General features: G+C 44.0%; 46 protein-coding genes and 1 riboswitch (2 of these 47 only partly in view). Of the genes, 11 read left to right on the plus strand and 35 right to left on the minus strand.

Annotated elements, in window-relative coordinates:
• The 14 genes from fliW to degS form a co-directional block, all read right to left on the minus strand.
• Window positions 1-328 carry the 5' portion of a flagellar assembly protein FliW gene (gene fliW / locus CEF21_RS20430; RefSeq protein ID WP_123919588.1) on the minus strand. It extends 92 nt beyond the left edge of the window, so 328 of the gene's 420 nt are visible here — the first part of the coding sequence; it begins with the start codon at window positions 326-328; its stop codon lies off the left edge, out of view.
• Between the two features lie 21 nt (window positions 329-349).
• Window positions 350-919, minus strand: a complete 570-nt coding sequence (locus CEF21_RS20435) for a DUF6470 family protein (RefSeq protein WP_123919590.1) — start codon at window positions 917-919, stop codon at window positions 350-352.
• Between the two features lie 53 nt (window positions 920-972).
• Entirely contained in the window at window positions 973-1866 is an 894-nt protein-coding gene (gene flgL, locus CEF21_RS20440; RefSeq protein ID WP_123919592.1) for a flagellar hook-associated protein FlgL, read from the minus strand.
• A 10-nt stretch (window positions 1867-1876) separates the two neighbouring features.
• Entirely contained in the window at window positions 1877-3430 is a 1554-nt protein-coding gene (flgK, locus tag CEF21_RS20445) for a flagellar hook-associated protein FlgK (RefSeq protein WP_123919594.1), read from the minus strand.
• A gap of 18 nt (window positions 3431-3448) precedes the next feature.
• Window positions 3449-3931 (minus strand): flagellar protein FlgN, encoded by a 483-nt coding sequence (locus tag CEF21_RS20450; protein ID WP_123919596.1) that lies wholly within the window; start codon window positions 3929-3931, stop codon window positions 3449-3451.
• Between the two features lie 18 nt (window positions 3932-3949).
• The gene (flgM, locus tag CEF21_RS20455) at window positions 3950-4210 is read right to left on the minus strand and encodes a flagellar biosynthesis anti-sigma factor FlgM (protein WP_123919598.1); all 261 of its coding nucleotides are present in this window, start codon (window positions 4208-4210) and stop codon (window positions 3950-3952) included.
• A gap of 79 nt (window positions 4211-4289) precedes the next feature.
• Entirely contained in the window at window positions 4290-4706 is a 417-nt protein-coding gene (locus tag CEF21_RS20460) for a TIGR03826 family flagellar region protein (RefSeq protein WP_123919600.1), read from the minus strand.
• Between the two features lie 58 nt (window positions 4707-4764).
• A complete protein-coding gene (locus CEF21_RS20465; protein ID WP_123919602.1) occupies window positions 4765-5451 on the minus strand; it encodes a ComF family protein in 687 nt (228 codons plus the stop codon).
• The gene (locus CEF21_RS20470; protein ID WP_241156893.1) at window positions 5448-6560 is read right to left on the minus strand and encodes an ATP-dependent helicase ComFA; all 1113 of its coding nucleotides are present in this window, start codon (window positions 6558-6560) and stop codon (window positions 5448-5450) included. The genes CEF21_RS20465 and CEF21_RS20470 overlap by 4 nt, the downstream gene beginning before the upstream one ends.
• Window positions 6560-6709: a hypothetical protein gene (locus CEF21_RS21670; RefSeq protein WP_241156899.1), complete on the minus strand. Its 150-nt coding sequence runs from the start codon at window positions 6707-6709 to the stop codon at window positions 6560-6562. The genes CEF21_RS20470 and CEF21_RS21670 overlap by 1 nt, the downstream gene beginning before the upstream one ends.
• A 268-nt stretch (window positions 6710-6977) precedes the next feature.
• Entirely contained in the window at window positions 6978-7349 is a 372-nt protein-coding gene (locus CEF21_RS20475) for a hypothetical protein (protein WP_123919606.1), read from the minus strand.
• A 191-nt stretch (window positions 7350-7540) separates the two neighbouring features.
• Window positions 7541-8383 (minus strand): DegV family protein, encoded by an 843-nt coding sequence (locus tag CEF21_RS20480; protein WP_123920467.1) that lies wholly within the window; start codon window positions 8381-8383, stop codon window positions 7541-7543.
• Between the two features lie 339 nt (window positions 8384-8722).
• Entirely contained in the window at window positions 8723-9406 is a 684-nt protein-coding gene (gene degU / locus CEF21_RS20485; RefSeq protein ID WP_123920469.1) for a two-component system response regulator DegU, read from the minus strand.
• A 190-nt stretch (window positions 9407-9596) separates the two neighbouring features.
• Window positions 9597-10754: a two-component sensor histidine kinase DegS gene (gene degS, locus CEF21_RS20490; protein WP_123919608.1), complete on the minus strand. Its 1158-nt coding sequence runs from the start codon at window positions 10752-10754 to the stop codon at window positions 9597-9599.
• A gap of 177 nt (window positions 10755-10931) precedes the next feature.
• Between degS and CEF21_RS20495 the strand changes: the two genes are divergently transcribed.
• The 7 genes from CEF21_RS20495 to CEF21_RS20525 all read left to right on the plus strand — a co-directional run bounded on the left by CEF21_RS20495 (window position 10932) and on the right by CEF21_RS20525 (window position 19048).
• Window positions 10932-11567 carry a YigZ family protein gene (locus CEF21_RS20495; protein WP_123919610.1) on the plus strand — a complete coding sequence of 212 codons (636 nt, stop codon included), beginning with the start codon at window positions 10932-10934 and terminating at the stop codon, window positions 11565-11567.
• Window positions 11568-11578: 11 nt separating this feature from the next.
• Window positions 11579-12613: an LCP family protein gene (locus tag CEF21_RS20500; protein ID WP_123919612.1), complete on the plus strand. Its 1035-nt coding sequence runs from the start codon at window positions 11579-11581 to the stop codon at window positions 12611-12613.
• 267 nt (window positions 12614-12880) lie between these two features.
• Entirely contained in the window at window positions 12881-15316 is a 2436-nt protein-coding gene (locus CEF21_RS20505) for an N-acetylmuramoyl-L-alanine amidase (RefSeq protein ID WP_123919614.1), read from the plus strand.
• A gap of 5 nt (window positions 15317-15321) precedes the next feature.
• Window positions 15322-15954: an SH3 domain-containing protein gene (locus tag CEF21_RS20510; RefSeq protein ID WP_123919616.1), complete on the plus strand. Its 633-nt coding sequence runs from the start codon at window positions 15322-15324 to the stop codon at window positions 15952-15954.
• A gap of 4 nt (window positions 15955-15958) precedes the next feature.
• The gene (locus tag CEF21_RS20515; RefSeq protein WP_123919618.1) at window positions 15959-17485 is read left to right on the plus strand and encodes a SpoIID/LytB domain-containing protein; all 1527 of its coding nucleotides are present in this window, start codon (window positions 15959-15961) and stop codon (window positions 17483-17485) included.
• A 388-nt stretch (window positions 17486-17873) separates the two neighbouring features.
• The gene (locus tag CEF21_RS20520; protein WP_164462263.1) at window positions 17874-18179 is read left to right on the plus strand and encodes a transposase; all 306 of its coding nucleotides are present in this window, start codon (window positions 17874-17876) and stop codon (window positions 18177-18179) included.
• Window positions 18080-19048 carry an IS3 family transposase gene (locus tag CEF21_RS20525; protein WP_164462264.1) on the plus strand — a complete coding sequence of 323 codons (969 nt, stop codon included), beginning with the start codon at window positions 18080-18082 and terminating at the stop codon, window positions 19046-19048. The genes CEF21_RS20520 and CEF21_RS20525 overlap by 100 nt, the downstream gene beginning before the upstream one ends.
• Window positions 19049-19295: 247 nt before the next feature.
• Here CEF21_RS20525 and CEF21_RS20530 read toward each other — a convergent pair whose 3' ends face one another.
• The 9 genes from CEF21_RS20530 to CEF21_RS20570 form a co-directional block, all read right to left on the minus strand.
• Window positions 19296-19754, minus strand: a complete 459-nt coding sequence (locus CEF21_RS20530) for a hypothetical protein (protein WP_123919624.1) — start codon at window positions 19752-19754, stop codon at window positions 19296-19298.
• A gap of 119 nt (window positions 19755-19873) precedes the next feature.
• Window positions 19874-21247: an O-antigen polymerase gene (locus CEF21_RS20535; RefSeq protein ID WP_123919626.1), complete on the minus strand. Its 1374-nt coding sequence runs from the start codon at window positions 21245-21247 to the stop codon at window positions 19874-19876.
• Between the two features lie 60 nt (window positions 21248-21307).
• Window positions 21308-22360, minus strand: coding sequence for a non-hydrolyzing UDP-N-acetylglucosamine 2-epimerase (wecB, locus tag CEF21_RS20540; RefSeq protein ID WP_123919628.1), 1053 nt, complete (start codon window positions 22358-22360; stop codon window positions 21308-21310).
• Window positions 22357-23790, minus strand: coding sequence for a lipopolysaccharide biosynthesis protein (locus CEF21_RS20545; RefSeq protein ID WP_123919630.1), 1434 nt, complete (start codon window positions 23788-23790; stop codon window positions 22357-22359). The genes wecB and CEF21_RS20545 overlap by 4 nt, the downstream gene beginning before the upstream one ends.
• Before the next feature lies 1 nt (window position 23791).
• Window positions 23792-24523 (minus strand): acyltransferase, encoded by a 732-nt coding sequence (locus tag CEF21_RS20550; protein ID WP_123919632.1) that lies wholly within the window; start codon window positions 24521-24523, stop codon window positions 23792-23794.
• Window positions 24524-24539: 16 nt separating this feature from the next.
• Window positions 24540-25859 carry a nucleotide sugar dehydrogenase gene (locus tag CEF21_RS20555; RefSeq protein ID WP_123919634.1) on the minus strand — a complete coding sequence of 440 codons (1320 nt, stop codon included), beginning with the start codon at window positions 25857-25859 and terminating at the stop codon, window positions 24540-24542.
• A 30-nt stretch (window positions 25860-25889) separates the two neighbouring features.
• Window positions 25890-26921 (minus strand): Gfo/Idh/MocA family protein, encoded by a 1032-nt coding sequence (locus CEF21_RS20560; protein WP_123919636.1) that lies wholly within the window; start codon window positions 26919-26921, stop codon window positions 25890-25892.
• The gene (locus CEF21_RS20565) at window positions 26914-27651 is read right to left on the minus strand and encodes a hypothetical protein (protein WP_123919638.1); all 738 of its coding nucleotides are present in this window, start codon (window positions 27649-27651) and stop codon (window positions 26914-26916) included. The genes CEF21_RS20560 and CEF21_RS20565 overlap by 8 nt, the downstream gene beginning before the upstream one ends.
• A gap of 100 nt (window positions 27652-27751) precedes the next feature.
• Window positions 27752-28861: a DegT/DnrJ/EryC1/StrS family aminotransferase gene (locus CEF21_RS20570; protein ID WP_123919640.1), complete on the minus strand. Its 1110-nt coding sequence runs from the start codon at window positions 28859-28861 to the stop codon at window positions 27752-27754.
• Between the two features lie 472 nt (window positions 28862-29333).
• Here CEF21_RS20570 and secA2 point away from each other — a divergent pair, with 472 nt between their 5' ends.
• Both secA2 and CEF21_RS20580 read left to right on the plus strand, forming a co-directional pair.
• A complete protein-coding gene (secA2, locus tag CEF21_RS20575; protein WP_164462265.1) occupies window positions 29334-31703 on the plus strand; it encodes an accessory Sec system translocase SecA2 in 2370 nt (789 codons plus the stop codon).
• Entirely contained in the window at window positions 31700-32503 is an 804-nt protein-coding gene (locus tag CEF21_RS20580; protein WP_123919644.1) for an accessory Sec system S-layer assembly protein, read from the plus strand. Before secA2 ends, CEF21_RS20580 begins: the two co-directional genes overlap by 4 nt.
• A gap of 442 nt (window positions 32504-32945) precedes the next feature.
• Here CEF21_RS20580 and pstA read toward each other — a convergent pair whose 3' ends face one another.
• The 5 genes from pstA to CEF21_RS20605 all read right to left on the minus strand — a co-directional run bounded on the left by pstA (window position 32946) and on the right by CEF21_RS20605 (window position 38777).
• On the minus strand, window positions 32946-33833 hold the full coding sequence (gene pstA / locus CEF21_RS20585; protein WP_123919646.1) for a phosphate ABC transporter permease PstA: 888 nt from the start codon (window positions 33831-33833) through the stop codon (window positions 32946-32948).
• 5 nt (window positions 33834-33838) lie between these two features.
• Window positions 33839-34765 (minus strand): phosphate ABC transporter permease subunit PstC, encoded by a 927-nt coding sequence (gene pstC, locus CEF21_RS20590; protein WP_123919648.1) that lies wholly within the window; start codon window positions 34763-34765, stop codon window positions 33839-33841.
• A gap of 176 nt (window positions 34766-34941) precedes the next feature.
• A complete protein-coding gene (locus CEF21_RS20595) occupies window positions 34942-35793 on the minus strand; it encodes a phosphate ABC transporter substrate-binding protein (RefSeq protein WP_206427828.1) in 852 nt (283 codons plus the stop codon).
• A 30-nt stretch (window positions 35794-35823) separates the two neighbouring features.
• On the minus strand, window positions 35824-37593 hold the full coding sequence (locus CEF21_RS20600) for a stalk domain-containing protein (protein WP_123919652.1): 1770 nt from the start codon (window positions 37591-37593) through the stop codon (window positions 35824-35826).
• Window positions 37594-37865: 272 nt separating this feature from the next.
• A complete protein-coding gene (locus tag CEF21_RS20605) occupies window positions 37866-38777 on the minus strand; it encodes a CAP domain-containing protein (protein WP_241156728.1) in 912 nt (303 codons plus the stop codon).
• A 174-nt stretch (window positions 38778-38951) separates the two neighbouring features.
• Between CEF21_RS20605 and CEF21_RS20610 the strand changes: the two genes are divergently transcribed.
• Entirely contained in the window at window positions 38952-39992 is a 1041-nt protein-coding gene (locus tag CEF21_RS20610; RefSeq protein ID WP_164462266.1) for an acyltransferase, read from the plus strand.
• 37 nt (window positions 39993-40029) lie between these two features.
• On the opposite strand, the gene CEF21_RS20615 is transcribed toward CEF21_RS20610, so the two are convergent.
• The 6 genes from CEF21_RS20615 to CEF21_RS20640 form a co-directional block, all read right to left on the minus strand.
• Window positions 40030-41418 carry a transglycosylase SLT domain-containing protein gene (locus CEF21_RS20615; RefSeq protein ID WP_123919656.1) on the minus strand — a complete coding sequence of 463 codons (1389 nt, stop codon included), beginning with the start codon at window positions 41416-41418 and terminating at the stop codon, window positions 40030-40032.
• 109 nt (window positions 41419-41527) lie between these two features.
• Window positions 41528-42646, minus strand: a complete 1119-nt coding sequence (locus tag CEF21_RS21755; protein ID WP_123919658.1) for an NlpC/P60 family protein — start codon at window positions 42644-42646, stop codon at window positions 41528-41530.
• Window positions 42647-42885: 239 nt separating this feature from the next.
• Window positions 42886-44610, minus strand: coding sequence for a M14 family zinc carboxypeptidase (locus CEF21_RS20625; RefSeq protein ID WP_241156729.1), 1725 nt, complete (start codon window positions 44608-44610; stop codon window positions 42886-42888).
• A 138-nt stretch (window positions 44611-44748) separates the two neighbouring features.
• On the minus strand, window positions 44749-47322 hold the full coding sequence (locus tag CEF21_RS20630) for a ligand-binding sensor domain-containing protein (RefSeq protein WP_123919660.1): 2574 nt from the start codon (window positions 47320-47322) through the stop codon (window positions 44749-44751).
• A gap of 581 nt (window positions 47323-47903) precedes the next feature.
• Window positions 47904-48344, minus strand: a complete 441-nt coding sequence (locus CEF21_RS20635) for a hypothetical protein (protein ID WP_123919662.1) — start codon at window positions 48342-48344, stop codon at window positions 47904-47906.
• An 89-nt stretch (window positions 48345-48433) separates the two neighbouring features.
• Window positions 48434-48519, minus strand: a riboswitch (cyclic di-GMP riboswitch).
• A gap of 157 nt (window positions 48520-48676) precedes the next feature.
• Window positions 48677-51034 carry a 5'-nucleotidase C-terminal domain-containing protein gene (locus tag CEF21_RS20640; RefSeq protein ID WP_123919664.1) on the minus strand — a complete coding sequence of 786 codons (2358 nt, stop codon included), beginning with the start codon at window positions 51032-51034 and terminating at the stop codon, window positions 48677-48679.
• Window positions 51035-51303: 269 nt separating this feature from the next.
• On the opposite strand from CEF21_RS20640, the gene CEF21_RS20645 reads away from it, so the two are divergent.
• Window positions 51304-52284, plus strand: coding sequence for a D-glucuronyl C5-epimerase family protein (locus CEF21_RS20645; RefSeq protein WP_164462267.1), 981 nt, complete (start codon window positions 51304-51306; stop codon window positions 52282-52284).
• Window positions 52285-52430: 146 nt separating this feature from the next.
• On the opposite strand, the gene CEF21_RS20650 is transcribed toward CEF21_RS20645, so the two are convergent.
• Window positions 52431-57671: the 3' portion of a hypothetical protein gene (locus CEF21_RS20650; RefSeq protein ID WP_123919668.1), read on the minus strand. The gene runs 120 nt beyond the window's last position; the window shows 5241 of its 5361 coding nt (coding positions 121-5361); its start codon lies off the right edge, out of view; its stop codon occupies window positions 52431-52433.

Below are 57671 nucleotides of genomic sequence, written 5' to 3' on the forward strand. Positions count from 1 at the left end.
CTTGCAGGTTGGCCGTCGATTGTTCGAATGGATCCTGGACTGTCAGGATGACCATAATTTGAACTTGATTGACGTCTTCAATTTTTAATGCTTCCACTGTATTTTCGTCGAGATCAAACTCATAGTCTTTGAAAAATAGAAAAGGGTTTGTTACGACGAATGCAAGTTCAGCTGTTGTGGCAGATTGAAGAATTAAGAAGGGAGAGCCTTCTTCTAATGGAAGAATGACAAACTCTTTTTCCGATGCAAATCCAGGGATTCCAGCTTCAAATTTTAGAATTTGAGAGTCATCGACTTCTACTTCCCCATGATATTTTGTGTTTAGCATGTTGTCCCACCTCTTTTTTCATTATACCTTGATGTCGATGGTTACGAAATCAATTGTAAGATTCGGATGTTGAAGCATATCTACTTGGACTTTCCCAGGTGTGTAGTCCAGAATTGGTTTATTTTGCTGAACTTCAATAATTGGTTTGCGAGGCTGGACGTCTATTTTCACTTTCGCCGGTTCATAATTTACTTTTACACTTCCAGCACGGGGAATGAATCCAATATTAAAATCATACACGGGAGATTCGCTGTTTTGTTTGGCCTGATCAGGAATCGGATTGCCTCCATATTCAATTCGCATAAGCTCGTCCCCTTGCGCTGAGACTCTAGCCATTCCATCGAGCCAGTCCTGATAGCCTTGCTGGGCAAATTCCTGAATTCTCCTTGAGATGCTTTTGAGGTCCACATCTGCTCGTGCTTCCGTCGTATCAATGGACAGCTGACCTATCGTTGTTTCAATGGATAGATCGGCTTTTGGCTGCTGAATGGAAAGATCAGCTTTGGGCTGCTGCTGTTCCATTTTAGCTGAAATCGTCGTTAAACCGATTCTGCCTTGTGTGCTTTGTATTCGAATTTGCGGAATCTGCATGTGTTTTCAGCTCCTAAACGAAAAGCTGTCTTAAGAAAGACAGCTCCGGTGTATTATCTTAGGAAATCCATGAGCGTAGGCTGAATGATTCTGGAGCTTACGCTTAGTGCTGCGCGGTGGATGCTTTCCTGCATTTTAAGGTCGGTGATGACGCGTTCGATGTCAGCGTCTTCGTTGTCAGAAAGAATCCGGTTGGCCGTTACTTCCTGCTGGCCGATGCGGTCGTCAATCAGCTCAAGACGGTTGTAGCGCGCACCAAGCTTCGCCCGCTCAGCATTCAGTTTATCAAAGTGTTCATCTAAATTAGAAAGGAGCTGATCCCCCTTCGTCATTGTTTCGTTGGTGTTGATGTCATCAACAATTCCCTGCAGCGTTTGGAATAGATTAGCGCCTGTTCCGCCGATTTTCCCTCCGAATGCTTCAAGGGCATTCACGTTTACTTCTAATTCCACACCTTTTGATACAGATATTTTATAATCAGCGGCCGCTGGATTAAAAGTACCCGCTGCATCTACCGGCGCGCTATCCGTTTTCGTCCCGTTAAAAATATATCGGCCTGCAACCTGGGTATTCGCCACCCCCTGGAGATCCTTTTTCAGCTGTTCAATCTCTACTCCAATAGCCTTTACATCCTCAGGGCTGTTTGAGCCGTTTTTCGCCTGCAGCAGAAGTTCGCGTGCACGCTGCACAACCTGAGTAGTATGCTCAATGCCGCCTTCTGAGTTCTCCATCCATTGGTAGGCTTCTGAGAGATTCCGTTTATATTGCTCTACTTCCGTTAAATTCGTACGGTATTGCATCCCTTTCATTGCGACAACCGGGTCGTCGGAAGGACGGTTAATTTTCTTGCCTGTTGAAAGCTGGTCCTGCAGGCTGCCCATACGGCCATAGCTGCTGCTGATTTGTCTTAATGAATTATTTGCGAGCATTCCTTGTGTTACGCGCATGCTTTGTCACCTACAGTCCCATTTTATTGATAATCGTGTCCAGCAGCTGATCCTGCATCGTAATCATGCGGGCAGATGCGTTGTAAGCGTGCTGGAATTGAATCATGTTTGTCATTTCTTCATCGAGTGAAACGGCGCTGACTGATTGGCGTCGGGATTCTACTGAGTCCTTCAGCGTGTTTGTATTGTTCAGCATTCTCTCGGCTTCCTGCGCATCTACCGCCATACCGCCGATCATGCCTTCGTAAAAGGTTTGGAAAGTGGCACTATTAGGAAGATCTGTGAGTTTTCCGTTTTTCACTTCCGCAAGCTTCAGCGCATTAGAGCCGTCTCCCGCTGTAGGGTTAGGACCTTGAGCAGCTGCAATATAATCCGTAGATGTCATGATGATATCCGCTACTTTAATTCCTTCGGCACCTGTTTTTCCTGATTTGAAATCAAAAAAGTCATAGCCTGTTCCATTGGCAGGAGGGGTTTTAAACTGGTTTAAATTATATCCTGCTTTATGAATGGCATTAAATTCCTTAACGAATGCATTAGCCAGATCATCCAGATCCTTAATCATTTCCACATAGGCGCCTTTGGAGGTGCCGTTATCGGCATAGCCATGTGACTGAATAAGTCCCTGGATTTTCCCGGTATTCTGCACATTACCGATTGCGATTGTTTTCATATCTGTGTTTGTTGGCGGATCCGGCACTTCGTCAAGTTGGAAGGAGGTGACCATGCCGTTTGCATCATAGCTAACGCTAAAGCTTGCAGCCGTCTGATTGGCTCCATCAACAAGCTTTCCAACACCGGTAATCCCGTCCTTACCAACAAGCTCAACCGTTACGACACCCTCTGCTATTTTAAGCGCATTGCCGCCCGGTTTCACTGGATACGAAACCTTTACAGGGACAAGGTTTGACAGAGTATCAATCAATCTGTCACGTTCATCATATAAATCATTAGGCAAATATCCGTGAGGTTCAACTTCAGAGATTTGCTTATTAATATTGTTCAATTGTGTGGCGATCGATTCTACCTGCAGGGCTGTTGTATCCATTTGGGTCTTTAAATCTTTTTGTACACCTTTCAATGATGTTGATAAATACTGAAACGTATCGGCTACGGCAATTCCACGCTGCTGAACAACAGACCGTGCACCTGAGTTCGTTGGGTTTGCAGCTAAATCCTGCATCGATTGCCAGAAACGGTCCATTGTTTTGGAAAGTCCGGCCTCAGATGGTTCATTCATAATTTCTTCCATCTTTAAAAGCGCTTCGGAGCGCGCTTCGTAAAAACCGGTTTTCATATTTTCCCCGCGATACTGTGTATCCAGAAACTTGTCGCGAATCCGTTCAACGGTGTCTCCCTCCACACCGGTTCCCATCTGCCCCGGAATTTTCGGCATATCAAGACCCGGATATGGATAAGCTTCAGTAGCTTTAAACGTAACCCGCTGGCGTGTGTACCCAGGCGTATTCGCATTTGAAATATTCTGTCCTGTCGTATAAAGCGCCGACTGCTGCGCGGTCATTCCGCGTTTCGATATTTCCAGTCCTGCAAAGGTTGAACCCATCTTTGATCTCCTCCAGATTTAAGCTTTCGAATCAAAGAGGGATCTTCGATTCGGTTCGTTTTTTTTCATCGTGTCCGGCCGCTGATAGTTGGGGACCTGTTCTCTCGGCATCAGCATGTCCAGAGACATGGTGACAAACTGCAGGGCTGACTGCGTCATTTGCTGATTCAGCTGGTTGGCCGCCTTCAGCTTGTCCATGACCTCTTTAAATTCTTCTTTCAGTTCAGAAAGGCGTTCTTTTTCAGCGCCTTCCGCTTTTTCCGCGCATGCGGCGAGCGTCAAATCCGTATGCCGTCCAAGAAACTGGGAAGCCAGAGTCATGCGCTCTGCTTCTGTCTGTTTAATGACCTGCACGAGAACCTGTTCCTGCTGCAATACCTGCTTCAGCTCATCCATCTGATTGTGCTTCAGCTGATCTGTCTTTTTTAAAGCGGTCTGGTACAAATCCAGATGCAGCTCAAGGAGCCTTTCGAGTGTAAGTATGAGCGTGCCAGCCTGCATGGCGGTTCCTCCTTCGTATTACTGCTTATAAAAATCTGCGAATTTGCGGGCGATTTCTGCCGGCTTGATTTCATACGTTCCGTTTTCAATCTTCGCTTTCAGCTGATCCAATTTTTCCTGGCGTGCTTCTGTTAGTTTGTTCGTGGATTGAAGCTCTTTTGCCGCGCTGGAAATTTCAATTTTATCCTGCTTCTTCTGGACCGCTTCAGACTTGATCACCTGTTCTGCATTTCGTTTATATGGATTGATTCCGTTCGCACCGTAATTGTTGATTTTCATTTTAACGCCTCCATCCGCGAGAGTTAACGGGTTATTTACCGTTCTTATCGTCTAGATCTCGCGCTCTTTAATAGCATTTTTACTTTTTGGGAGAAATGGAGTAGTAGGTTTTTTTCTCCTCATGGGCCATTAGACGCTGGTGCTCCTCCTCACGTTGGAGCTGATCAATCTGATCGTACAGGCCTTTTGTACAGGAAGAACATAATTTCCCTTCCCGGATCATGTTCCCGCATTTATCGCATGGATAACCGAGGTTCGGAAAATTGGATAGCTGAAGTCTTCCGAGACGGATGAATTTCAGAATGATCTCTTCCGGTACCCCGGTTCCGTTCACAACTTCTTCAAGCCTGGCTTTCCGGTTCTCACGCTTGCGCAGGAATCCGTACACCAATTCAAATTGAGCTTCTTCTATTTTAAAGCAATCCGCACAAACCGTGCGAAATTGTGTCTGGACAAAGAGAGCATTGCATTTCGGGCAATTCGCTAACTCGTTCATTTTGTATTCTCCTCTTTATCTTACTCTACTTTTAGTATCGGATGAAGTCCGGAAACCTTTAGCCTCTGATTAAAGTAAGAGAGGAAATCTCTGCTGCGCCCGCTTCCTTCAAAAGCTTTGCTGCCTGATAGACTGTGTTTCCTGTTGTATAAATGTCGTCCACAATCACAATATCGCACCCTTGAATATCCACCTCTGGATTGGTGGCAAAAAGTGGGACTCCTAAAAGACGTTCCTTCCTCGATTTTTTAGACTGTTTTTCTGAAGTCAGCCTGATTAAAGGATGCAGGATTGGACGCCGGATCTTTGCTGAAATCAATTCAGCCTGATTAAATCCCCTTTCCATCAGCCTCTCCTCGGACAATGGAATCGGGACTAGAATGGCCTTCCTGGAAATCTTCTTCGACGCTTCCCTGATATCCTGTTCAAACAAGCGGATGAGCTCGGCATCTCCACGGAATTTGAACAAGTTCATGATTTCTTTCACGGAATCTGTGTAGGAATAAATAGACCGGTTTCGGGTAAACAATCCTTTGTATTCCCCGTTTTCCTCCCAGCGGACACAATCCCGGCAAAGGGCCTCGCTCTCCATCGGCCGTCCGCATTTCGTGCAGACCGGCCCCGCTATTTTGCTTAGCTTTTCTGAACAGGGCCCGCATGCCACCGGATCCGGATCTGTTCCGAGAAGCATTCCCCATGTCACCTGCTCCAGCATTTTGCTGTGGCAGAGAATGCACCAGCTCAATTCAGCGCCTCCCTGTTCATTTTCTCAATATGCTTTTTGGCTGCAATCATGGCATGGGTCTTTCCATAATGAAAAAACACCACGTCACCCGATGGAAAATCTTTATGGCGGCCCACCCTGCCGGCAATTTGAACAAGGGCGCTTTCCGTGAAAATATCCTCTTCCGCGCCCAAAACAGCCACATCCGAATTCGGAACCGTCACTCCCCGCTCAAGAATCGTCGTTGTCACAATGACGGGAGAAACCCCATCCCGGAACCGTTGCACCTTTTCCTTCCGTTCAGGATCCTCTGAATGAACACCTTCTATAGAAGGGTTGAGGTTTTTTAGAATGGCCGTAACCTGGTTCAGAGCAGGAATGTTCGGTACAAAAACAAAAGCCTGTTTTTTTATTTCGAGATGATTTTTGATCCAAAGGAGGAGCGATTTCGGGAGCTTTTGGCGTTGAAGACGTCCTTTCCAACTGCCAATCCACTGAAAGTTTGGAACCGGCAGCGGATGTCCGTGGTAGCGGCCGGGGATGCGGATAGAGGGAAGCTGTTTGGACAGTGCGCGCTTTTGCATCTCTTTTGAAGGGGTGGCTGTAAGAAAAACAAGCGCACTCTCTGGTTTCCTCGCCTTCTCTGCCGCTTCCTTCAGCGTCGCATCCGCAGAGAAAGGAAAGGCATCCACTTCATCAATAATGAGGCAATCAAACGTTTGTTTAAACCGGAAAAGCTGATGGGTCGTGGATAAAATAAGGCTCGAGGATTTGTACCGATCCTCGCTTCCTCCGTATAACGCAACGGCATCTGCATGCGGAAAGGCCTGCTTGAATCGTGGATAAAGTTCGAGCACGACATCGGTTCTCGGTGTGGCGAGACAGACACGCTTGTTTTCCTTGAGCGCTTGATTAATGCCTTCAAACAGGATTTCAGTTTTCCCCGCTCCGCAAACCGCCCAGACGAGAAGCTCGGTCCGGTTCACGACCGCTTCCTTAATCAGGCTGGATGCATTCTTCTGTAAAGGAGAGAGCGTACCGTTCCAGCTTAAACCTGTAGAGGAGTGTGAATGGAGATGTTCCGGTCCGCTCCAGCTATAAAGGGTCTCGCATTCGCTCACCCTTCCCATCATGATGCATGAGCGGCAGTAGGTGCATCGCTTGCCGCACTTGGCACAGGGAAAGAAAGCGAATAGGTGACGCTGTTGATTGAGGCAGCGGCTGCATTGATATCTTCCGTTTGTTCGGGTGACACCTTTTTCTGGTCTGATGAATTCATTTTGGAGGTCTTCTGCCGGGAATGGGATTTCGGAAGCCAGGAGGTGGCGGCCTGATAGGAATTCCTGAAGATTGTTCATACTTGTTTACTCCTTTTTGGCCTAGTATGATGGAGAAAAGACCTTTTGTCTAAGGAGTAAAACTTCTTTTTATATAATAAAAATCAGCCTTTCCCTGTGAACAACAAAGTTAATGGAAAGAATGAAGCTTCATAAAGTAATAATAAGCATTTTTATGTGCCTCCTGAATGTCAACGATACCGAAGAAGATCATGAGGATGGGCTGGAGTGCAAAAAATGGACGGCCTTGATTTTTTTCCTTTTGTATAAAACAACTCCGATGACCGTAATAAGCAATAGGTGGACTGCATGTACAATCATTTTCGCAGCCACTAAATCCAAATTCCCAACCTCCTCTTTGTATGCTTGAAAGTCCTCCTCATTTTCTTTCCCTTTTGGAACGGTCACCATTTCCCCCTTATATCCAATCTTCTGACTATCTTCTTCTCCTATCGTTTGAATATAAAGGAATCCCCCGCCCCTTTCTTCAAATGTTCTGTTACCTGATGAATCAACATGCTTTTTAATTCCGCATGCTGCTAAACAGGCCATCAGCAAGACTGCGATAATGATTCCTTTCACGTTATCCTCCCTATCGTTCCAATAATATCCACATACCCAACAGCCTGTTCTTTTTAACCAAACGGCTATGTTAAAGCGTAATGATGATTTATAACGCCCGTTGATTGAAGCGAGCGCCTGGAGCGGAAATTAACAGCCAAGTTTAAAAAGCTAACACAAAAAAACAACCAGCCAAATGACTGATTGCTTCTTTACTCCATATACCATCCCAGTCCAAGCGCGCCTTCCCCCAGATGGGTTCCGATCACAGCTCCAAAATAACTGAGGTAAAACTTCACGTGAGGATATTTCGCTTCAAGCTCTGCTTTCATTTCCTTTGCCTCTTCGGGACGGTTCCCGTGAATCACGGCTGCTCTCATCGGGACGCCGAGTTTCGCATCTTCCTCGAAAAGCTCATAGATGCGGTTGACCGCTCTTTTTCTCGTTCTGATTTTTTCAAACGGAACGATAACTTTGTCTTCAAAGTGAAGAAGCGGTTTCACCTGAAGCAGACTTCCAATCAGTGCCTGAGCCCCGTTCAAGCGTCCCCCACGCTGGAGGTTGGAAAGGTCGTCCACCATGAAATAGGCGCGGACACTTTTTTTGATTTCTTCGAGACGCTTCATGATGTCTTCCGGATCCTTGCCATCACGGGCCATTTCGGCAGCTTCAATGACATAAAAGCCCTGCACCATGCAGCTGATTTCGGAGTCAAAGGAGAAGACTTTGATGCTGTCCGTCATGTTCCCTGCCGTGATCGAGCCGTTGTACGTTCCGCTGATTCCTGAGGACAGGTGAATGCAGATGACCGCATCGTACTGCTTCGAAAACTCTTCGAACATGTCGAGGAATTTTCCGACAGGCGGCTGAGAAGTCGTTGGAAGCTGGTTGCGGTTTTTTACTTCTGTGTAAAAAGCTTCTGCACTCAGCTCCAGTTCTTCCTGGTAGGTTTCACTGCCGAAAATGACGCTGAGCGGGATTAAATGAATGTCCAGCTCTTTCAGCAGTTCGTTCGGTATGTAAGCTGTACTATCGGTTAAAATTGCCGTTTTCATCGTCAAAAGAAACCTTCCTTATTACGTATTTAAATAATGAGTTCAAATGATTACTCTCTATTCTATAGAACTTTACGTAAAATTTCATTAAATGTTTCATTTATTTTTGGCACGGGACACATGCTGCCTGGCATTCCCGCCTGGAAACAACATGGAAATGCGTGATATCCGCTTTGTCTTTTCAATCCCCACCCAATCGCGTCCGAACACCGCTCGACAGGCTTCTACATTTTTTTCACGTGAAACATTCTATCATAGTGGTATGGCAAAACCAAAAAAAGCTGATCCCCTAATGGACACCCGCCCACAGGTTTTCAGCTTTCCGGTCTGACCATTCAATTAGCGTACTTCCACCCAGCCGTTTTTGATTGCAACGACTACCGCTTGGGTACGGTCGTTTACGTTCATTTTCTGAAGGATGTTGGATACGTGGTTCTTTACGGTCTTTTCACTGATGAAAAGCGCTTCGCCGATTCCACGGTTGCTTTTTCCGTCTGCTAGCATTTGAAGAACTTCGCATTCGCGGCGAGTCAGAATGTGCAGCGGTCTGCGGATTTCAGGCTGAAGCTGCTGTCCGCCGCCGCCTGCACCAGTAGTCGCAAGTCTGCGGAATTCATTCACTAAGTTATGCGTCACTTTCGGGTGAAGGTATGAACCGCCATCCGCTACGACTTTGACCGCTTCAATAAGCGTGTCTGCGTCCATTTCTTTCAGAAGGTATCCTCGCGCACCTGTTTTCAGGGCACGGGTTACGTAGTTTTCATCATCATGGATGGACAAAATGATTACCTTTGTTTCCGGGTTTGCTTCAACGAGCTGCTTTGTCGCTTCCACACCGTTTACGTTCGGCATATTTATATCCATAATGACCGTGTCCGGCTTATGCTCTTCTACAAGACGCATTGCCTCATCACCGTCGTCACCTTCTGCTACAACTTCAAAGCTTGGTTCAAAATCAAGAATACGTTTTACGCCTTCTCTGAATAACTGATGATCATCAATGATTACAATTCTTGTTTTCATGGTCACTAATACGCCTCCCCACTCACTTCATTCTAGTCCAATCCTCATACCTACCGTCAATGAGCCTTTTGTCGCTAGTTTCCTGCTTTCCCGCAGCGCAGAAACCCCGCAATAACAAGACTTTTTCCTTACCTTTTTCTAAATAATTCCCTATTTCAATGGTAGAGCATGATTCAAACAATTGATACATCTAAAATATGGAAGGAACTTTAATCATAATGGTTGTGCCTCTTCCAATTTTCGAATCAATATCCATGGTGCCATCCAGCAATTCGACACGTTCTTTCATTCCCACAAGGCCAAACGATTTGTTCCTTTTCTCCTTCAGCTCACTGAAGTCAAACCCGCTGCCGTCATCCTTGATCAGCAGGTTCACGTATTCCTGGGATACTTCCACTTTGACTGAAATTTCTTTCGCTTGTGCATGCTTCAGGGCGTTCGTTACAGCTTCCTGAGCGAGACGGAAAAGGGCTACTTCAAATCTCGGCGGAAGCCTTCTTTCTTCTGCTTCACCGTAGCTTTGGAAGTGCATTTTCGTTTTGCCGTTGTATTCTTCAATCGTATGTAAGTATTTTCTCAAGGTCGGGATTAATCCAAGATCATCCAGCGCCATAGGCCGAAGGTCGTAAATAATTCTCCTCACTTCATATAGAGCGTTGCGGACATTCTGGCGAAGATTGCGGATTTCCTTGAATCCTTCTTCGGTACCGCGATCCCTGAAAATGCGTTCGAGCAATTCAGAGCGCATCATAACATTTGCGAGCATTTGCGCAGGTCCGTCATGGATTTCCCGCGATACCCGCTTGCGTTCCTCTTCCTGCGCTTCAATAATCCGAAGACCGAAGTCCTGCTTCGCCTGCGCATCCTCAAGGAGCATTCCAACCTGGCGCAAATCCTGGCTCAGATAATTAAGGACGACTCCGATTTGAGTCACAAGCGCTTCTGACCGTTCAATGATTTCCTGAAGCCCTAGCAGCCTTCTTTCAAGCTCATCCCGCCTGTCACGGAGCTGTTTTTCGCGGTGCTGCATCGTCGTCAGTTCAACCTGAAGGGCATGAGCTCTCTCATACGCTTCCCGTATTTCATTTTCTGTAAACCGGTTGAAATTTTTGCTGACCTCTGACAGTCTTTTTCTTGCATGCCTCGCCTGAATCTCAAGCTTATCCCCCGCCTCAATGACATCATTGACCTGGGTTTTGATGACAGCCAGTTCCTCTACAAGTGATTCATATTGGGTGCGGGACTGTTCGCCGATCGCGAAAATCTCCCCTTTGCTCCCGTCTACAGTCGAGATCATTTTATTCAGGATTTCATCGAGCAAAACGCTATCCAGCTTTTTGGTATTCACCAGAAATTACCTCCGTTGCTGTAAATGTCATGATTATGTTATGAGATTGTGATTGAAGTCATATATGTGCCGCTATATAATGGAATAATGCAAGTGTAAAAAATGCTCGCAATTTGCAGAAAAATCTGATGGAGCAAGCATACTGTTTTTCCCGTACAAGCCAGGAGGTGTCCAAACATGCTTTCTACTTATTATACAGCAAAAGGCAGCGGAGAGCATGAGATAATCATCCAGAAATCGCGATTTATCTGCTATATAAGCCGGGTTGAGACTGAAGAAGAAGCCATCCGGTTTATTCAGGAAATCAAGAAAAAGCACCATAATGCCAATCATAATTGTTCTGCCTATTTAATAGGAGAAAGAGATGAAATTCAAAAGGCGAACGATGACGGCGAGCCTACCGGAACAGCCGGTGTTCCTATGCTTGAAGTCCTGAAAAAACGCGGACTTAAGGACACCGCCGCAGTCGTTACCCGCTATTTCGGCGGCATTAAGCTCGGCGGAGGCGGCTTGATCCGCGCATATGGACAGTCTGTTTCAGAAGGATTGAACCATACAGGTATAGTAGAGCGTAAATTAATGAGAATTATGCATACTAAAATTGACTATACATGGCTTGGAAAGCTCGAAAATGAGCTTCGGTCATCCGAATACCTCATTAAAGATATACATTATTTGAACGATGTTGAAATTGAAACGTATGTTGCATCAGATCAAACGGAAACCTTCACCAAGTGGATGACAGAACTGACAAACGGCCAAAGCGAAATTACGCAAGGAGATGTCACGTATTTGGAAGAAGAGGTTAGTTAGGAGAAGATGGTATGGCTGAGTATAGACGCGTAGTCCGGAAGAAAAAAAAGAAAAAGTCGGTTTTTAAACGGATTCTCCTGTTCCTGCTGCTGATTTTGCTTGCAGGAGGCGCCTACACGGCCTATGTTGTCGTATCGGCGATGCAGGCCGCGGATAAATCGTATTCAAGTCTTGAAAGAGGCGATAAATCAGAGCTTCGCGAACAAGCCGTTGAACTTGCAAAAGATCCTGTATCCATATTAATTATGGGGGTGGAGGATTATTCCACCGGGGGCAAAGGCGGACGGAGCGATACACTCATTGTGATGACGCTCAATCCGAAAGATAAAACGATGAAAATGCTCAGCATCCCTCGGGACACACTTGTAAAAGTAAAAGGACACGGCGAAACGAAGATTACCCACGCTTATTCATATGGCGGCAAGGAACTCACCGTTCAAACGGTCGAGAACTTCCTTGATATCCCGATCGATTACTATGCAACCGTAAACTTTGAAGCGTTCAAGAAGGTCATAGACGAGCTTGACGGTGTAGAAGTAGATGTCCCATTTGACTTTTATGAAAAAAGTGATGTGACCGGCAAAAGAATTTATTTTAAAGAAGGCAAACAAACGCTTGACGGAGAAGAGGCACTTGCCTATGCCCGGATGAGAAAACGCGATCCGCGCGGAGACTTCGGCCGGAACGACCGTCAAAAAGAAATCATTACCGCCATTATTAAGAAAGCGACGACTCCGCAGAACATCTGGAAAGTCGATGACATTGCCAACCGCATTTCTGAAAATGTCGAAACCAATCTTCGAATATCTGAAGCGATGGGCTTCCAGCAATCCTACAGCGGATTCAAGACCGACCAGATTGACCAGCTGAAGATTGAAGGAGAAGACTTAAATCTTGAAAGCGGCTATTATTACAAACCGGACGAAGAAAAGCTGGATCTGGTAAAAGCAGAGCTTCAGGAACACCTTGAGCATAAAACCGTCAGCATCCGGGATGAACAGGATCAAAATCCCTTTGCTGAAGAAGATTCAACTAGCGGAAACTAGCCGCACAGGCCTCCTTATATTAGGAGGTCTTTTCTTTTGCAAAATAATAGTTATTTTGACCCCAACCTTAAAAGGTCCTTTTTTCTCTTGTTTTTTCTATATTGTATTTGAAAATAAAAACATTAATTATAAGGTAAATTTCCTAACAAATAAAGACAAAAACTTTAACTTTTTGTAAAAAAGTGCGAAATTATACAGACACATTATGACCTTTTTGTTAAAATAAAGACAAAAATAGCCTCTGATTCCAATTCAGAGGTTATTTTTTTGGGAGAATACTCACGGGAGGGAATACCAATCAAACGTAATAAACTGGTTAGTTCGTTCGTCTGTCTTAGCGTTTTGGCTACATGGCCTATTCAGCCAGGGCAAGCATCTGCCGCTGAATATCCTTATACAGGAGTAACGGTTTCTGGAAGCACCAGCATTCATCGGGGTGCGGAAAAGGATTACAAAATCACCAAGACTATTTCTTCAAATGAATCTGTTGCTGTGTTAAATGAATTCACAAACAAATCCAACGAAACATGGCTTCAAATCAACTATGAAGGAACAACAGGCTGGGTAATGGAATCACAGGTTAAAGAACTCGAAAAGCCTGTACCTTACGGATTTATTGCAACTGACGAAGCAGCGGTTCACCGCAGCGCAGAAACCACATCCACCGTGTCTGCCGAGCCAGGGAAAAATACGATGGTTGAAATTTCAAGCAGCTTTGTCAATAGAGAGCAGGAAATCTGGTACCAAGTAAAAACCGCTGACTGGTCTGGCTGGATCCATTCCGATCAAATTATGTTTAAGCCGGAATCATTCACTGCCTACAATACGGGCAAAAATCAGGAAGTCCGAAGCGGTGCTGCATCCAATTACAGACTGCTGCAAACCTTAAAAGAAAATGATTCAATCAAAATTACGGATTTCATTATTAACTCAGCTTCCGAACCTTATTACGGAATAGAGCTTTCTAACGGCACTAAAGGCTGGACCAATGCAGAAACACTGACTTACTCCTACCAGGCCAAGCCCTCTGCCATCCTAAAAACCGTATATGCCAAATTAAATCCAACAAATATTCACCGGTCCGCCGATTCTGCTGAACGAAAAGTTTACGAGGCTCCGATGAATGAAGAATTTGAGATTAAGAGTGAATTTACAAATAAACAAAATGAAAAATGGTACCAGGTTGAATATCAGACCGGAAAATATGGCTGGGTAAACAGCGCACATACCTCCACATCTCAGACCATTAACGGCACCTTTTATGTACAGGCGGCCGAAGCCAATGTCCGCTCTGGTGCGTCAACCGACTATAAAAAGCTCAGTACACTCACAAAGGGTACAGCTGTAAAGGTAGTCGACCAATTCACCAATAAAGCCAATGAAAAATGGTACAGAGTCCAGATCGGAAGCACCTTCGGATGGGTTTCCGCTTCCCTTTTAACCGAAAAAGCCGTGTATCTTAATACAAGCATGTATATCGGTACATACAAATCCGAGTTAAGGAAAGGCGCAGAATTCAGATATACTGTTGTTGAAAAACCTTCATATGGAAGTAAAGTTACCCTTCTATCTCAATTTATAAACAAAGATGGAGAAAAATGGGTTAATATCCAAACCGCAAGCGGCAGAAAAGGCTGGATCCCTCAATGGGAAGTCTATCAATCTCTCAGCGACCGTCCATTCGTTTACGGAAAAAGTGCGGACAGCATCCGCCGGTCCGCTGCATCTGATGCAAGAATTGTTGCTTCAGTCCAAACAGGAGATTCGCTCGTTTTTCTTCGTGAGCTGAACGGCTGGTACAATGTTGAAACGTCAACAGGCGTGCGCGGCTGGATCCCGGCAGCAAGCACCGCTGCCACCCCGCCTGCAAACCTGCTTGTTCCTCAAGTCACACAAATGGGCAGCAGCACAGAGCTTTCCTGGATAAAATCAAAAACAGCGAAAGTCAATTTCGATTTCCTTTCCGACCGCACTGCTTACATCAGCACAAAAGGACTTGCGCTAAAGATTCCTGATGTTGAAGTGCAAGGCGTAACCATCACTCAGATTGATGGGGCAATCAAAGTAACACCAGAACCTGGCTATTCCATTACCGTTCATGATAAAAAAGACCGCTTTCAGCTTCTGATCCATGAAGTCGGGGTTGCCGGAAAAACTATTGTTCTTGATGCAGGACACGGCGGAAGCGACTCTGGAGCAGTCGGTCCTACCAGGCTTTATGAAAAGGATGTTACGTTTGCTGTCACAAGGTATTTGGGCGATATCCTGAAAGAGAATGGCGCCAAGGTCATCTACACTAGAACAACGGATATTAAACCGGAATTAGATACTCGTGCAGCGATTTCTAATAATTCAGATGCCGATATTTTCATCAGCGTTCACGCCAATGCGAACGCAAACCGGAGTGCAAAAGGAACGGAAACCTATTTTAATGTGACGACCAATCCAAATGACCAAAAAAGCAGAACACTATCATCCAATATACAGCGCGAATTGGTCGAACAAATCAATACCACCAGCCGCGGAATTAAAGAAGCGGGCTTTGTTGTTATTAGAGAAAACCAACTGCCGAGTGCTTTAGTGGAGCTTGCTTTTATCTCTAATCCTAACGAAGAAACGATGCTGAGATCAGATGCTGTCAGAAGAAAAGCTGCACAGGGAATTTACAACGGTATTGAAGACTATTTTAATGGAGGCAACTAATTCCGATGAAAAAAACAAAAATCGCCTTAGTTTTTGGAGCAGGAATATTGGCAGGCAGTATTTTCACCCCGCTTGCCACATCTCAGGCAAGCAGCAATCTTGTCCTGGCAAGCGTTGAATGGGTCACGTCCCAGCTGACTCCGGTTAACAATCGGATCGCAAACCTTGAAAGAGAAGTACAAACGCTGAAGCAAATGAATACGAATCCTGCCTTGCCTTCAAAGGTGTATGTTAAAACGGTCATTGCAGACATTCACTCCGGCGCTATGGAGCATTACAGAGTACTTGCCAGTGTTCCAGTTTCACAGATTCTGAACGTCTCTCAGGAAATCACTTCTGAGGACGGCAAGTATTACAAAGTGGAATATAGCACCGGCAAAACCGGATGGATTCCAGCTTCAGAAGTAAGCAGTACTGCTGTTCAAAAGCCAGCTTCCTTTATTGTAAAATCCTCCGGGACCGTATACAGCGGAGCAGCGGAAACAGGATACAAAAGAGTCGCCACCGTATCTGCCGGCCAAACTCTCAAGTTCCTGAATGCCTTCAAAAACAGCTCCACAAAAGAAGTCTGGATCAATGTCCAGCTTTCAAATGGTGCTAAAGGATGGGTCAAGCAGCAATTTGGCGAGGTGAAATAACGCCATGAATAAGAAAAAACTAGTTGGAGGGGCGCTGCTGTCAGCAGCCCTCCTCTTCGGATTCAGTCCGGTCGGACACGCTTATGAGAAACAAACCTATGCGAGCGAGACAAAAGTGCAGCTAAGAAAAGCGCCATCACTTCAAGTCCAGCTTAACGGACTCTTCGAAATTGAAAACATGACGTCCAGAGAGAAAACACTGCTCGTGCCTTCGGTTTCCGTAACCCTTACAGCGTATAATGGCACAGCAAAACTGACCGCCGGAACAGACTCGTATTCGGCAGGTGCCGGCTTCAAAGTTTCAGAGATTGCGAGCCCGCCTGCCAAGATTGTGAGATTCACGAGCCCTACAGAAGTCAGAAAAAGCGCCGTGGACAGTTCAGAATCCATCCGGACGATGAAAAAAATAGAAGCCGCTGAATATATCACCGAAACCACCAGTTCCGGTGTGGTCTGGTACAATGTTCAGCTCTCCAGCGGAACGAGAGGCTGGGTTTCCTCTAAATCGTCCATTGCAGAATCGGCTCCGTCTGGATTGTCCTTATTCAAATACAATTCCCTTCAATACCGGGGAAGCTTTGAAGCAAAAGCAGACGGCAGCAGCGCAGCCCTATATAATGTACTTGGCTTAGAGGATTATCTAAAAGGCGTCGTACCGAATGAAATGCCGGCAAGCTGGCACCCCGAAGCCCTGAAAGCGCAGGCCATTGTAGCGAGAAGCTTTGCCGTCAATAGCATGGGGCTATCCAACACAGCGAAAAGCCAGGTGTATAACGGATATTCAAAAGAAGACAGCCGGTCCAATGCCGCCGTCGCAGCCACCGAGGGTGTGATGGTCAAGCATAACGGGAAGCCCGTTCAAGCCTTCTTTTACTCTACAAGCGGCGGGAAAACGGCAAATGCCTGGGATGTATGGGGATCAAGTCCCGTCACCTTCCCTTATTTAAAAAGTGTAGAGGATGCGTATGAAAGCTCTCCGCACAGCAGCTGGACCGACACATTCCGCTCCGCTGTCCTATTAGGAACGTTCGGATTTGATCCGAATACAACAGTTTTATATGACATAAAAGCGAATCCGACTGGACAAAACGGAGAAATCGGCAGCGTCACGGTTACAACCTCTGCCGGTGTGAAAACGATCACCGGAGATGAAGGAGACATCCGCTCCCTTTTTCCAGTGAAGCAGTATTACAACCAGCTTCGCTCGAACTGGTTTACACTGAATCCGGTTCAGTCCTTTACGGTAAAAGGTCCCGGTACAGCAAGCCAGAAGCAATTCGCCGTTACAGGCAGCAGCGTAATGGGAGCTGACGGAAAGCAAACAACCATCCAGGACAGTCAGGTCACCATTCAAACCGCATCCGGCCCTGTCATGCAGGAAGCAGACCCGGCAACCATCCAGGTCAACGGCAAAGGCTGGGGCCACCGTATCGGAATGAGTCAATACGGTGCCAACGGCTATGCGAAAAATGGCTACAAAGCCGAAGCGATTGTCCAGCATTACTTCCCGGGGACGGTTGTGGGGAAATAGATTGGATATAGTGGAACAGCCCTTTTTTTGGGGGCTGTTTTTTTGTTTCTTTCTTATTAAAGGCGGAGACTAGTTCAGGTACGGTGCCCGTCCCATTCTTTGCTGCCAATAAAGATACCCCACCGTTTTTATACCTTCAAAGCTTCTTTCCTCCTTCCCCTTTGATCTTGTGAGGAGAGGGTTTATTAAGTTTGCACTGACCCCCGCTCCTTTACCGAACTAAACCTCCGTCCCCCCTGCTTGTCAGCCCTTGCCCCTCAGCACTTCTGGCGAGTCTTTCTCAATCCCCCGCTGCGTTGCCATGTTGGGGGTCAGTGCTATGCTCCCAATATAGTTTACAGGGTCTCCTTAGACATGTTAGTGTCTACAATCAAAGGAGGAGATGAGGATGAAAAAGTACTCAGCAGAATTCAAAAAGAGAGTAGTAAAGTTTTATCATGATCATGCAGAACTGGGCTATTTGAGTGTGGCTAGGGAATTTGATATTCCTTCTGACGAAACGGTAAGACGGTGGATTAAAAAGGATCAGGTGAAAGAAGAGACAAAACCGGAAAAGGACCAGGGGCAGAAGTCGAAAAGGTGTTTGCCATCCGGGTGGCCAAAACCAAGGACGCTGATGGAAGAGAAAGCTTTTTCAGATGCGGAGAATGCTTATTTAAAAAAGTTATTAGCCTTGAGAAAGGAGGGAAGATAACCAAATCAGAGCGTTTTGAAATCATTCATCATTTGGTGAAGGACTATAGTATCTACAAACTATGTCTTATAGCTGGCGTTTCGAGATACGGCTACTACAAGTGGAAAAAGAGGCTCTCACGGCCTCTAACCAAGGAGGAGAAGAGAAACCAGGAAATGGCCATCCTTCTCAGGGAGCAGTATTTTGAGGAAAAGGGACGACAAGGATACCGGCAATTGACCACTTATTTGAGAAAGTATCATGATCTGTTTGTGAATCACAAACGCGTAAGAAGGTTATTAAATAAGATGGGGCTGCATGCGCGTCAGAGACGCAAGAAAATTAGACATTACGATCAAGAAAGCCACTTTGCCCCTAATCTCTTGAAGCGCAATTTTAAGGCCGATTACCCGAATGATAAACTATGCATTGATATCACGTACGTCTATGCAGGGAGTAAGCGATACTATCTTTGTGCCATCATTGATTTATTCAACAATGAAATTATCGCCTACCATTTGAGCGATAAAAATGATACAGACCTGGTTTTGGATACCCTTAAAAAAGCCCATAAAAAAAGAGACCTGAAATGTGCCACCCTGCATAGCGACCAGGGACACCAATTCACGTCTCACAAATACAAAAACACACTTATAGGGTACCAAATCGTACGAAGCATGTCTAGAAGAGGGAACTGTTGGGACAACGCACCAATCGAGTCATTCTTTAGTCATTACAAGACAGAAGGTCTTTGGCTGGATCGCCCGCGTACACTGCAACAATTGGTGGAAACAACAGATGAGTACATGGATTTTTATAATCAGCGGAGATACCAGAAGAAATTAGGCTATCAATCACCGAAAGAGTTTTCTAAGAGCGCAGCAAATTAAAAGAAACGACCCTGTAAACTTGACAGGGCGCAGTGCACAGTGCAATGCACTGACCCCCGTTTCTCTACCGAACTAAACCTCCGTCCCCCCTGCTCGTCAGCCCTTGCCCCTCAGCACTTCTGGTGATTTTTCCTCTATCCTCCGCTGCGCTACCGTGTTGAGGGTCAGTGCAATGCTACCACGCTTCCCCCTGCTAATCCTCCCCAAACAAAAAAACCCCCGCTCAACGCAAGGGGGCCCTTCACACCTATTTCAAAATATCCTCTTTCGGAGACTCATCTCCGTTGATTACATAGTACCGGTCACCGTGCTTTTGAAGAATCCAAAAGTAGGTTCCGCCAATTTTTGATTCTTCTAGGACGACAGTCCAATCTTCTTTGTATTCATCCTTCAGCATCTTGGCAGCGTCTGCTTTGAGTTCATCCTTTTGAATTGGCGTAAACGTCAATTTTTCGATTCCGCCGACTTGATCCACTTTATCGGAGAACATGATTTTGCTGAGCTGCAGATCTTCTTTGCTGATGCCTGATTTGCTGAAATGCTCGTAAAACTTTTCCATATCTTCGCCTTTGGCATCTTTGTATACCTGCTTTACGGTATTTGCTGCGGCCGTCATTTCTTTAGCGTTTGCTTCAGGGTCTTGGCATGCTGCCATTAGGGCGATGGAGAGGATCATCCATACAGTGAGGAGCCATTGCTTTTTCATCAGATTCCGTCCTTTAAATGAAGTAAGATACCTCTATTATAAGGTGGACGGTACGAAAGAACTAGACAAACTATTGTTAAAATTATGTAAAGGGGCCTCCATATGGAAGCCCCTCTCATTTAGGATGGCTGCTCATTTAACCCGCCTTTTCGGCGTTTTTTGAACATCCGGTATAGATTGAGCAAAATGTACGGTGTCAGAAGAATGATCAATACAGACACCCATAGCGTATTCAGCAGGAAGTCGGCAAATCCACCGATAACGACCCGCGGAATGTTGACGGTGAAGAAGATAAACAAGGCCAAGAACAGCGGATTTTTCGGAAGTCGGATAAAGACCATATACACGAGCTGGATCACAAACCCGACATAAATGGTTCCTAGAACAATTCCTGCATACCCAAAGTTCGCATACGCCTCTGCCGCAAACAGTGTATTCAAAACCCCTGCTGTTCCCTCTTCTACCCGCTGCGGATAATAAACATCCATGGCAAGTGCCGCGGAACGGACCTGATGCATATCATACAGTCCGATAAGTGAGGATGGCAGGCTCCGTCCATTTAGAAGATCAATCCGGTCTGTAAACAGATCAAGATGCAAATAAAATGGAGCAACCTGGGAAAGCAGAACCCGTCCGATTGGACCTCTGTTATAGGATAGGAAGCTCGCTGGATCGGTCACTCCCTGGATGAAAACGTACATAACAACCAGGAGAACAGCCCCGAGGCCGCCGAGCACCGCTAATCGGAACCATGTAAGCCTGATGATTTTCAAGTAAATCAACAGCAACAATACCATGATGATATAAAAGAAAATCGGTGCCTTTGACAGATCATAAACTGCCATGAACAGCGCCCCGCCTGTTGTTAAAGCAAACAGGATAAACCAGCGGAGCTCTTTACGCTGATAAAAGTAGATAAAGGTAATCATGGAAAGAATCGGAGCAAGGGCAACACCGAAAATATTCCTGATGATCGTGCTTCCGCCAAAACCGTGAGAAGCTGAGATCCGCAGCTGACTTAGATTATCAGAGCCTTTTAAAAGCTCCAGAATCGGAATCGCATCAATTTTTAAGATTGTGTACCCGATTGCACCCATCGAGAGGATTGTGAAAAAGGTATATAGATAAAACATTTGATTGCCGTTTTCCTCCCGATAGACAGGCGCATTGATGTAGCTTGTAAATTCTTTTTGTGCATTAAAGCCCGCAAGCCTGCTCAGCAGGAACATGGTGAGCGGCATCACAATCATAATAAAACAGATAAAGAAAAAGCCCATGTACCGGAACAGGTCATCCGATAAGCGGTCAATCATGTAATGCTCGTCAATTTTGAGTACTACGAGCAAAGAGCCAATAAAGGTGGAGGCCAGCAGGGAATAATAATACGTAATGGATAGTAAGTTTGGGGTGAGCAGCGACATGGAGCCTGATACTTTTCTGAAAAGAATAAAGGACAGAACCAGTACCGCAGCCCAAATCAGGATATAAACCATAATACGGCCGTAACTCCTTTGTTTAAAAGATAAGCGGGCAAACACGATGCCCGCTCTACATTACTTTTTCAGGTGGTCAACCAAATGCTTCGCACTGTCTCCGTCGCCGAATGCAGGCTCATAAGCGGAAGTATACTCGCTTCTGACAGCTTCAAGAATTTTCGCGGTATCAGAGCCGACCAGAATGTTTCCTTTGTTCTGAACCGTTTCAATCCACTCTGTTTCTTCTCTAAGTGTCACACAAGGGATTTGCAGGAAGTAGGCTTCCTTCTGCACGCCGCCTGAATCAGTCAGGATTTTTTCCGCTTCACTCTCAAGACGGAGCATATCCAGATACCCAACCGGCTCAATGACTTTAAGGTTAGGAACATCTTCTAGCTTGATGCCATAACCTTCAAGCTTATGCTTCGTACGAGGGTGAATTGGCCATACCAGGGTTTTGTCAATCTGCTTGAACGCATCCAAGATGTTTTGCATTTTTTCCGGGAAGTCTGTGTTTTCTGCGCGGTGCAGAGTCACAAGATGATAGCCTTTGCTCTCCAGGCTGTGCTGCTCAAGAATCTTGGAATCAGCCGCAAGCTTCTGATTGTACATAACAGCGTCATACATAACATCGCCAACATTGAACACGTTATGTGTAACATTCTCGTTTTTCAGGTTCTGAATCGCTGTATCGGTCGGGCAGAACAGGTACTCGGATACATGATCCGTCATGATGCGGTTTACTTCCTCCGGCATTTTTTTGTTGAAAGAGCGAAGGCCCGCTTCAATGTGGATCACAGGGATATGCATTTTGGAAGCAGCAAGCGCGCCTGCTAATGTTGAATTCGTATCACCGTAAACAAGAACGTAATTCGGCTCTTCCTTTACCAGTACTTCTTCAATTTTCGCAAGCATTTCGCCTGTCTGTTTTCCGTGAGAGCTAGAACCGACGTTTAAGTGATAATCCGGCTTCGGAATATCCAGCTCATCGAAAAAGATGTCAGACATGTTTTTATCGTAATGCTGTCCTGTATGGACAATGATTTCGTCAAAGGATTTGCGAAGCTCTCTGGATACAGGAGCTGCTTTAATAAATTGAGGCCTTGCCCCGATAATAGTTACAACCTTCAAGCTGCTTCCTCCGTTCTTCCTCTTTTACGCAGAGTCAGTAATACTCCGCCGTTTGTAAGCAAGAAAAATGCCCAAGGCACAAGTACAAGCCATACGCTTAAGTCTGAGAAATCCAATATGTATTGAATCGCTGCGATGGAAAGGAGGCTTGTGATGAACATGAAAATCAGTTTGCCTACCGGTGTTGGTACGTGGTAGGTCTTTTGGCTTCTGATGAAGATGGCAACCGTTGCATAGCCGTATGATAACGTAATGGCTAATGCTGCACCCCATAATCCCATTATTGGAATTAGCACTACATTTAGTATTAAGCTTATAAAAGCGGCTATACCAAATTGAATAGAAATTGGTTTCGTTTCTTTTTTTATAAAAAGACCTACAGAGATAATTAAGTAATAAAAGTTAAGGAATGATCCTAAACTTAACAGCGGTACATAAACACTTGCCGGATGGAATTCTGTATTTGAAATCATCCATCTAAAAATGGCAGGAATAAACGTGGCAATTCCCATCAAGCCAAACATTCCGATGGCAAAGATAATGATATATACACTTCCAAAAATTTTCTTTGCATCCGGTTTATCCTTAATTGACATTGAGTATGGCCTCCAAGCCATTTGGACTCCTGTAGTCAATAAGGTGATAACCGTTGCAAACTTTACTGCGGTTCCAAAGAGACCAGCAGCATCTGGACCGTCAAATCCAGTCAAAATAAGCTTGTTAGACGCTGAAATTAGCCAAAAGGATAAAGAAGCCGGTACTAAAGGAGCTGCATAAATCAAGATCTCCTTCATTAACTCCTTATCAAATCTAAACGTGACAAGATTTTTAAAGTGCGGGAGCAAGAATACAATTATGATGCTTGCCGCTGCTATTCTCCCGAACATAATCATATCTACGTCCTGTTCCCAATATTTGAGGAACAAATAAGAGAATAGCGCAACCATACCCAAACGTGCCACAGTAGAAATGACAACCCGCCAGGTTAAAAACTCGAATCTAAAATAGGTCAATACTAAAGTGATCATTGATTCCAATAAAAGAACAATAAAAGCGAGCTGCACCGTTTTTTCATATCCCGGTGCTTGTGCGACTATCATAGATACCTGCGAATCTAGAACGACAGACAGCAAATATAAGATAAATGCAACACCAAAACGGAATAAGAGAACATTTCTTACATAATCCATTTTCCTGCTCTCATGTTTTTTTTCAAAAAAGTAAAAAGCAAGAGCAGAATCTGTTCCGAATATAACCAAGAATGTCATTAAATTGGTTACAGCATCAATATTTTCAAACACCCCATATTCAGCAGGGTCAAGATAGTGGGTGTAAACAGAAATCATTAAAAACGCTACCAGTTTCGTCCCAACATTCATTAAAGCATAAAGGAGGGCATCCCCTCCAAAACGCTTGAGTTGCTTTAGCAAGTTACAGCAGCTCCCTCTTATCTACCGGTCTGAGGAATTTTGCAGGGAGGCCTTTGACAACGGTTTCGGCTTCTGTGTCTTTTGTGACTAGAGCGCCGGCTGCGACGAAGGTTTCTTCTGCGACTGTAATGCCTGGCAGGATGATGGAGGCACCGCCTACGCGGGCTCCTTTTTTAACGGTAGCGCCTTTGATTTTGTCAAAGCGCTCTTCTGTGCGTCCCATGAAGTTATCATTCGTTGTGGTGACACATGGTGCGATGAAAACAAAATCTTCAAGCTCTGTATAAGCAGTAATGTATGAGTTCGATTGGATTTTTACACGGCGGCCGATTTTGACGTGGTTTTCTACCGTTACGCCGCGGCCGACGATGCATTCGTCTCCGATTTCTACATTTTCACGAACACTTGCAAGATCCGCAACGAGCGTGGAATGGCCGATTTTCGCACCCGCGTAAAGAACCGCGTTGCTTCCAATCGTCACATTGTCGCCCAGTTCAAGCGGAGCCATTGCGCTTGTCAGTTTGACTGTGCTTGTTTTCCCCGGAGTCGGCTGCTTGCCGATTACGGCTCCATCCGCAATGCGTACGCCGTCTCCAACAACCGTTCCCGCGTAAATGGTCACGTGGTTTCCAATGGAAACATTCTTCCCAATCAGAACGCCTTCCTCAATCACATTAAAGTGGCCAAGTACAACGGAATCATCCAATTTCACCGAGTTGCTGATTACATTCATCGAACAACGCTCCCTCTTACAGTTTTGTATAGTTAGCAGGCTTGTTCTCTACATGTTTCATCGCATTGCGCGTGTCAAATAGGGAACGGCTGTGTTTTCCGATCATTTCATAATCAAATGTGCTGTGATCCGTTGTCAGAAGGACAAGATCCGATTCTTCAAGCAACCCTTCTGTCATTGGAACCGTTTCTACTTTTTCGCCGCGAAGCTTGAAAGAAGTAACGAATGGATCCACGACTCTTACATCAGCACCCTCTTCATATAAAGAGTTCAGGATGTGAAGAACAGGAGATTCACGAACATCATCGATATCTTTTTTGTATGCCACACCAAGAACGGTTACTTTTGCTCCGCGAAGCGCTTTTCCATCCTTGTTCAATAGACGCATGCTGCGCTCTACAACGTGTTCAGGCATCGCGTTATTGATTTCACCGGCAAGCTCGATTAGACGAGTGTGGTAATTGTATTCACGCGCTTTCCAAGTCAGGTAGAATGGATCGATTGGAATACAGTGTCCGCCAAGGCCCGGGCCCGGATAGAATGCCATAAATCCGTAAGGCTTTGTTTTCGCTGCATCAATGACTTCCCATACATCAATGCCCATACGCTCGCATAGGATCGCCATTTCATTCGCAAGAGCGATATTGATGTGGCGGAACGTGTTTTCAAAGATTTTTTCCATTTCAGCTACTGCCGGACTGGAAACCTCGAATACTTCCCCTTCAAGTACGTGGCGGTAAAGAGAAGAAGCCACTTTCGTACAGTTTGCTGTAATACCGCCAACAACTTTAGGCGTGTTTTTCGTTTTGAATTCTTTATTGCCCGGATCCACACGCTCAGGAGAGTACGCTACGAAAATATCTTCTCCGATCACATAGCCTTTCTTTTCAAAGGCAGGGACAACGATTTCTTCTGTTGTTCCAGGGTAGGTCGTTGATTCAAGGACAACTAGCATTCCTTTATGGGCAAAGTTTGCAATCGCGTTTGAAGAGCTTTCTACATACGATGTGTCCGGCTGCTGATGGTGGTCAAGCGGCGTTGGTACACAGATTGCCACTGCATCTACATCCTGGATTCTTGAGTAGTCAGTTGTCGCTTCAAGAAGGCCGTTTGCAATAATTTCTTTCAGATCTTCGTTTACAACGTCGCCGATGTAGTTGTTGCCGTCGTTTACCATATCAACGCGGGATTGCTGTACATCGAAGCCGATAACTTTGTAGCCGGCTTTCGCTTTTTCAACCGCAAGCGGAAGTCCTACATAACCTAATCCAACGACACCAATCGTTGCATTTTTTGATTCTATCTTAGAAAGCAACTCATCAATATGAGCTCCCATAATCGTTCATCTCCTTAGAATATCTCACTCTTAGTTCGTTACTGCTGGTTTTGAAAGGTATACTTTTTTGCCGGTTTCAGCCGATTCAAGAATCGCGTTGATTAATTGAATTGGTGCAAATCCGTCATGTCCGGTGACAATCGGTTCACGGTCTTCTTTCACGGCCGCCGCCATGTCTTCAATGATCCACTGATGGCCAGGCTTGCCGAACGGATCCGCTTCGATTTCTTTCATCGCGGCTTCACGGTCTTCATCTGTTTCCCCTTCAAAATCCCACGTCTCAATAAAGTTCGCATTGCGTCCGCTAATTTTGGCGCTTCCCGTCTCTCCAAATATCGCCAGTGATTCTTCCAGGTTCTTCGGATAAATCGTTGTAGCGGCTTCAATAACACCAAGTGCCCCTGACTCAAACTCTACCACGCTCACAGCAAGGTCTTCTGTTTCAATCTTGCGGAAACGCGTAGCGGCCATAGCCTGTACACTTTTCACAGGTCCCATAAACCATAGAAGCAAATCAAGATTGTGAATGGCCTGGTTCATCAGAACGCCGCCGTCAAATTTCTTCGTTCCGCGCCACGGAGCCTGGTCATAGTACTCCTGACCGCGGTTCCATCTTACGGTCGCATTCGCATGGCTGAATTTGCCGAACTTGCCTGCATCCATCTGCTCGCGGAGCTTGCGGATGGCCGGGCGGAAACGGTTCGGGTGGACAACGGAAAGCTTCACACCGTTTTTCGCAGCCGCTTCCATGATTTTCTCACTGTCATCATCTTTAAGAGCCATTGGCTTTTCCACAACAATGTGCTTGCCGTATGAAGCGACAAGAGACGCAAGAGGTTCATGAAGCCCGGATGGCGTACAGATGTTAACAACATCCAGGCCTTCCTGCTCCTTCAGCATTTGCTCAAGATCGGTGTAAGTATTAACCTTGCCTTCGTATTCTTTAAGACGATCTGGGTTTGTATCGCAAACCGCAATCAGGTTAGCCCCGGCTGCATCCTCAATCGCCTGGATGTGTTTTTTCGCAATGAATCCCATTCCTACTACTGCAAAATTAACCATGAAGTTCAGCTCTCCTTGCATCATGTAAGTACTTCGCCAGCATCAGGCCAAACAGCGTCAGGAACAAGCCTAAGATAAAGGCGACGATTGTGTTGGCTTTTGCATGGTTGTCTTGTTTTGAGACATCTTTGCTGAGCATCAGCGGTTCTACGTAATTCAAAAGATCAATTTTATTGCCTTCTATTGAATCCTCATAGGTTGAGATTAGTTTATCTTCTGTTGAAACAGCGTCCGATAAAACAGCAAAATCTTCGCCATTCAAATTATCAAAATCAGTTTGAAGCTTGTCAGACATAACTCCGTGAGATTTCTCGGCAGATTTCAGCCGACCCTCGTAATTCGCCTTTTTTTGCTCAGTTATTTCCACAACTTCATTATACTTACTTTTTAAAGCTGAAAAATACTCATCAGATGATTGATTAAGGATCTTATCAACCGCATCTTCATCTTTGCCTTTAACCGAGAATTCCACTTTTGATTGCCCTAAAACTTCAATCTTCAGTTTGTTCCCGTATTTCTTCTGATAAACAGCTTCCATAACATCAGGATCTGTCAGATAGTCATCCTTTATTTTGGCGGTATAAAAATTCGCCTTACCCTCATATCCCTTGCTCATCACTGCAGATAAACCGTAAGCAAGAATCGCAGCCACAACCGGAATTCCAACAATGAGCCATTTCTTTTTCCAGAAATACATCAAGTATTCATAAAGATAGTTACGTTTTTCCATGCGTTAACTCCTTGTAAGATAGTAAATGCGGATTGCCTATACAAACAAACAAGCCCCTTTTACCGGTAGGATTTCCCGGTAAAAGGCGACTTATAGCGTTTTAGTTATAAAATTTTTCGATGCATTCCACGACATATTCCTGCTGTTCCTGTGTCAGCTCAGGGAACATTGGAAGGGAAATCGCTTCTCTTGCAGCCTTGTCAGACTCAGGGAAGTCCCCTTCTTTGTAGCCAAGTTCAGCAAATACAGGCTGAACATTCAATGGAAGCGGATAGTAAATCATCGTTGCTACGCCTTGCTCCTGCAAATACTGCTGAAGCTCATCGCGTCGCTCAACACGGATTGTGTACTGGTGGAACACGTGATAGCGGTCGCTTACCTCGATTGGTGTAACAACTTTATCCTGAAGCTTGTTTTTAAGAAGTGCCGTATAAATGTCTGCGCGTGCACGGCGTTTTTCGCTCCACTCATTCAGATGAGGGAATTTCACATTAAGAATCGCGGCCTGCATTTCATCAAGACGGCTGTTATATCCCAGCACGTGGTGATAATATTTCGGCTTGCTTCCGTGAACGCGGATGACGCTCATTTTTTCAGCAAGGTCCTCATGCTTCGTTACGATCATACCGGCATCGCCGTAAGCGCCAAGGTTTTTCGTCGGGAAGAAGCTGTATGTAGCCGTATGGCCATACTCCCCTGTGTGCTTTCCTTTATAAGTAGCACCGATTGCCTGAGCTGCATCTTCTACGACAAAAATGCCGTGCTTGTCCGCAATTTCCATAATGCGATCCATTTCAGCCATTTGTCCGTATAGGTGAACAGGGATTATCGCTTTTGTTTTAGGAGTGATTTTTTCTTCAATCAGCTCCGGGTTAATATTGAATGTGACCGGATCAATATCAACGAATACAGGGGTTGCTCCACAGCGGGCAATCGCGCCTGCCGTTGCAAAAAACGTGAACGGAGTCGTAATGACTTCGTCGCCTGCTGTTACGCCGCAAGCCTGTAAAGAAATATGTATAGCATCACTGCCGTTGGCTACGCCTACTGCATATGGTACGTTACTGAATTCAGCTACGTCAGTCTCCAATTTTTTCACATTGCTTCCCAGGATAAAACGTGTAGATGTCATCACGTCATCCAGTGCTTTCAGCATTTCGTCCCGCAAATTGGTATATTGTTCGGAAAGATCTAACATAGGCACTTTCATACAGTATCTTCTCCTTAGCATATTCTAATTTCAGTACCGTCGATGACTGGTTTTGAATCCTCAATCAGGGTCGGCCCAGCTTTTACTCAATCTTATTCATTTTAGCACAATAGAGCAGATTTTTGTCAGAGACCGTCGAACGTCATACAATTGTTAAAACCGTGTTACGTTTAACATGACCTTGTTTCATTCTGCTTACTCTCTGCCTGCCATTTTGCCTGTGAAAAATCATCTTTATCTCCCATTGTCAAACAGATAAATTTCCACCTAGTACACAATATCACATGTGCCATGAAATGAAAACAGTTCAGAGAAGGGATGAAAACCTTTCCTATGCATTTTTTTCAAATTAACCCAAAGAATTTCCGGGATTATGTTATAATGTGCATGTTTAATAGGAAGAGAAACGTAAAAAATGGTTCATCAGGCAGCACAGTCTGAAAGGAAACTTCAAAGTGGGAGCGCGTCCAAGATGTCAATTATTTATGAAAAATACATGGGGCTCAAATCGAAAAATCAGATCAAGAAGCTTCATAAAATAGTAGAGAAAATCAATGCATTAGAAGACACATATAAAAGCATGACCGATGAGCAGCTTCGCCATAAAACCTCTGCCCTTAAAGAATCCCTCCAAAACGGAAAATCGATGGAAGATATCCGCCCTCACGCATTTGCCATGGTCCGGGAAGCAGCCATGCGTACCATTAAACAGCGCCATTACGATGTCCAGCTGATCGGCGGCCTCGTTTTATCCGAAGGAAAAATAGCACAAATGCAGACAGGTGAAGGAAAAACGCTCGTCGCCTCCCTGCCAAGCTTTCTATTTGCCCTCCAAGGGAAAGGTGTTCACGTCATCACGTCAAATGAATACCTTGCAAAGCGCGACTATGAGCTAATCGGAAAAATTCACCGTTTTCTGGGACTCGAAGTCGGCTTGAACTTATCCGAAATGGATACGGAAGAAAAGAAGCACGCGTACCAGTGTGACATCACCTACGGAACAGGAAATGAATTCGGATTCGATTACCTGCGCGACCATATGGTGACTCAGGCTTCTGAAAAGGTGCAAAGAGGACAGGCATTTGCCATCCTTGATGAAATCGACAGTATCCTGATCGACGAAGCGAGAACCCCTCTGATTATCGCGAACAAATCAGGGGCTTCAATCGAACTGTTTGAAATTACGTCTATGGTTGTAAAATCATTTAAAAAAGGCGAAGAAATCGAGGTGGACCTTCCTTCCCGCCAAGTTCATTTAACGGAAAAAGGAATCGAACGGCTAGAGAACACGTTCGGAATCGACAACCTGTATTCAGCAGACCACCAAATCCTTTTCCATTATGTGAATCAATCCCTGCAGGCTGAATTTATCCTGAGACGGGATGTTGATTACATAGTAAAAGAAGGAAAAGTCGAGCTTGTTGATGCTTTTACAGGACGGGTTATGGACGGCCGCAACCTTAGCCACGGGCTTCATCAGGCAATCGAGGCGAAAGAAGGCCTGACGATCAATGAAGAAAATGTGACACAGGCAACGGTCACCGTCCAAAATTATTTTAGAATGTATACGATACTATCAGGAATGACCGGAAGCGCCATTCCTGCCCAAAAAGAATTTATGGATATCTACTATTTGGATGTTGTCGAAATCCCGACAAACCGTCCGAAGCGCAGAAAAGACGAGCCTGATCTCATCTACCAGACGCTCAACCAGAAATACAAGCGCATTGCGGATGAAGTGAAAGAAATGAACAAAACCGGGCGCCCGGTTTTAATCGGAACCACGTCGATCCATCAGTCTGAATTGCTTTCTGCGTATTTGAAGAAAGCAGGTGTCACCCATCAGCTGCTCAATGCCAAAACCGAAGAACAGGAAGCGAAACTCATCTCCCTTGCCGGACAGCAGGGCCAGGTAACGATTTCTACCAACATGGCCGGCCGCGGAACGGATATCCTTCTCGGAGAAGGAGTAGCCAAGCTCGGCGGCCTTCACATCATTGGTACAGAACGCCATGAAAGCGAACGCGTTGACATGCAGCTGCGGGGCCGTGCAGGACGCCAGGGTGATCCAGGTTCTTCGCAATTTATCGTGTCACTTGAGGATGATCTGCTGAATCAGTATGACGATGAAGAGCTTGAAAAATGGATGAAGAAAATGAAGGCCGATGAAAACGGCCTTGTCATCAGTCCGGACCCTCGAAAGTTTATGGATAAGGTACAAGAAACGATTGAGAATTCACACTTCTCAGGCCGGGTGCATTTGCTGAAGCTTGAAGATCACTTGGACCAGCAGCGGAAAGCGGTGTACGGAATCCGGAACAGCCTGCTTGAAAGTACAGAGCTGGCACCTTCTTTAATCGAGCAATTCAGAACCGTTTATCAGGAAACCATCGATGAAATGTGCCCTGAAAATCAGACGCCGGATGAATGGGATGTTCAAACGCTTTATCAGAAACTACAATCCATCCTTCCTCTAACCATTGATGCCGATGCTTTAACAGGAAAAGAACGGGAAGACATGGAGGACATGCTTGAAAAAGATGTGAATGTCTACCTTCTTGCTTTAAACAATGTCGATGAGGATGAGGGCATGGCCCAGCAGGCGCGAAGCTTCTCCCTTTCCTTATTGGATCAAGGATGGATTGCCCACCTGGATGTGATGGATGAGCTAAAGGAAGGAATTCACCTCCGTTCATATGGCCAGGAGGATCCTTACCGTCTATTCCAGCTTGAAGCCCATCATTCTTTTGAAGAGATGCTAAAAGAATACCGCCATGCCGTATTCGCCAAAATTCAATATATTCTCCCAAGCACTCAGGAAATGGAGGAAATCCAGTCATGACAGCAAACACAGCAGCGCAAACCGCGCTATCTTTCCATCCTTCCTGGGAGGTAAGCAAGCAGGAATTTTATGTGTATCAATATCATCTGCTTCAGCTTGACCCGCTTGAAGAAAGCCAGCTTTCGATCGCCGGAGTTAAGCTTGAAGCATACGAAGAATTCTTTTCCATCACTTCCCTAATAAGAAGCACAGTCAGCAAGCCCATTCAGTTTGAAATGCTTCAGCTGCTTCTGCTGGATGAAAACCAAGAAGTCGTTGCCCGCGAAACGTTCGATATGGAACGTTTCGGAGAACTGCCCCCAAATACAGCCCGTCCATGGCGGTTTATTTTCGGAGTCGACACACTCTTAGAAGGAAAAGACATTCCGAGCGGAAACTGGACCATTGCATTTGAATTGAAAAAGAAAAATGAACATGTCCTTGACCTGGACCCTTCGTGGAAAGAAGGTCTCACACCAGAGCAGACAAAGCGCCTGGAACAAATGGTTCAAAACATGCCGCCAATGGGAGCGAACGAACTCAACATGATGGGCCTTGAGGCATCTCTCAATCCAGCAGGCGACCTGAAAATTTCCCTGCTGATTCGAAACGGAAGCCTAAACAACATAAAACTCGAACAAGTTCCGCTAACCGTGGAAGATGCTGCCGGCGACATCGTCGCAGCCGGTGTCTTCAAAACCGAATCACTGGAAGTCAAAGGCAACACAAGCAAGCCTTGGAGCTTCGTCTTCCCAAAGGAAATGGTAAAAAAAGAAAACCCCGATTTCACCAGCTGGCGCGTCTATCCGCCCCAGGGGTGAGGAATTGGATGACGGCAGAGACTCTGATACAGGGTCTCTGTTTTTTTGTATTAGGGATGTTGGGATAATGTTTTGTTGTATTGATTGGTGTCGGTTTTTGTTAAGGGGTTGACCTTTTGCACTGACCCCCATTCCTTTAGCGAACAGGGGGTCAAAGCTCAACACTTCCTATCCGCTAAGGCAGAACGGCTGCCATTAGGAGGGGACGGAGGTTTAGTCCTTTAGCAGAGTGAGGGTCAGTGCAATGCACTGACCCTCAGCACGGTAGCGAAGTGGGGGATGGAGTAAGAATTACCAGAAGTGCTGAGGGGCAAGGGCATGCGAGCAGTGGGGACGGAGGTTTAGTTCGGTAGAGAAGCGGGGGTCAGTGCAAACCAAATTGCTCGATTCACACATAAAAAACTCCCAAAGCCACAAGGCTTTGGGAGTTTTCCTTCTTAGCTTATCGTCTCTGTCTCAAGCTGTAATTCCGCATCCAAAGCGGGATTCGCATGACCAGACTGATCAGCAGAACGATGATAACAAGCACGGCTGCGGATTTATCCGCTATTTGGACAGCGTCTTCAACAAGCGCCTCTGACTGGACGTACCATAGATGAACAGGTAGGGTTCCGCCTTGGGAGAGCGGATTAAAGTCCCACATGTTTCCGGACGTTCCGGTTCCTCCCGCCAGCAAGATGACAGCTGATTCACCAAACGCACGGCAGGCAGCGAGGCTGATTCCGGTTAAAATTCCCGGCATCGCTGCCGGAATCACGATTTTGACAATCGTTGTCGCTTTCGTAGCTCCCATGGCCAGGGAAGCTTCACGGAGCTCACCCGGTACAGAAGTGATCGCTTCCTCCGTCACCCTTGTTATGACAGGGAGATTCAGGAGCGACAGGGCAATTCCCGCTCCAAGGATCGTTAAGCCTATGTCAAAAATATCAACGAATAAAACATATCCAAAAAGTCCAAATACTACCGATGGAACAGATGCCAGGCTCTCTACACATGTCCGGATAAACTCCGTTAACTTAGAAACGGGTGCATATTCCGCAAGGTAAATTCCCGCACCGACTCCGATCGGCAGGGAAATGATCATGGCGATGATTAAAACGTACACGGAGTTGAATAGAAAAGGACCAACCCCTCCGCCGGCAAGAATTTCGTCGGGCAGCTTAACCAAGAAGTCAGGTGTCAGGATTGGAAGACCCTTAGCCAAAATCATGAACAGCAGCGCCACAATTGTGAGGACCACAACCGCTGCCATGCCCCATAAGAATCCTGTCAGGATGGAGTCCAGCATGTATCTTGATTTTTTTTCAGGAAAATTAACTTTCTGGTTCATCTTTGTTACGCCCCTTTCGTCCTAATCCGGCGGATAATCAGGATCATGATGGTAGAAATAATTAATAGTAAGAACGCCATCATATAGAGCGCATTGTTCCATGCCGAGCCAAACTCTACATCAATGATCTGGTTGACGATGGTTGTAGTGAGAACTGCGGTAGGCGTGTACAAATCCGTTGGCAGCTGTGCGGTGTTTCCGATAACCATAACGACAGCCATCGTTTCACCAATTGCCCGAGCCATACCTAGAATGACGGCTGTTAAGATACCTGGACTTGCAGCCGGCAAAATGACACGGAAAATGGTCTGAAGCCGGGTACTTCCCATCGCATAGCTCGCTTCTCTCAATTCGGTCGGAACCGCGGCAATCGCATCATCACTAATTCGGGTAATGGTCGGGAGTACCATGATGGTAAGAACAATGGCAGCTGCAAGAAGCCCATCTCCGACTAACGCACCTGTTGCACTCCGGATGAAGGGGACAAGGATCGTCAATCCAAGATATCCATAAACGATTGACGGAATTCCGACAAGCAGATCCAGCAGCGGACGGAGGATACGCTTAAGCCAGTCCGGGGCTACTTCTACTGTAAAAACGGCTAAAGCTAAAGAAATGGGACCCGCAAGGATCAGGGTAAGTCCTGTTAATGAGAGCGTTCCAAGAATAAAAACAGCGGCACCGTATTTTTCCGCATACGGATCCCAGGTGAAAGAGAAGAAAAATTCCATGGGAGATACGTCCTTAAATACTTGAAGCCCTGTTTTGCCGATAAATAAAATAATGGAGATAAGAACGACTCCTAGGAGAAGGGCACTTCCTAAAGTGAATATATAGAACGCTTTGTTTTTTGCATATTTCGTTTTTGTTGATACGGCCTGTTTGCTGATTTCCACAGGCGGTGTCATAATGTCCTGTTCAAGCTTCGCCATTTGGTGGACCTCCATGATTATGCAAAGCCAGCCCGGTGAAGAGCTGGCTCCTACTATTTGAAAGGGAGATAAAGCAAGGTATTTAGCTTTCGGACTATAAGCTCACAAGCTCCGCACACCACTGCAGAAATTATGAAAGTCCTGTTACAATGAGTGAATTCTTTGCTAACCGGTAATTAGAATCCTTTGTATGGAAGGAATTTAAGCTTTTTCAATGAACCGTTTTGGAACTTAGAGCTTTGTACGTAAGAGATGAACGCTTTGTTTGCACCAGATGCAGAACCTTTAGTCAGGAAGTAGCCAACACCGTATACAGGGTACTTTTTGCTTTTTACGTTTGCAGTAGTTGCAGCAACGCCATTGTAAGAAAGAGGTTTGATGTTTCCTTTAACATAAGCAAGGTCCACATAACCGATTGCATTTGGATTAGAAGAAACAGCTGTTGTCATTTCTCCACTTTTCCCTACTTCTTTATAGTTCCCTTTTGTCATAAAGCTTTTGCCTTTAAGAGCTTTCGCCTGGTAGTTTACACGAGTACCGGAACCGGATTTACGGTTTACAACAACGATCTCTTCGTTTTTACCGCCAACTTGCTTCCAGTTCGTGATTTTACCAGAGAAGATTCCTTGAAGCTGAGCAGTAGACAGGTTTTTCACTGAATTTGATTTGTGTACGATTGTTGCGAAAGGAATAACCGCTACTTTGTAAGCTGTCAAACCTTTGAATGCATTGAATCCAGGAACCGCTTTAGTCGCATCCCAGTCACATGCACCGATTGTGGAGCTTCCTTTTGATACAGACTGAGGGCCTGCAATTGAAGAAGAACCGGATACGGATACAGATACTTTAGGATTTGATTTTTTGAATTCTTTTGCTGCCTGGGAAGTTAGGGGAAGAAGTGCTGTAGAACCTGCTACAACTACTTTTCCTTTAACAGATGCAGCATTTGCTGCTGTTGCGCCGAAAGTGAAGCCTACAGATACCACTGCAGCTAAAGTAAGGGTGGATACGCGTTTTGCCAATGTCATTTTATTCATTTCATTCATCTCCTGAAAAGTTTATTTTGTTACAATTTCAAAGCTTCCGTTTTTCCAGACAACCAGTCTTTCGCCGTAAAGACCAGGAGCTGTTGCGGCAACCTGTCCGTTTTTAGAAACGGCCAAAGAAGTAATTTCAAGCGGTGTAGAAGCAACCTTCGTCAATTTCATGTCGGACGGATTAACTTCGTAAATAACAGACATATTATTTTCAGCTGCAATGAACATCAACTTACCTTCTGAAGTTACCGTAATAAAGGTAATGTCTTTGTCCTTTACAAGCTGGGCAACACTGTTATCAGGGCGGATCATCGTCAGAACCGGCATATCATCGGATTCAGCCATCGCACTTAAGTACACGATGCTGCCATCTTTCAGAAAATCTGCATACACTTTGTTATCTTTCGTTGCTGTAAGAGCTGCAGCTGCTGGTTTTTCAGCCTTTAAATCAATTGTATAAATCTGTGGTTCAGAGCCATCGGTTTTAATGTCTGTGACGTCTGTACCGCCGTCAGCTGTATCGGTTGTTTCCGTTTTCGCTTCCAAGCCCATGACGTAAAGAAGTTTTGTCCCGTCAGCAGAAAGTTTCAGGTCTGTTTTATAGATGTTCTTGTCGGATGGAACTTCTTTCAGTTCCCCCGTTGCAACATCAACAGAGAAGATCTTGTCGTTCTTTTCGCCTTTGATGAAGTAAGCCCTTTTCCCGTCAGCTGCCCATACGAATTCAACCTTGATGTCATCATCTAAGCTTACGTATCTGGAAGTGCCTGCTGATAGATCGATAAGTGTAATAATTCCTGTTTCATCAGAATGGATTGCGTAGTTTCCATCTGGAGATACCGCAACATCCGTGGCGTTAATGGCCTTTACAAGTGTACGGGTATTCACGTCTACAATGTATGTGCGGGATGCATTTTCATCTTCGTTTGATACCATGACGTTTGATCCGACCCATGTTGGATTGAACGTATCACCGGCAAGAAGTTTAGAAGCGAAAAGCATGTAGCTTCCATCTTCCGTTTTCTCCATCTGTCCGCCCAGCGCTTTTACCATATCCATCAGATCTGCGTAAACAACACCTTTTACAGACACTGGATATGCCCTAAGATTGACAGTTTCTCCATTAGCTGTTATAATATTTTGGTAAATTTTAAAAGTAGCAGTTTGTGAACCTTTTTGAAGTGTCACAGCTGTACCCTTCACCATCACCTTTGCTGAGTAAGCCTTTGCAATGTCCTGAACAGAGTAAAGGTATTTGCCGTTTACGCGCAAAGTACTGGCTGTGTGAAGCTTGCCCTCTACATTCATCTTGGATGCAGACGTTTTAAACATTCCTTTTTCGGATATTAATAGATTAGCGTCTATTAATAGATCTCCGCCTAACGCATGGACGAAATTCTTCGCTGCCATGAAGAGTGTTTTTCCTACCATCGTAGGCGGATTTTCTAGTTTCATTTTCTTTCCGTTAACGAGTGCAACATTGGATCCGGATTTAACTTTCAGCGTTTTCATTTCTTTCCCGCTGCCTTTGGTAACGACAAAATATTGCGACTTTTTGTCATACATGACTTTTGCAGAGAATGCTTTAGCTAAGTCGCTGACAGAGTGAAGCTTTGCTTTCCCAGCGATGCTTGAGTGAACCATTTTCTGTTTTCCGTTTACGAATACAGATTCATTTCCAATCTTTTGGGTTACACTTGCTGCCTGTGCTCCATTTATTGCAACAGGGGTAAATGCACTGCCAGTCAATACAGCAGAAGCAATCACTAGGCTAGTCAATTCGCGTCTCATCCATTTTACCTCCAATTTTCTTGTTACTTTTGGCTGAATTGGGTCCCTCCTAATACTTGGTCACCTCCTCATATTTTCCCAACTATCTCATAACAAGAGTAATTATATTCCCGTTATATTAAGGAAGTTTAATTCTATTTTAAAGATTGTAAATTTGTGGTGAATTTGATGTAAAAAATTGACTGATTTACGTAACTTTTGTAACATTCCCAAAGATACATAAAAGGGACTATTTACTCACAAAAAAAACCGCCGATGATACGGCGGTTTTTTCAATCTGTAAACATTTGTGTCCAATAGGTCGATTTATAACCTGTTCCTATTTGAACAAATTCTTTTTTCAGGATATTAGCGCGGTGGCCCGGACTGTTCATCCAGCCCTCTACTACATCATGAGCGCCTGTATAGCCCTTCGCAATGTTTTCTCCCGCATAGCGGTACGCAACCCCGTAACGGGCCATCATGTCAAACGGCGAACCGTACGTCGGAGAAGTATGGTCAAAATAATTTCTGCTGAACATATCTCCTGATTTTTTCCTCGCTACACCGGAAATCTTTGTATTCAGCGTGTAAATCGGCAGTTTATTTTTGACCCGTTCAAAATTTGTAATTAAAAATACCTCATACTCAAGCGTGTCTGCTCCGGGACTCTTTGCATCATAGGAAACAAACTTTTTTGCTTTCAGTTTCGCTTCCATTGCCTTTAGATAGTTTCCTGTCACGGAAGGAATAGCCGGATACTTCCCGGCAGCTTTAATGGCTGCAGCCCGCTGTGAGAGTCTTGAAAGTTTTGCGATTTCTGTATTCCCGACTGCTCCTCTTGTCTGGCTCATGCCAATTTTATAAATCAGCCGGTATTCGGATACTTCATACAGGACTCTTTCCTTCGCTATTTTTGCCGGTCTTATGTATTGAGCCAGGAATTGATTTCTTGCGGTTTTGCCGCTCATTTTTCCGATTGCCTTTTCCGTTATCGCTATTTGGTTCGTAAAACTATCATAAGCGTCGTTCATTAAATAAAGATCTCCGCTTTTAATCAGCTCTTGAAAATAAGCCGTATCCACTTTTAGCTTTTCGCCTTCCTGTTTCGCGGACGTATTCGTTTCGGAAGCGAGTCCGGAAGCCGGGCGGCCTATAAGGATCGCAGTTAAAATAATTAATGACAGCCATTTCCATCCTTGCATGCCTGTTCCTCCAATTCTATCAATCTATTGTCATTATACCATTACTTCCCGCTCCTTCTTCCATGCAATCATTTACAGCCGGAGAGGCTTTCATTCACAGTCAACTACCCTTATAATTAAGGACAGGCTGTAAAATGTAAATGGTTACACTATTTGAATAAGCAGGTGATCGATTTGACCAAGCAGAGAATTTATTATTTCGACTGGCTTCGAGTGCTCGCAACCATCAGCGTGGTCGTGCTTCATGCGGCTGCACCGCTTCTTTATGAATATGGAAAAATTCCCGCGAATGATTGGTGGACTGGCCATATATTTGATTCGGTGACGAGATGGTGCGTTCCAATTTTCTTTATGATGAGCGGAGCTCTTATGCTGAACCCCGGAAAACAGGAATCCGCCGGCGTTTTCTTCAAAAAACGTTCAGCGAAAGTGCTGATTCCTTTTATCGCATGGAGCTGCTTTTATATCCTGGTCAAAATGAAGATGGATGATATGGAGAAAAATCCGGAAGCGGCATTTAAAGCGATTCTGTCCGATAATGTCTATTACCACCTCTGGTTTTTATATGTCATTATCGGGCTGTATGCCATCACACCAATCTTGAAGGTGTATATCGCAAATGCATCAAGAAGAAACATCGAATTGTTTCTGGTTTTATGGTTTGTATGCACAAGCGTGTTCAGCTTAATCGCCAAATTTTATCAAGTAAAAATGGGATTTGAAGCATTCCCGGCAAGCGGGTACATAGGCTACTTTGTTTTAGGCTATTACTTGTTTAAGTACTCCTTTAACCGTTTATCGAAGTGGGGCATTTATTTGATTGGCGTTGCAGGGCTATGCATTACGGTATTCGCTACACCGGAAATGACCGAGAAAAACAACGGCACGTTCGACGGATTCTTCTATCATTACCTGAACGTATCGGTGGTCTTTATGTCAGCGGCGTTCTTCCTGTTCTTCAAAGAGCTGCAGGAGCGGATCAACCCGGCTGGGTCCTATCGCGTCCTGAAACCGTTCAATCAGGCAAGTATGGGGATTTACCTCGTCCATCCGTTCGTCTTTCTCGTATTAAAAAAATACTTTGAATTGGATGCTTTTTCTTTCACTCCGATTGTCGGCATTCCTTTTATGGCCTTATTAACCATTGCAATTAGCTTTGTGATTACTAGAGTGCTGCAAATGATACCGTTTGTGAGGAATGTTGTGCCGAATTAAAAGAAGGTGACCTCAAGATTTGAGGTCACCTTCTTTCTTATTTACCGCCGAATACAGGAGAGTATTCGTTACCTGATGATTTCGCGACAGAATAGCCTCCTCCAACGTCATAAGAACGGCCGGAGATGGTGTAGACTCTGTACCATGTATTTGCTTTTAAAGCTAACTTTGAACTTCCATTCGTCAGGGTCACGGGGCTTTTTAGTTTCACATAGCCCATAACCATCCCGCCGATGTTTTTCTTATCCAGCTCTTTTCCATTATCCAATGTAATCGTTGAATAATGGTCCTCTGTGATAAAGCCTATTGGTTTACGGGCTTTATCGTTGCTTAGCGCCACACCAATCAGCATTTTTGTTTTAGCGGGATCATGTTTTACATAATCACTGCCGCCGACATGGTAGTAGATTCCCTTGGTGCCGTAAACGCGCAGCGCTTCTTTATTGGTTGCCGTCCTGCCAGGCTTCATTTGTCCGTTCACCAAATTATATATTGGAGTATTTAATAAGATTTTCACCTTACCGTCCGGGATGTTAACCGGTTCTTGAGCAGCGATTGGATTTGAGTTTTCAATTCTTAGCGGCTTTAATACGGAAGATGCCATGTATCCTTTTTTGCCGTTTACTTCGACTTGATAAAATATGAAAAGGTTACTCACACTAGGATCTTCGTATTTAACAGAACTCTTAATCGTTACAACTGAATTTTCAGTGAAGGTTCCAATAACTTTAGATCCCACTCCAGTTGAAGGTGTATCTCTTAGCTTGGAAGCTGAATCATTCGTTAAAACCTGATCTCCCGCTTGCAAATTACTCATTGTCGGAGTATACCCATACGCCCACTGCATCGGCTGATCCCCTGGTTTCCAGTTGGAATTGTAATTTTCCAGAGGGAAAGGCGTTGTATCGGGCTGGACAGATCGGTACACTCTCTCCTGATAGGTCCCGCCGGGATTTTTTGTCGGGTCATTTGAGGCCGTGTTTCCGTTATAATTGCGTACTGCAAAATACCAGTGCTCTAGACTATCCATAGATTGATTGACAATTGTTGGACTTTTATCAAAACTGTACTTCTCTTTAAGGATTTTAACCCCTTGGTCTACATTGTACGCAGCATCGGTTTTTAAGCGTTCCCGGTCTATCTCTAAATGTTCTCCTGGGTTTAGCGTAATTTGCATCATCCCAATTCCTCCATCACGAGAAATGATGGGAGTACCATCCTGATTGCATTGCTTAAATCCTGCGCTTTCTGAGGCAGCTATTCCCTTTACAATTTCAGCAGGAACCCCGTATCGATTAGCAGTATCGGTTAACAATTTTTTCGCAGCCATCGCATCAAGGTTTACACATGACGTTGTTTCAGCACGCACTCCACCTGGTGCCAATAACAAAGAAGCGGCCAGTGCAGCTGTTGCTAATTTTTTCACTCCATTTACCCCCTAAAGTTTCTCCTACCATTCTATCATGTAATAATTACCAATAGTAGAAAAAGATAAAAAAGCAGAGGCTCTGTAATGAGCATCTGCTTTTAGAGAATTATAGTTTTAGTTTTGCTTTCAGCGCCTGTTTGCGCTCTTTCAGCTGTGCATTGATTTGAGAAAGGCTGTGGTAGCCGCCAGCGTGCAGAGCATTTCCGTCTGCTTTAATTTTAGAAGCACGTGCTTCGAGTCTGGACAGCATTTCAAAATGTTCAATCGCCGTTTTTACAGATCCCTTTGCAATAAGGCTGTCAATATCGTTCATGAGACGATACATGGATACCTCATATTTGGATGTTTCGCGCGCAATTTTTGCCTGGGTAATAAAGCGGTCATTGAACACTTTGCGGTTAGAAGCACCGTACATTTTTCCGATAACGCGTTCTGTTTTGCCGATATTATAAGACAAATCGTCATACAATTTATTTGTTTCAGCATCAAGGCGCTGTCCTTCAATTAGCTTGGAAGTGAATTCATTGGTTTGCTTCTCAAGTGCAAGGCCGTTTTTAACTGAATCAATCATCCAAGCAGAGCGGGTCATGTAATCTGTGAAACTGGCATCCTTGCTTTTTGCTTTTAACCTATTGTATTCCCCGATTAAAGAAGAATCCAAACCGCTAATTTTTGAAGATGAAGAGTATTTTGCCTGAAGATTGTTCCACAGGTCTTTAGCGGATTCTGCATAGTTTTCCGCTTCAGCAGCCATTACGCTTCCGAGCATAGAATGTCTTTTTGTGCTAACGTATGCATTGCTCCAGTACCTCTCACTCAGGGAGCTGATTGTCACACCCTTTGATGAAGATGCGTGGATAAACTGGTTGCTTCCAATGTAGATTCCCGCATGGGAAATGGTCGGCTTGTCCATCGTTCTGAAAAAGACGATATCGCCCACTTCTTTGCTGGATACCTTCTCCATGCTGCTGGAATTGTACATGCCATCTGCTGTACGAGGCATGGAAATTCCTGTTTTGTTGAACACATAGTTGATAAAGCCGGAACAGTCAAATCCTGCAGGAGTGGTTCCACCCCATTTATATGGTACGCCTATGTATTGTTTGCTTATATTTATGATATTAGTTTCGAATGAAGTAGATGCAGCTTTTGCATCGTTGGCTGGTAGATACGAACTGAATAATAGAGATGTTGCTAATCCAAGTGCAATAATCGGTTTCTTCATGTTCTTCCTCCTTTGGCACAAGATTAGTATACATGACGGAGGTTGGAAGTAGTATAACAGTTCTATTACATAATTCCGTAATGTTACATTAATATTACAATAAAGTGATATTATGATTAATTATGTCATTTTTCAGCAAGTTTTTTAACCGAAACCCATATAAATAGCTACTTTCAGAACCTAGTCTTAAGCTGGCTGTTACAAAAAGAGAAGGTCAAAAGACCTCCTCTTTTCCAAACCTATCTTATTGATTTTTCGAATTGTTTCAGGACTGTTTCAAATTGCGGCAAATCCGGGTATTTTCCTGGATACAACTGGTTTCCTGCTTTTTTTACCGCGGAAGATCTTTCTTTAAGCCGGTCGTATAATGCGAATTTCTCGTTGATTACAGATGGATCCGTCCCTTGAGCTTTTAGATTTTTGATTTCCTGCAGCAATCTGTAGCGGGAAATCTCATAGATCACTGTTTCCTTTGTGATTTTTGCGGGAACGAGGTATTTCTGTCCAAATAATCTTCTTACCTGATCAGAGTAGACCTTTCCAATCCCCGCTTCTTCTTTTTTGAGCTGCAGGGAAAGCTCATCATAAGCTTGTGCCGTTTCATCTGTCAGAGTGCCCTCGCTTATGAAGCTCTGAAGGTCACCCCTCTCTTTATTGAGAAGATCCCCTGTTTTGACCGCATCAATAAAACGGGCGGCCTGCAAACGGATTTGTTTAGCCCGGTTAATAGACGGAGCAGCCTTATCTTTATAGTAGGCGGGCAATCCGGAAGCGAGCTGTTCGGCTTTTTTCATTTCGTAATCGGATTGATCGTAAAGCTTCTTCATAGAAGAAGAAACATATACATAAGCCTGCGACTTGATGTTCTCGGTATAATATGGTTTTAACCGCAGACTCGATTGCAGATAGCTGTTTACTTGTGCCAGCTGCTGATCATATGCTGAACCGGCACGCTGCTGATAAAGCTTATACCCCTCTTTTGCTGCGTAAAGACCTACATCTTTATTTTCTTCCCATACTTTGCTGAAATTTTTCAGAGGAACACTCGTATCCCCTACAAAAGGCGAGATTTCAAGTGTGAAGGCCGGACGTTTATAAGAAAGCAGGAACCAATCCGTAAACCCTCCACCTGAAGGATTCGGGCCCGGATAAACGAGACGGTAGCCAGTCATCCGGCCCAGCTGCTTCGCATAATTCTCGTCTCTTGTATATCTGGCACCGGTTTGATAAAAGTTCCAAAAGAGAATTTGTCCGCTTGAATGATAGCTAAGCGACATGTCGGGATTGATCCCTTTTACAAACTGGAGAACCGCTTTTGTCTCAGCTGATGAAGCGGGGCTGTACCCTTTGAAATTCTCAGAAGCCGGTTTTCCGGGATTCAGTGTAATCGTTGACCATTTCGCATCATACTGGCGGTTGAGGTCAACTCCTTTGGCATTTGCCTTCCAGTGCTTAAAATCACTACGCCCTCCATTCATTTTCAAAACAGAGGACTGGCTCGATGCAGGGAGAGATTTCACTCCGTACTGCTGAAGGGATACACCATCGGGATTTACCATCGGCATAAACCAGATGGTCGTCTGATCCAGGATGGATTTGGCCGGAAGCCCATTGATAGACGTGTTTCCGTAATAAGCCTTCGCATACTGCTCCATCATTTTCATCGTAAGAGTGGTCGTCATCCACTCTCTTGCATGATGGGAACCGTTTACAAAAACGCTGGCAGGACCTTTCCCAACGGATACGGCATAGAGCTCCCGTCCGTATTCAGATTTCCCCACTGACTTATAGTGAATCAATTGAGGGTAGCTGGCAGCGAGCGCTTCCAGGTCCTTTTTCATGACGTCATACGAGTATACCTGATTGGCATTCACAGAAAACGAAGCGGCAGATGCTCTCTTTTCCATTACAGGGAAACTGGCAAACATAACAAATACAGCAATCATAAAAATTAATTTTTTCACACTCTCGTTCCTTTCAGGTTATTCTATCTCTCTAACAATCTATCATTAAAAGAAGTCAATTCCAGACTTGACTTCAATCGCCGTCCGATGTATTTAGGAAAAAAGAAAAAATCCGGGAACTCCTTCCCGGATTTAACTTTAGTTCTTAGTAAATTCCATTGTTCCTTTATTAAACTCTAAATAGAAGCCGTTTCCGATATCAAGCTTATTGCCGTCTATATTGTAAACGACATATTCCTCGCCGTCATAAATCTTCATTTCCGGAATAACGGAGCCGTATCGGAACATCATTGAATCTGCCTTTAAGTTGGCTATCCCAACCTTATACGTCACATCACTGTTCTTCATGATTGTATAGCCATTACCAACGTCGTACTTCTCATTATCATAGTTGTATACCCGGATTTCTTCGTCCGGCTTGATCATTCTGTGGAATGACCCATCCGGCTTTAGCATCTCTGCCTCTCCAAGAGTAAAAACCCGTCCAATATAAGTGGAAATTCTATGCGGTTCATTATAGAAGTAGTAGCCATTCCCAACATGGTAATAGCTTTTATACGTTCCATAAACCCGGTAGAATGCCCCTTTCGGAACTTCTTTAACGGGCACCATCGAATTCCCTTCCTTCTTGTACATGAGAAGAGACTGTCTTGAATAAACCCTTGCGACAGGGAAAGGAGAATCCTCTGTTGAGATATTTGGTATTTTGAGCTCTTTCGGATTATATACATGCTCAGCTGTCAGATCATTCGGATTAATTTTCCAGAGATTTGATCTTTTATTAAAATAAAGGTTCCCTTCCTGATCACCCGCTAAGTGAAACACATTGCCTTCGCTGTAACATGTAATTTCCAGGGTTTTTGTATCAACTTTAAAGAGCATGCCCTGGAATGTTCCATACAGATCTCCGGAAGGATGAATGACAAGACTTTCGTTTCTGTACATCCCTTCAATCTGGTTTGGAGTAATCGGATAGAGACTTGGCATCCCCTTTTCCGGATCGTACACAAGCAGTTTGTTATCCACGATTCCCCAAAGTCTTCCATCATTTGTCATTTTAAGCGCAGATATTTTGATGGCATATCCGCCAGGCAGCTCAATTTCTCTTTTCGCAAAAGACGAACTATTCGTATCAATGGCGTACAGCTTCGCGCTTTTTGGAGATAGATTCCCGCTTCCATCGTATGCACTTGTTCCAAGGTATAGCGTATTAGCTGCTTGATTAAACGTCATAGATGACGCGCTTTGATCATCAGGCAATGTTTCCTCATGAGCAACAGATTGACTGCCCCCATCATATACAAGGAACATTCCGGCTTTTTCTCCGCGCTTCGGAACAGTTCCGGCATATAACCGGTTCTTCCCTTCATCTGCAGCAAGTGCATTCGGCCGGTCCTGACCGCTTGCCCCAAGGTCCATAATTTTCTTCGGATTGGAACCGGCATTCCAGGCCTGCTGTGTATCATATTCATACACGAGTCCATTTGGATAAACCCCAAAGAACATTTTCTCTTTTAAGGAGGTCATATCTTCCACTTGCCCAAGTCCTTCGAACATTTGAGTTGTTTCAGTTCTCGGATTATAAATACCCAGTCGTCCGGAGATGAACCCCGAACTGTAAATGTTCCCATTCACGCCTTTGCCCACATTGTAAATTTCTACCGGCTGTGCAGGAAGCTTAAGGGAGGACGTGGAGGAACGGTTATCCAGCAGATTGTACTGGTAGAAACGGCCTGCATTACCTGCCAGACCAACAACCTGCGGCTGCCCGTTCACATTTAAAATATCCAGGGATACAGCACTGGAGGAAGCTACTGATCCATTCGTCTCCCGGCTGCTTCCATCTGCCGGATTAAATTCAAACAGCTTGCCTTTCGAGCTGTAGAAAACGGTCTGATTGTTCCATGCAGGAGACACCCCTCTGGAATCAGCCGGCAGAACATGCTCCAGCATATCCGTTTCCTGATTCAGGACAAGGAGCGCACTTTTGTTTTCCATTTTGGCATATACTTTTCCTCCGGATAAATCCAGATCATATACAGAAGCAGCGGATTTAAAATCCTCCGGAAGAATATCTGTTTTCTCATTCGTATTCAGATTCCATTTAATTAGAGCAGCCGGTGAGCCAAGACCGACATAGAGCGTATTCTGCTCTTCATCGTACTCTACACTTCTGGCATAACGCCGCCCATTCATAACGACACCCAGGCTGTCAAAGCCATCGTCATCACTGTATGTAAAGACCGTTCCGCCATAGGAAGTCACACCGAAAATACGGTTGTTTTTCGTATCGTAAGTTAAATCCCAAATGGTCGTATTCGATCCCCTAGGGGCAGAGGCTTTCCCTAAGTCTGATAGCTCCCTTGTTTCGGGATTGTACCGGTAGAGTTGCTCATTCGGTGTTGAACCAATCCATACTTGTCGGTTGGAATCCACTTCAATGGACCACGCTGCAGTCGCACCCTCCAATGTTTCCATATCCACTACTTGTTTGGATTGCAAATCAATGACCACGAGCTTTGCAGGTTCTCCCTGTAGAAGGGCATAGTAAAGCGGACGTCCGTACTGGTCCATCCCGGCTTCACCGCGGATCACATTGACATATTGAACTTGCGGACCAAGGTTTTTATACGGTCCTTCCGTGGCAGATGCGGGGAATGCGAGCAAAGAGATGAGGAGCAGGGCAGAAAAACACATTCGCATTAATTTCAAAATAATATCCTCCAAAACCTTTCTTTAATCCAATTTCCCTTTTCGAAAATCCGATTATTTCTCTAATATGTATATTCTACCAAACATTAGGAATTATGTCTTAGAAATAAGGGAAATTCTTCAGGGGAATGTATAACATAAAATGTATCAAAGGCTTGTAAAGATATACGTTTTTATTTATAAATTTTTTGTAAAAAATAAGAAATTCTAGTTGAACATCTTTAGCATTTAAGTCAGATTTCACCTTGTAAATTTTAGAAGATGCATGAAAACATATACCTGTTTTATAATCGTGACATAAGAATGATAAAATTTGTCACATATAAACATATTTGGTGATTATCCATAAAAAAACCCCTCACACTGATGTCAAGAACAGCATGAGGGGCTCCCGCTTTATGAAAATTTGAAAGGGGAAACAGTATTATTGAAAGGATCTAAATGCAAAAGACGTAGGCTGTTTATATCATCTGTTTTCTCTTCGTCTATGTATGCGGCTTACCAATCAAACATTCGATACTTTCGCCCTAATTGTATCATAATTTTTTCCTCAAATGTTAAATAATTTTTCTTTTTTTACATTATTGAAGGAAAAAATTTCTTTTGCTTTTAAAAGCTTCTTTATTATAATGCGCTCTCATATCCTGAGAAGACCATAACCCTATATTTAGAAGTGAAAAATTCACTTTTTGCTCAAACCCCCTATTCTCTAAAATCAGCTGCTCAAGCATCATAACATCGTCTTTTAGTCTCTTAAAAGAATCATACTCTCTCGATTTGTCCGAACGCGCAATATGGTGCTGTATGTAATCTCGCATGGTTTGACTGCTGATTTCCGAAAGATGATTCATACCGGTATGGTTAACACAGTATTGAATAAACAATGTTACAGCACTTTCAGTTTTTCTGCTTCTATATATATGATTCCCTGCGATAAGGGACTCAATTTCACTCCGAATCAAATGACTTCTATACTTCTTCGTATTTTTGTATGGTTCCTGCTGTTCTTTTTCACTGTTCACAATATGCAACCTCCATTATTCACCTTACCTGAGCCGCATAAGAATAAAACACACCATGTCAAATAGCCATGGTGTCATTGTTGCTTACCTACGGCGGCCTGACGATCCTAGCATAATATGCCTTAGACTCACGGCTTTGCGTCCCCGCTTTTCAGCGGGTTTGCCTTTATACTGGTATAATTGGCTATTTTTTCAACAGTGACTATTATACTACTAGATAAACAAATTATCTATTTAATTTTTTGATTCATTTACCAAATAAGGAGTCTTGCACCCATTTTTTTTAAAAAAGAGACTGACAATCACTTGTCAGTCCCCCGATAAGCCTTATTTTATTGAACTGCACTTAGGTCTATTATACGCCCTTCAACCGCTGGCTTAATGCCAGGATTTGCTTTTAAGTACTGGCTGAACGTTTCCCAGTCCGTGAAGCCTGGCTCGCTGACACGGCCTTCGTCGTATGCCTTTTTAAACATGGAGTAGCTGTCTCCGCCTGCTGCTGTAAATGCATTCGTTGCCACAGCATACATTTTTGCCGGATCCAAAGCCGTGTAGTTCGTTCCATCTTCTTTCACTTCTGCTTTTACCACCCGCTGTCCAGCCGGTTTAGAGCTGTCATACGTGAACTTCATTCCCGCCACATGAAGGAATGCCCCTGCTTCTTTCGGTGCCAGCTCCACACTGTGTTCAAGAGCAGCCTTGATTTCTTCACCCTTAAGGTTCATGATGGCAAGGGAATTTCCGAAAGGCATAACCGTCAGGATTTCACCCATTGTTACATCCCCCGCATCGATTGACTCACGGATTCCTCCTCCGTTTTGAACTGCGATCACCGTTTTAGGATTGATCGTTTTCGCTCTTGCAAGCATCCCATCCGCAATCAGATTTCCCAAATTTGTTTCTTTTGTGCGGACATCCGCACGGACACCATTCAGGACTGTGTCTGTTTTAGCGACCACTTCGTTTTTAATTTTATTAATGCCAGGTCTGTATTTTGAATCAAGGATTGATGCTGCTTCCTGATCTTCTTTAATAACATACTGATCCCCGGATTTTTGGTCAATATCGATCAGTTTGCCTGCTTGCTTGATTATTTTTCCGGCTGGATCAAATTCAACATCCAGAACACCAAGGTTTTTGCTGAGCTCTCCCGTTTGAACGATGACGGTAGGTTCAGCTCCCGTGTTATCCAGAACCGGTGCACTCAGTACCGTATGGGAGTGCCCGCCGACAATAATGTCAATGCCTTCGACTTCTTTAGCAAGCGTCACATCATTATCCCCGCCGCCATCCTGGTAACCGATGTGAGTGAGGGCAACGATCTTGTTAATCCCTTGAGCCTGGAGCTGTTTAACCGCTTCTTTTGCTTCCGCGATGTAGTTTTCAAAGGCAACGTCCTTACCAGGGCTTGAAATGGTTTCCGTTTCTGCGGTGGTAAGACCAAAAATACCCACTCTTTCTCCGTCCATGTTTTTCACGATGGCACTGTAGGAGTGGCCATCTTTCGGATCAGCCGTTACGTCAGAGCTTGTATAAGCTTTCATATTGGCATCCTTTGAAAAATCTACATTCGCGCTGACAAATGGGAATTTTGCTTTTTTAACGAAATCAGCGAGTGTGGCGGTTCCAAGATCAAACTCATGGTTCCCAAATGTCATGGCATCATAGTTAAGGAGATTCATCAGCTCAAGATCTGCCTGCCCTTTGTATTCGTTAAAATACAGAGTGCCAGAGAAGACGTCCCCAGCGCTGAGAAGAAGGGCGTTCTCCTTTTGAGCTCTTGTTTCTTTGATAGCTGTAGCCATTCTGGGAGCGCGGTCTAAATTTGCATGAGTGTCGTTCGTGTGCAGAACAGACAGCTCAAAGTTTGATGGGAATTGAGTCCGATATTGGATTTTCAACGACTCTTTTTCTTTCATTAACGCCGGCTCAAGTGATGCGTCTACTAAAGAATACAGATCCTTAAGCAGCTGATTGTCAGGATGAAGGTTAGTAAGAGCTGTCCGAAGGTCTTTCCCTTTTCCTTCTAGCATCGTGATAATGGCAAACATCGCATCTGCCTGTGTTTGATCTTTCCCTGCAAGAGCGGCTTTGGCTTTTTGGTGGTAATCATAGCGGGTCATTTCAGAAGAGAAGGACTCCGTCGTCAATTTAGCAGGCAAGACGAAACGAGTGTTTACAACGTTTCTGGATGTACTTCCATAAACTTTTGAAACCAGTTTTTCAAGCTGCATCGTTTGTTTTCTAAGCTGATCATAGGCTTTTCTTAACTCTGAAGGAGACATAACAAGAAAATCTGCTTTAATTTTGTTCCTTGCCGAATCCAGTTTTTCACCGTATTTAACCGCATCGATGAGGTATGCCGTACGCAGGCGCTGAATTTCAGAAAACTCAAGACGATCATTCATCAGCCTTTTAATGCGTGGACTGCTAATTTTAGCAACTTCTTTTTTGGCATCAGCAATGGTATTTTTGGCGTTGTTATATCTCGTTAGAAAACTAGGAGATAATAGCAAATCTCCTGCTTCATCCACCTTATATAGCGCGGAGAGAGAATTGGAATAGAACTCGGCGTTTTTAACGGCCTGCTCCGCTTTCGAGCTGGATGCAGCCTGCGCAGGGTTAACCGCTGCAACAGTGGAAACAGCCAGGGCAGCAAGGCCAGCTTTCACAAATTTACTTTTCGGCATGTCTATAGTTCCTCCTTGAGTTTACTCGTATGTAAGCCAACAAAGTTCCAGTGAATGATTATAAAAGCTTACTTATCTTTGAGTCTATCGTATTACAGAAGTCATATCTATGTTAAAAATGTAAATTATGTATTTCGTTTGTAAAAAAACTTTAGAAAAAACAAATGACGAACCGGGGTGAAACTTTTATAATTAAAAAGACCTAAGTCTTTATAACCATAAATATTATTTGCTAGTAGATGTTTCATAAAAAGGAGAAAAAACAACCAATGAAGAAGATACTGATCCTGGTTTTATTATTATGTTTCGCTATGCCTCACAAAATCTATGCTTTAAGCAGCAGCCCATATGTTAAGGAGTATATAGAAAATAAATTTCAATACGAACCTTTCATGCAAGATTACAAAGTTAATAATGATTATTTAAATTTCTCTACTGCAAAAGAGTTCAAACCTGAAAAATTCATTTGGGATGAGAACGGTATTCCCATGGTTAAGTACGGTGCCAAAACAGAATACAATCCGGTTACTACCGCTCAAGGCGCTTTATACTATCACGGAAAATATCTCACTACTAAAAGCTCTGAAGACCGGGAAGCTTTTATTAAACTCACGGATGCTTTAATAAAAATGCAATCAAAAGACGGATCCTTCCGGTATTCCTTTTCCCATCGAATTCCTCATCTCAAAACCCGCTATCCAATAGGATGGGTTTCCGGCATGGCCCAGGGGCAAGCCTTAAGTGTTTTTTCCAGAGCATTTGACGTGACAAAGGATATAAAGTATAAACTTGCGGGGAATGCTTCATTAACTTTTTTAACGACGCCAGTCTCCAAGGGAGGACCGATGACAGACCTCTCACACATTAGCACTAAATGGAAAGACCAAATCTGGTTTGAAGAATACATAACCGCGCCTAGAAATAATTACACCCTGAACGGATATATTTACACTCTGCTTGGTCTTTATGATTGGGGCTATAACCCTGAGATGACTTTATATGGCGGAGAAAAGGCAAAGGCTCTCTTCCAGAAGGGCCAGGACTCTGTAAAGAAAATTCTCTCAAAATATGATATAGGGGGATATACAGCATATGATCTCAGTCACTTGACGCTGAAACAGGAACCGCATGTTGTAGGTGAATACCACAGAATTCATATCTCTCAGATGTATGTTATGTACCGACTTACAGGAAGCAACTATTTTCTTGATTCCTATAACCGGTGGAAATCGTATGTTGAACCTGTTTAAATAGAAGGTCTTGAAATTAAACAGAGGAATGGCAAAGTATGATAACCTCTATACTCATAAACATACATGGCTATAAATTCAAAAAAGGCTCTGCAGAGATTACACCTCTGCAGAGCCTTTAATATTTATAAATCGTACTATATCTTTTAGTTAAATTTAACGACTCCATCCTCCAGCTTGAAATCTTTATCCATATCAAGAGATGCAGTCACTAAACGATTAGATGCAAGCTCTGCAGATGGAGCTTTAGTATTATCTGCAGGCTGGCTCGGTGAGGATGCATTTCCATTTTCTAATGGCTGCTGTTTGTTTGACCACACAACCTTTGAACTGCCTTCTAAATTGATTTTCTTGTATCCTGGCGCTCCTACGGATACATCACCATAATCAGAAAATATTTGAATATCCTCTGATAAGGTGCCTCTTTTAAAATTGAAACTAGGAGTTAGTGAGGCATTGCTTGGATTTGATCCTTTGTCTATATTAACCCCGTACCAGCTGTTCCCTTTCGTATAGAAACCATCTGCTTCCACAACGGAACTGTTGATGATCAATCCTGCTGCTGCATTGTCATTAGCTTGTACTTCCACAAGACTTACGTTTTGAGATTCATAGACATTCAATCCGCTGCCCGGCGCATTTTGGATGATTAGATTTTCAAGCTTTACTGCACCAGCCACTCCATTAATGGATAGTAAATTCTTTTCATACCCAGCAGAGTACGTATAACCAGCTTTAGGCTTAAAAACAACCCGCCCTTTTCCAATTATCGTTACCGGTTTAGTAATAGCCAATTGCTTAGATAATTCGTATTCTCCCTCATTGACGTAAATAATTGCACCTTCTTTCGATGCTTGTACAGCCTCTTCAAGAGTTGGATACAGCGTTCTTTCTCCTTGAATCACTGCTCCTTTTGCAAGTGGCTGCCCCTGGTTTGTCCAAATCAATTTTGAAGATCCGGCCACCCTATAGAGTTCTAAGTCCGCGATAACCTCTACCCCGCCTTTATCAGAGACGATTTGAGCAGGCTCTGATAGAGATCCGGAATGGAGTGTGAATTTAGCAGCAGGTGCTGAACTGCTTGGATTTGATCCCTTATCCACATTCACTCCATACCAACCGTTTCCGCTTGTTGTAAAGTCACTTGCCTCTACTACAGAGCTGTTGACGATTAATCCTGCGGCCGTATTTCCGATAGAGTTTACTTTTTTCAGCGTTACGTCCTGGGATTCGAATATATTGAGTCCGCTGCCTTGTGCATTTTTAATCGTCAAATTTTGAAGCTCTACTTTACCAGCGACTCCAGTAACAGATACTAGATTTTTTTCATAAGGTGCTGAAGGCGTATAATTGCCTTTAGGCTTTAGAACGACCTGTCCGTTTCCAATAATGGTTACCGGTTTAGTAATGACCAATTGCTTAGATAGTTCGTATTCTCCCTCATTAACCCAAATAGTTGCGCCTTCTTTAGCTGCCTGCACAGCCGCTTCAAGGGTTGGGTACAGCGTTTTTTCTCCTTTAATGACTGCCCCCTTTGCAAGTGGCTGACCTTGATTCGTCCAGAATAACTTAGAAGTACCTGCAACTGAATATTTTTCAAATCCTTCTGCAGAGACTGTCACATCTCCATTATCGGAAAAGATTTTCGTTGGCTCCAACAAAGCTCCGCTAGTCAATGTAAAACTAGTGACAAGGTTTGGATTGCTTGGATTGGATCCTTTATCCACGTTCACTCCATACCATTTGTTACCATTTGTGCGTAAATCTTCTGCTTCTACCACAGAGCTGTTAACAATCATCCCTGCTTCATTGTTGTTTAGAGAGCGGACATTTTTCAGCTTTACGTTATTGGATTCATACACGTTAATCCCGCTTCCCAGCGCATCCTGAATGGTTAGGTTCTCCAGTTTGACTGCACCAGCAACTCCATTGATGGAGACCAGGTTGTTTTCATACCCTGCAGAGGCTTTATAATCAGCTTTAGGTTTTAGAACTACTTCACCGTTTCCAATAATGGTTACCGGCTTAGAAATAAGAAGCTGTTTAGGCAGCTCATACGTTCCTTCGTTAACATGGATGACTGCATCCTCGTCTGCTGCTTGTACCGCTGTTTCAAGAGTTGGATACACCGTATTGTTTATTATTGCCCCTTTTGTACGAGGCTGACCGTAGCTCGTCCAGAACACCTTAGAAGTGCCACCTATCTTATATTCTTCAAATCCTTCCGCAGTAACGGATACATTCCCTTTATCAGAAATAATTTGGGTTTCCTCTGATATGGACCCTTTAAGGAATTTGAAAGAGGTTACCAGTGTGGAGCTGCTTGGATTGGATCCTTTATCCACGTTCACCCCATACCATTTGTTATCAATCGTGTAAAACTCATCCGCCTCTACGATCGAGCTGTTGACAATAAGCCCTGCTGCTCCGTTATGGCTTGAATGTACGTTTTTAAGCTTTACGTTTTGAGACTCAAATACATTAATCCCGCTGGCTTTTGCATTTCGGATGGTTAGGTTCTCTAGCTTTACTTGCCCTGCAACCCCGTTAATGGAGATTAAATTGTTTTCATAGGATTCCGTAGCAGTAAAATCGCTTTTAGGGCTGATAGCTACATTCCCTTCTCCTTTTATGGTAATTGGTTTCATAATAAGCAGCTGTTTGGACAGTTCATACGTCCCCCCGCTAACATGAATGACTGCCCCCGCGTCAGCTGCTTTCACTGCTGCTTCAACAGTCGGATAAAAAGTTTCTCCCCCTTCAATTACAGCTCCTTTAGTGAGCACCTGTTCTCGGTTTGTCCATAGAGCCGCAGATGTATCAGCAACTTTATATTTTTTATATCCTGGAGCTGTTACTTCTCCCTTGTTAGAGAAAATTTGAGTCGGTTCCAGCAGGGTTCCATTTACCAATTTAAAACTTGCAGCCAGTTCCGGACTGCTTGGATTCGATCCTTTATCCACGTTTACCCCGTACCATTTGTTCCCATCAGTCTTAAGCTTTTCTGCCTCTACTCTGGAGCTATTGATGATTAATCCAGCGGATGCATTTCCGATGGAACGGACATCCTTCAGCTTTACATTTTGGGATTCAAAAACATTAATTCCGCTTCCTATTGAATTAAGAATGGTTACATTCTCCAGATTCATTTCCCCTGCAACATTATTGATGGACACTAAATTCTTTTCATAGGACTCAGTGAATGCAAAATCATCCTTAGGACTGATCACCACATCGCCGTTTCCAATAATCGCAATTGCTTTGGAAACTAAGAGCTGTTTAGACAGTTCATACGTTCCTGATTCCATTAAAAACGTATCATGATCAGCTGCTTCACTTACGGTCTTCACTACATTACTGTGTTCATTTAAAACTTTCAAATTTCCATATGAACCAGTTTGAATTTTGTAGTTTATTGTTTTACTAGTATCTTTATCATCTTTAACCACTAGAATATTTTCGATATTTTTAATGGCTGGTACTTGAATGGAATACTTATTTCTTTCACCTTCTACTGATGCGGCTGCCACTTTCATTCCATTCCATTCAACTGATGCAGGGACTTTACTGGAAACAAAAGTAACCGCTGTTGAATCTGATACGGTGACATCAGTGACCGAAAAATCTATCGCAACAGGTCCTGGTGAGACGCCTCCTCCTGCTGGTGCCGCACTGCCTGAAGGTGTTCCGGGTATCACAATACCAGTTGCAGTCTCAACGTTTCCTTTGTTCTCAATTTGTACTGTACCTGTGACGGAAGGATCTTTTTTCACTTCTTTCACCACGGTGTTTTCAGGAATAACAAGCTTTGCATTTGAGTTTTGGATGTCTACACTGGTTTTCGAGAAATCACCTTTAAGGGTTATCTTTGAATCTTTGCTTTGAGAGGCTACTGAGACAGCAGCAACTTCAGATCCCTTTCCTGCCTCAACTGTTGCTTCCGCTTTTACCTCGATTTCCCTTACTTTTGCATTTTCTTCTATTTTCAAACCATTTCCTGAGCCAGATACAGTTATTTTTGATTTGGAAAGATCGCCTGCAAGCGTTAGAACATCTCCTGCTTTTGTTGAATTGACTTCAACTTTTTCAAGGACTGCACCTGTCTCTGCAGTGATCGTCGCTTGAGTCTTCACCTGAAATTCTCTTATTTTTGCTGAAGACGAAAGGGAAACTTCGGGATTTTCTCCTTCTAAGGTGACTTTTGAATTTGAAAAATCACCCTTAAAGCTGATTCGTTCTCCTTCTTTAGCAGGTTTAACAAGCACAGAATCTACATGAGCACCTGGTGCTGCGAACAATTCTGCTTTTTTTGCGATTTCTACATTCGTTAAAGATGATTCTGAATCAATTGATAATTGGGGTCCCTCATCTTTTATGGCTGAAACGGATTGAAGTGTTTGTAACATCGCTCGTTTCATGATTCGTTGGTCTAAAACAGTTAATTGGGCCGCATCAACCTTATTTAATGCAGCTTTTTCTGCATCGTGTATTTTTATCGTTCCATTTACTTTTATATTAGACAGTTCAACATTCCCGCCTATATCGTTTGCTCCCTGAATAATTAGATCACCGTTTATTTCAAGGTTTTTTAATTTAATGAATGAACTTTCTCCAGCTATTAAAATTACATTGCGGTTGATAACCTTCTTGATTTCATTTCCATAAACAGTCGGTTTGAGGGGATCTTTTGAAGCAGCAGATATTTTGAGAACAAATTGACTTAACACAGTATCCTTAGTATTTTTTAACGCAGTATTCATTCCCGTTAGCGCCGGATATTTTCCGGGATGAATTTTATTCCCCGTTTGCTTTATTTCAACCGCTCTTTCCTCTAATCTCGAAAGCATTTGTGTCAATTCTTCCGCTTCTTTCACTTTACCTTTTGAAATCCATAACTTTGCTTTTTCCAGAAGATTAAATTTAGAAACCTCGTATTTTACTGATTCTTTTGCAATTTTAGCAGGAAGCACATATTTTTTTTCAGCTAATAAACGTTTATTTTCTCCATATATCTTACTAGACGCTTTTTCAGTCTTTTTCATTTGCTCTGATAGCTGGTCATACACCTTGACCATTTCCATATTCATCTCGTCAGCATTTATGTATTGCATTAAAGCATTTGTTTGCTTTTCTAATTTCACCCCTGCATTAATCGCATCGATTAACCGTGCAGCTTTTACATGCTCATTTACTGCATTCTCTAGCTGCTGCTGTAAGCGGGATTTGTCTTTTCCTTTATACCCATATAGGGCTTTCTTAGCTAAATCGATTTGACTCGATGCTTTACTATACAGCTTTGACACTTCAACACTTAAAACGAGCTGTGTATTTCCAGATCCGTAAAAAGGTTTTAGTTGACTGACAGTTAACTGGGCATTTTTAACCAG

Source organism: Bacillus sp. FJAT-42376, from assembly GCF_003816055.1.
Classification (GTDB): Bacteria; Bacillota; Bacilli; order Bacillales; family Bacillaceae; genus Metabacillus_B.

Excerpts from the sequence above, each read along its gene's own strand:
- CEF21_RS20435 (WP_123919590.1), bottom strand. The coding sequence starts at position 919 with ATGCAGATTCCGCAAATTCGAATACAAAGCACACAAGGCAGAATCGGT.
- flgL (WP_123919592.1), bottom strand. The coding sequence starts at position 1,866 with ATGCGCGTAACACAAGGAATGCTCGCAAATAATTCATTAAGACAAATC.
- flgK (WP_123919594.1), bottom strand. The coding sequence starts at position 3,430 with ATGGGTTCAACCTTTGCAGGACTGGAAATATCGAAACGCGGAATGACC.
- CEF21_RS20450 (WP_123919596.1), bottom strand. The coding sequence starts at position 3,931 with ATGCAGGCTGGCACGCTCATACTTACACTCGAAAGGCTCCTTGAGCTG.
- flgM (WP_123919598.1), bottom strand. The coding sequence starts at position 4,210 with ATGAAAATCAACAATTACGGTGCGAACGGAATCAATCCATATAAACGA.
- CEF21_RS20460 (WP_123919600.1), bottom strand. The coding sequence starts at position 4,706 with ATGAACGAGTTAGCGAATTGCCCGAAATGCAATGCTCTCTTTGTCCAG.
- CEF21_RS20470 (WP_241156893.1), bottom strand. The coding sequence starts at position 6,560 with ATGGGAAGGGTGAGCGAATGCGAGACCCTTTATAGCTGGAGCGGACCG.
- CEF21_RS21670 (WP_241156899.1), bottom strand. The coding sequence starts at position 6,709 with ATGAATTCATCAGACCAGAAAAAGGTGTCACCCGAACAAACGGAAGAT.
- CEF21_RS20480 (WP_123920467.1), bottom strand. The coding sequence starts at position 8,383 with ATGAAAACGGCAATTTTAACCGATAGTACAGCTTACATACCGAACGAA.
- degU (WP_123920469.1), bottom strand. The coding sequence starts at position 9,406 with ATGAAAACAAGAATTGTAATCATTGATGATCATCAGTTATTCAGAGAA.
- CEF21_RS20495 (WP_123919610.1), top strand. The coding sequence starts at position 10,932 with ATGCTTTCTACTTATTATACAGCAAAAGGCAGCGGAGAGCATGAGATA.
- CEF21_RS20500 (WP_123919612.1), top strand. The coding sequence starts at position 11,579 with ATGGCTGAGTATAGACGCGTAGTCCGGAAGAAAAAAAAGAAAAAGTCG.
- CEF21_RS20510 (WP_123919616.1), top strand. The coding sequence starts at position 15,322 with ATGAAAAAAACAAAAATCGCCTTAGTTTTTGGAGCAGGAATATTGGCA.
- CEF21_RS20515 (WP_123919618.1), top strand. The coding sequence starts at position 15,959 with ATGAATAAGAAAAAACTAGTTGGAGGGGCGCTGCTGTCAGCAGCCCTC.
- CEF21_RS20520 (WP_164462263.1), top strand. The coding sequence starts at position 17,874 with ATGAAAAAGTACTCAGCAGAATTCAAAAAGAGAGTAGTAAAGTTTTAT.
- CEF21_RS20530 (WP_123919624.1), bottom strand. The coding sequence starts at position 19,754 with ATGAAAAAGCAATGGCTCCTCACTGTATGGATGATCCTCTCCATCGCC.
- CEF21_RS20535 (WP_123919626.1), bottom strand. The coding sequence starts at position 21,247 with ATGGTTTATATCCTGATTTGGGCTGCGGTACTGGTTCTGTCCTTTATT.
- CEF21_RS20550 (WP_123919632.1), bottom strand. The coding sequence starts at position 24,523 with ATGAATGTAATCAGCAACTCGGTGAAATTGGATGATTCCGTTGTACTT.
- CEF21_RS20555 (WP_123919634.1), bottom strand. The coding sequence starts at position 25,859 with ATGGGAGCTCATATTGATGAGTTGCTTTCTAAGATAGAATCAAAAAAT.
- CEF21_RS20560 (WP_123919636.1), bottom strand. The coding sequence starts at position 26,921 with ATGGTTAATTTTGCAGTAGTAGGAATGGGATTCATTGCGAAAAAACAC.
- CEF21_RS20565 (WP_123919638.1), bottom strand. The coding sequence starts at position 27,651 with ATGGAAAAACGTAACTATCTTTATGAATACTTGATGTATTTCTGGAAA.
- CEF21_RS20570 (WP_123919640.1), bottom strand. The coding sequence starts at position 28,861 with ATGAAAGTGCCTATGTTAGATCTTTCCGAACAATATACCAATTTGCGG.
- secA2 (WP_164462265.1), top strand. The coding sequence starts at position 29,334 with ATGTCAATTATTTATGAAAAATACATGGGGCTCAAATCGAAAAATCAG.
- CEF21_RS20580 (WP_123919644.1), top strand. The coding sequence starts at position 31,700 with ATGACAGCAAACACAGCAGCGCAAACCGCGCTATCTTTCCATCCTTCC.
- pstA (WP_123919646.1), bottom strand. The coding sequence starts at position 33,833 with ATGAACCAGAAAGTTAATTTTCCTGAAAAAAAATCAAGATACATGCTG.
- pstC (WP_123919648.1), bottom strand. The coding sequence starts at position 34,765 with ATGGCGAAGCTTGAACAGGACATTATGACACCGCCTGTGGAAATCAGC.
- CEF21_RS20595 (WP_206427828.1), bottom strand. The coding sequence starts at position 35,793 with ATGACATTGGCAAAACGCGTATCCACCCTTACTTTAGCTGCAGTGGTA.
- CEF21_RS20600 (WP_123919652.1), bottom strand. The coding sequence starts at position 37,593 with ATGAGACGCGAATTGACTAGCCTAGTGATTGCTTCTGCTGTATTGACT.
- CEF21_RS20605 (WP_241156728.1), bottom strand. The coding sequence starts at position 38,777 with ATGCAAGGATGGAAATGGCTGTCATTAATTATTTTAACTGCGATCCTT.
- CEF21_RS21755 (WP_123919658.1), bottom strand. The coding sequence starts at position 42,646 with ATGAAGAAACCGATTATTGCACTTGGATTAGCAACATCTCTATTATTC.
- CEF21_RS20640 (WP_123919664.1), bottom strand. The coding sequence starts at position 51,034 with ATGCCGAAAAGTAAATTTGTGAAAGCTGGCCTTGCTGCCCTGGCTGTT.
- CEF21_RS20645 (WP_164462267.1), top strand. The coding sequence starts at position 51,304 with ATGAAGAAGATACTGATCCTGGTTTTATTATTATGTTTCGCTATGCCT.